The organism is Catenuloplanes japonicus (assembly GCF_000717135.1).
Lineage (GTDB): Bacteria > Actinomycetota > Actinomycetes > Mycobacteriales > Micromonosporaceae > Catenuloplanes > Catenuloplanes japonicus.
The window spans coordinates 1-57,671 of the sequence record NZ_JNXY01000017.1 but is presented as its reverse complement, the minus strand read 5'-3'; the positions used below and the strand labels follow the sequence as shown (position 1 = coordinate 57,671).

The 57,671-nt window shown below is 72.1% G+C and carries 45 protein-coding genes and 1 pseudogene (1 of these 46 running past the window's edge); 28 read left to right on the top strand and 18 right to left on the bottom strand.

What is annotated here, in order from left to right; all coding sequences use genetic code 11:
* Positions 1-285, top strand: the end of a protein-coding gene (locus tag OP04_RS23710) for an aldo/keto reductase (protein WP_033342016.1). The gene continues 699 nt to the left of window position 1, outside the view; 285 of the gene's 984 nt are visible here — the last part of the coding sequence; its start codon lies beyond the left edge, outside the window; the stop codon is at positions 283-285.
* A gap of 919 nt (positions 286-1,204) precedes the next feature.
* Here OP04_RS23710 and OP04_RS50015 read toward each other — a convergent pair.
* The 4 genes from OP04_RS50015 to OP04_RS23690 form a co-directional block, all read right to left on the bottom strand.
* Entirely contained in the window at positions 1,205-2,683 is a 1,479-nt protein-coding gene (locus OP04_RS50015) for an XdhC family protein (protein WP_051798795.1), read from the bottom strand.
* Positions 2,684-2,766: 83 nt separating this feature from the next.
* Positions 2,767-4,965 (bottom strand): xanthine dehydrogenase family protein molybdopterin-binding subunit, encoded by a 2,199-nt coding sequence (locus OP04_RS23700; RefSeq protein ID WP_033342015.1) that lies wholly within the window; start codon positions 4,963-4,965, stop codon positions 2,767-2,769.
* Positions 4,962-5,930, bottom strand: coding sequence for an FAD binding domain-containing protein (locus tag OP04_RS23695; RefSeq protein WP_033342014.1), 969 nt, complete (start codon positions 5,928-5,930; stop codon positions 4,962-4,964). The genes OP04_RS23700 and OP04_RS23695 overlap by 4 nt, the downstream gene beginning before the upstream one ends.
* A complete protein-coding gene (locus tag OP04_RS23690; RefSeq protein WP_232323725.1) occupies positions 5,930-6,379 on the bottom strand; it encodes a (2Fe-2S)-binding protein in 450 nt (149 codons plus the stop codon). The genes OP04_RS23695 and OP04_RS23690 overlap by 1 nt, the downstream gene beginning before the upstream one ends.
* A gap of 310 nt (positions 6,380-6,689) precedes the next feature.
* On the opposite strand from OP04_RS23690, the gene iolE reads away from it, so the two are divergent.
* From iolE to OP04_RS23650, 8 genes are all read left to right on the top strand, one after another.
* Positions 6,690-7,604, top strand: coding sequence for a myo-inosose-2 dehydratase (gene iolE, locus OP04_RS23685; protein ID WP_033342013.1), 915 nt, complete (start codon positions 6,690-6,692; stop codon positions 7,602-7,604).
* 74 nt (positions 7,605-7,678) lie between these two features.
* Positions 7,679-8,683: a sugar phosphate isomerase/epimerase family protein gene (locus OP04_RS23680; protein ID WP_198153956.1), complete on the top strand. Its 1,005-nt coding sequence runs from the start codon at positions 7,679-7,681 to the stop codon at positions 8,681-8,683.
* A 35-nt stretch (positions 8,684-8,718) separates the two neighbouring features.
* A complete protein-coding gene (locus OP04_RS23675; RefSeq protein WP_332309677.1) occupies positions 8,719-9,516 on the top strand; it encodes an MBL fold metallo-hydrolase in 798 nt (265 codons plus the stop codon).
* Between the two features lie 10 nt (positions 9,517-9,526).
* Complete coding sequence (locus OP04_RS23670) at positions 9,527-11,176, top strand: alpha-keto acid decarboxylase family protein (protein ID WP_033342010.1); 1,650 nt, start codon at positions 9,527-9,529, stop codon at positions 11,174-11,176.
* 13 nt (positions 11,177-11,189) lie between these two features.
* Positions 11,190-12,578, top strand: a complete 1,389-nt coding sequence (locus OP04_RS23665) for a glycoside hydrolase family 15 protein (RefSeq protein ID WP_157240230.1) — start codon at positions 11,190-11,192, stop codon at positions 12,576-12,578.
* A 20-nt stretch (positions 12,579-12,598) separates the two neighbouring features.
* Positions 12,599-14,494, top strand: a complete 1,896-nt coding sequence (locus tag OP04_RS23660; protein WP_033342009.1) for a GMC family oxidoreductase — start codon at positions 12,599-12,601, stop codon at positions 14,492-14,494.
* Entirely contained in the window at positions 14,491-15,597 is a 1,107-nt protein-coding gene (locus OP04_RS23655; RefSeq protein WP_051798794.1) for a ferritin-like domain-containing protein, read from the top strand. Before OP04_RS23660 ends, OP04_RS23655 begins: the two co-directional genes overlap by 4 nt.
* Complete coding sequence (locus OP04_RS23650; RefSeq protein ID WP_033342008.1) at positions 15,594-16,094, top strand: hypothetical protein; 501 nt, start codon at positions 15,594-15,596, stop codon at positions 16,092-16,094. Before OP04_RS23655 ends, OP04_RS23650 begins: the two co-directional genes overlap by 4 nt.
* 469 nt (positions 16,095-16,563) lie before the next feature.
* Here OP04_RS23650 and OP04_RS23645 read toward each other — a convergent pair whose 3' ends face one another.
* Positions 16,564-18,378, bottom strand: a complete 1,815-nt coding sequence (locus tag OP04_RS23645; protein WP_033342007.1) for a sigma-70 family RNA polymerase sigma factor — start codon at positions 18,376-18,378, stop codon at positions 16,564-16,566.
* Between the two features lie 309 nt (positions 18,379-18,687).
* On the opposite strand from OP04_RS23645, the gene OP04_RS23640 reads away from it, so the two are divergent.
* Positions 18,688-20,157 (top strand): non-reducing end alpha-L-arabinofuranosidase family hydrolase, encoded by a 1,470-nt coding sequence (locus OP04_RS23640; protein ID WP_033342006.1) that lies wholly within the window; start codon positions 18,688-18,690, stop codon positions 20,155-20,157.
* A 21-nt stretch (positions 20,158-20,178) separates the two neighbouring features.
* Here OP04_RS23640 and OP04_RS53560 read toward each other — a convergent pair whose 3' ends face one another.
* The 5 genes from OP04_RS53560 to OP04_RS23620 form a co-directional block, all read right to left on the bottom strand.
* Positions 20,179-20,343, bottom strand: coding sequence for a hypothetical protein (locus OP04_RS53560; protein WP_157240227.1), 165 nt, complete (start codon positions 20,341-20,343; stop codon positions 20,179-20,181).
* 117 nt (positions 20,344-20,460) lie between these two features.
* Positions 20,461-21,504 carry a LacI family DNA-binding transcriptional regulator gene (locus tag OP04_RS23635; RefSeq protein WP_051798792.1) on the bottom strand — a complete coding sequence of 348 codons (1,044 nt, stop codon included), beginning with the start codon at positions 21,502-21,504 and terminating at the stop codon, positions 20,461-20,463.
* Between the two features lie 20 nt (positions 21,505-21,524).
* Complete coding sequence (locus tag OP04_RS23630) at positions 21,525-22,340, bottom strand: carbohydrate ABC transporter permease (protein ID WP_033342005.1); 816 nt, start codon at positions 22,338-22,340, stop codon at positions 21,525-21,527.
* Positions 22,337-23,206, bottom strand: a complete 870-nt coding sequence (locus OP04_RS23625; protein ID WP_051798790.1) for a carbohydrate ABC transporter permease — start codon at positions 23,204-23,206, stop codon at positions 22,337-22,339. Before OP04_RS23625 ends, OP04_RS23630 begins: the two co-directional genes overlap by 4 nt.
* A gap of 57 nt (positions 23,207-23,263) precedes the next feature.
* Entirely contained in the window at positions 23,264-24,571 is a 1,308-nt protein-coding gene (locus tag OP04_RS23620; RefSeq protein ID WP_051798788.1) for an ABC transporter substrate-binding protein, read from the bottom strand.
* A 187-nt stretch (positions 24,572-24,758) separates the two neighbouring features.
* Between OP04_RS23620 and OP04_RS23615 the strand changes: the two genes are divergently transcribed.
* Both OP04_RS23615 and OP04_RS23610 read left to right on the top strand, forming a co-directional pair.
* On the top strand, positions 24,759-26,576 hold the full coding sequence (locus OP04_RS23615; protein WP_051798787.1) for a glucosidase family protein: 1,818 nt from the start codon (positions 24,759-24,761) through the stop codon (positions 26,574-26,576).
* Positions 26,577-26,580: 4 nt separating this feature from the next.
* On the top strand, positions 26,581-28,260 hold the full coding sequence (locus tag OP04_RS23610) for an amylo-alpha-1,6-glucosidase (RefSeq protein WP_033342003.1): 1,680 nt from the start codon (positions 26,581-26,583) through the stop codon (positions 28,258-28,260).
* A 177-nt stretch (positions 28,261-28,437) separates the two neighbouring features.
* On the opposite strand, the gene OP04_RS23605 is transcribed toward OP04_RS23610, so the two are convergent.
* A complete protein-coding gene (locus OP04_RS23605; RefSeq protein ID WP_198153954.1) occupies positions 28,438-28,914 on the bottom strand; it encodes a MarR family winged helix-turn-helix transcriptional regulator in 477 nt (158 codons plus the stop codon).
* A 103-nt stretch (positions 28,915-29,017) separates the two neighbouring features.
* Between OP04_RS23605 and OP04_RS23600 the strand changes: the two genes are divergently transcribed.
* The 3 genes from OP04_RS23600 (at position 29,018) to OP04_RS23590 (ending at position 37,807) form a co-directional block, all read left to right on the top strand.
* Positions 29,018-30,571, top strand: a complete 1,554-nt coding sequence (locus tag OP04_RS23600; RefSeq protein WP_051798785.1) for an aldehyde dehydrogenase family protein — start codon at positions 29,018-29,020, stop codon at positions 30,569-30,571.
* A 66-nt stretch (positions 30,572-30,637) separates the two neighbouring features.
* Positions 30,638-31,639, top strand: coding sequence for an alpha/beta hydrolase (locus OP04_RS23595; RefSeq protein WP_232323708.1), 1,002 nt, complete (start codon positions 30,638-30,640; stop codon positions 31,637-31,639).
* Positions 31,640-31,792: 153 nt separating this feature from the next.
* Entirely contained in the window at positions 31,793-37,807 is a 6,015-nt protein-coding gene (locus tag OP04_RS23590) for an IPT/TIG domain-containing protein (RefSeq protein WP_157240225.1), read from the top strand.
* A gap of 43 nt (positions 37,808-37,850) precedes the next feature.
* Here OP04_RS23590 and OP04_RS23585 read toward each other — a convergent pair whose 3' ends face one another.
* Positions 37,851-38,645 (bottom strand): DUF3050 domain-containing protein, encoded by a 795-nt coding sequence (locus OP04_RS23585; RefSeq protein ID WP_033342001.1) that lies wholly within the window; start codon positions 38,643-38,645, stop codon positions 37,851-37,853.
* Positions 38,646-38,704: 59 nt separating this feature from the next.
* Here OP04_RS23585 and OP04_RS23580 point away from each other — a divergent pair, with 59 nt between their 5' ends.
* Positions 38,705-39,466 carry a class I SAM-dependent methyltransferase gene (locus tag OP04_RS23580; RefSeq protein ID WP_051798783.1) on the top strand — a complete coding sequence of 254 codons (762 nt, stop codon included), beginning with the start codon at positions 38,705-38,707 and terminating at the stop codon, positions 39,464-39,466.
* Between the two features lie 15 nt (positions 39,467-39,481).
* Here the strand turns inward: OP04_RS23580 and OP04_RS23575 are convergent, their stop codons facing one another.
* A complete protein-coding gene (locus OP04_RS23575; RefSeq protein ID WP_051798781.1) occupies positions 39,482-40,765 on the bottom strand; it encodes an MFS transporter in 1,284 nt (427 codons plus the stop codon).
* Between the two features lie 72 nt (positions 40,766-40,837).
* On the opposite strand from OP04_RS23575, the gene OP04_RS23570 reads away from it, so the two are divergent.
* Positions 40,838-41,785, top strand: coding sequence for a GlxA family transcriptional regulator (locus OP04_RS23570; RefSeq protein ID WP_033342000.1), 948 nt, complete (start codon positions 40,838-40,840; stop codon positions 41,783-41,785).
* Positions 41,786-41,896: 111 nt separating this feature from the next.
* Here the strand turns inward: OP04_RS23570 and OP04_RS23565 are convergent, their stop codons facing one another.
* Complete coding sequence (locus OP04_RS23565) at positions 41,897-42,349, bottom strand: carboxymuconolactone decarboxylase family protein (protein ID WP_033341999.1); 453 nt, start codon at positions 42,347-42,349, stop codon at positions 41,897-41,899.
* A gap of 80 nt (positions 42,350-42,429) precedes the next feature.
* Between OP04_RS23565 and OP04_RS23560 the strand changes: the two genes are divergently transcribed.
* Genes OP04_RS23560 through OP04_RS23535 form a run of 6 tightly spaced genes read left to right on the top strand, consistent with a single transcriptional unit; the run spans position 42,430 to position 48,175 of the window.
* The gene (locus OP04_RS23560; protein WP_033341998.1) at positions 42,430-43,410 is read left to right on the top strand and encodes a Gfo/Idh/MocA family oxidoreductase; all 981 of its coding nucleotides are present in this window, start codon (positions 42,430-42,432) and stop codon (positions 43,408-43,410) included.
* A complete protein-coding gene (locus OP04_RS23555; protein ID WP_063746669.1) occupies positions 43,407-44,390 on the top strand; it encodes a sugar phosphate isomerase/epimerase family protein in 984 nt (327 codons plus the stop codon). Before OP04_RS23560 ends, OP04_RS23555 begins: the two co-directional genes overlap by 4 nt.
* Positions 44,387-45,700: a M20/M25/M40 family metallo-hydrolase gene (locus OP04_RS54765; protein ID WP_051798779.1), complete on the top strand. Its 1,314-nt coding sequence runs from the start codon at positions 44,387-44,389 to the stop codon at positions 45,698-45,700. Before OP04_RS23555 ends, OP04_RS54765 begins: the two co-directional genes overlap by 4 nt.
* The gene (locus OP04_RS23545) at positions 45,697-46,797 is read left to right on the top strand and encodes an Ldh family oxidoreductase (RefSeq protein ID WP_051798777.1); all 1,101 of its coding nucleotides are present in this window, start codon (positions 45,697-45,699) and stop codon (positions 46,795-46,797) included. Before OP04_RS54765 ends, OP04_RS23545 begins: the two co-directional genes overlap by 4 nt.
* The gene (locus OP04_RS23540; protein WP_033341997.1) at positions 46,794-47,780 is read left to right on the top strand and encodes a Gfo/Idh/MocA family protein; all 987 of its coding nucleotides are present in this window, start codon (positions 46,794-46,796) and stop codon (positions 47,778-47,780) included. Before OP04_RS23545 ends, OP04_RS23540 begins: the two co-directional genes overlap by 4 nt.
* Positions 47,777-48,175 carry a DUF6917 domain-containing protein gene (locus OP04_RS23535; RefSeq protein ID WP_033341996.1) on the top strand — a complete coding sequence of 133 codons (399 nt, stop codon included), beginning with the start codon at positions 47,777-47,779 and terminating at the stop codon, positions 48,173-48,175. Before OP04_RS23540 ends, OP04_RS23535 begins: the two co-directional genes overlap by 4 nt.
* Before the next feature lie 41 nt (positions 48,176-48,216).
* On the opposite strand, the gene OP04_RS23530 is transcribed toward OP04_RS23535, so the two are convergent.
* Entirely contained in the window at positions 48,217-48,753 is a 537-nt protein-coding gene (locus OP04_RS23530) for an EF-hand domain-containing protein (RefSeq protein WP_033341995.1), read from the bottom strand.
* A 201-nt stretch (positions 48,754-48,954) separates the two neighbouring features.
* Here OP04_RS23530 and OP04_RS23525 point away from each other — a divergent pair, with 201 nt between their 5' ends.
* From OP04_RS23525 to OP04_RS23505, 5 genes are read left to right on the top strand one after another with little or no spacing between them, the layout of a single operon-like run.
* Positions 48,955-50,106 carry a DegT/DnrJ/EryC1/StrS family aminotransferase gene (locus OP04_RS23525; protein ID WP_033341994.1) on the top strand — a complete coding sequence of 384 codons (1,152 nt, stop codon included), beginning with the start codon at positions 48,955-48,957 and terminating at the stop codon, positions 50,104-50,106.
* On the top strand, positions 50,103-51,200 hold the full coding sequence (locus tag OP04_RS23520; protein ID WP_033341993.1) for a DegT/DnrJ/EryC1/StrS family aminotransferase: 1,098 nt from the start codon (positions 50,103-50,105) through the stop codon (positions 51,198-51,200). The genes OP04_RS23525 and OP04_RS23520 overlap by 4 nt, the downstream gene beginning before the upstream one ends.
* The gene (locus OP04_RS23515; RefSeq protein ID WP_033341992.1) at positions 51,197-52,105 is read left to right on the top strand and encodes a UbiA family prenyltransferase; all 909 of its coding nucleotides are present in this window, start codon (positions 51,197-51,199) and stop codon (positions 52,103-52,105) included. Before OP04_RS23520 ends, OP04_RS23515 begins: the two co-directional genes overlap by 4 nt.
* Positions 52,105-53,430, top strand: a complete 1,326-nt coding sequence (locus tag OP04_RS23510) for an NAD(P)/FAD-dependent oxidoreductase (RefSeq protein WP_033341991.1) — start codon at positions 52,105-52,107, stop codon at positions 53,428-53,430. The genes OP04_RS23515 and OP04_RS23510 overlap by 1 nt, the downstream gene beginning before the upstream one ends.
* On the top strand, positions 53,430-54,989 hold the full coding sequence (locus OP04_RS23505) for a class I adenylate-forming enzyme family protein (RefSeq protein WP_033341990.1): 1,560 nt from the start codon (positions 53,430-53,432) through the stop codon (positions 54,987-54,989). Before OP04_RS23510 ends, OP04_RS23505 begins: the two co-directional genes overlap by 1 nt.
* Before the next feature lie 133 nt (positions 54,990-55,122).
* On the opposite strand, the gene OP04_RS23500 is transcribed toward OP04_RS23505, so the two are convergent.
* From OP04_RS23500 to OP04_RS54760, 3 genes and pseudogenes are all read right to left on the bottom strand, one after another.
* Entirely contained in the window at positions 55,123-56,346 is a 1,224-nt protein-coding gene (locus OP04_RS23500) for a nucleotide sugar dehydrogenase (RefSeq protein ID WP_033341989.1), read from the bottom strand.
* Positions 56,347-56,489: 143 nt separating this feature from the next.
* Positions 56,490-57,296: an ABC transporter permease gene (locus OP04_RS23495; protein ID WP_033341988.1), complete on the bottom strand. Its 807-nt coding sequence runs from the start codon at positions 57,294-57,296 to the stop codon at positions 56,490-56,492.
* Positions 57,293-57,671, bottom strand: a pseudogene (locus OP04_RS54760) (ABC transporter ATP-binding protein); the annotation flags it as partial. The gene OP04_RS23495 and the pseudogene OP04_RS54760, both read right to left, overlap by 4 nt.

Below are 57,671 nucleotides of genomic sequence, written 5' to 3'. Positions count from 1 at the left end.
TTCCTCGGCGACAACTTCACCCGGAACGTCCGGATCGCCGACGAGGTCCAGTCGATCGCCGACGCCGCCGGTGCCACTCCCGCCCAGGTCGCGCTGGCCTGGCTGCTCGCCAAGGGGCCCGACGTCGTTCCCATTCCCGGTACCAAGCGCGTTCCTCGCGTCGAGGAGAACACCGCCGCCGACGGCGTCACGCTCACGCCGTCCCAGCTGGCCGCGCTGGACGCGCTCACCCCCGCCCACGGCGGCCACCACACCGACGCCCAGATGGAAATGATCGAACGCTGACCCATACGTCCTGAAGCCGACGCTTCCTGCTTCCCGCGTGGCCCGGCTCGCATGCTCCGGGCTCTGTTGCCGTGCTGGTCAGGCCGCGACCGTCCGGGGGAACGGGCGCGCTGCGCCCGAAATTTCATGATATCGCGGGCGGCGCTCGGCGTGCCGATCCATTGGCTGTCACGAAACCAGGTCGGCGAGGGCGTGGTGACCTGGTTTCTGCGACAGTCGATGATCCACGGGCGATGCGGTGCTCGCGCCGGACCGGGCAGACATCTGCCACACCCCGGCGGGCTGCAACAAATGCGAAATATCGGATATGGTACGCCTGAGGGAACGCAGCGGGATGCCCGGCTCGTGACCCTCGTGCCGCGCACGGGCAACTCGGTCACCCCGCGGGTAGCTCCCGGTTCAGTCGCAGGCGCCCAGGAGGACTCGGAAAGGATCATTGGGTGCCGCGAAAACCAGCTGGACAGCGCGAGTTGACCTGGTTTTTGCGGCACCCAATGATCTTTCCGGCGAGAGCCCGGCGCCTGCCGGCCGCCCTGGCGAGGCGCCTCTGGGATCCCGGTTCGGCGCGGGCTCTGTCTCCTGGGCGGGCGGTCCGCGATGTCGGGAAATTTCGGGCGCCCGGCCGCAGGGGTCCTCACCGCGGCTCGCGTTCGCGCATGAGGGCTGCGGTGTTCGGGTGCCAGGCCGCAGGGGGTTTGCCTGAGGCTGGTGTTCGCGGAGGAGGGCTGCGGTGCGCGGAGTGAGTGGGCTGTAGAGGTCTCGCCTGTTATGCGGCTTGCGCCGGGTGGGGGAGATCCGGCGTTCCGGGTGCGCTGGTTGTTGTGCGGCTCGTGTCGGCTGGGGGTCCGGTGTGTCGGGCGTCCTGGTTGTTGGGCGGCTCGTGTCGGCTGGGGATCCGGTGTGTCGGGTGCGCTGGTTGTCAGACAGTTCGTGCCGGGCGGGGAGCCCGGTGTCCTGAGTGCGCCGGCTGGTGTGCGGCTCGTGCCGGGTGAGGGAGCTCCGGTATGTCGAGTGCGCAGGCCGCGGGGATCTCGTTGCCGGTGGGGAGTGGCGGGGTGGGCGGGCGCGACATGGCGCTGGTGGCGCGGATCGGGGTGGAGACGGCGGAGAGAGGGCTGCCGGTACGGCCGTGGGCGGCGGCGACGACTTCGGCGAGGATCGACAGGGCGGTCTCGGCGGTGGTGGCGCCGCCGAGGTCGAGCCCGGCGGGTGCGGACAGCCGGTCGAGGCCGGGCACACCGGACAGGCGGGCGAGCCGCCGCGCGTGGGTTGCCCGGCTGCCGAGCGCACCGACGTAGCGGGCAGGACCGGGTAGCGCGGCCCGGAGCGTGCGATCGTCGATGCGCGGGTCGTGGGTGATCGCGAGCACCGCGTCGCCGGGCGCCGGAGGGTGTGCTGCGAGCCAGGTGTCCGGCCAGGCGCGTTCCACCAGCGATGCTCCCGGGAACGCGCCGCTCTGCACGTGTCCCGGCCTCGGGTCGATGATCTCCACCCGGCGTCCGGCAAGGTGACCGAGCGCCGCCAGTCCCGCCGCGAGATCGGTGGCCCCCGCAATGATCAGGCGCGCCCCCGGCCGCAACTCCTCGACAAACATCACCCCATCCGGCACCGTGCCGCCACCGGACATCACTCCATCCGGCACCGTCCCCTCGGCGAGCATGGCCCCGTCTGGCACTGTGCCGTCGGCGGACATGGCCCCGTCCGGCACTGTGCCGTCGGCGAGCGTGGCCCCGTCAAGCGTCGAGCCGCCGTTGAGCGTCGGGCCGGCTGACAGCGGTTTGTCGATAAGCGTTGTGGCGGTCTGACGTGAGGCGCCGGCGGAGGTGGGGATGGTCGGCGACGAGTTGCCCGGTGAGGCGGCGTTGAGTCCTGTGCCGGTCGGCGGGGCGTCGGAGGTGAAACTGGCGTCCGCCGGCGGAGCGGCGGAGGTGGATGTGGTGTCGGCCGGTGGGGAGGTGAAGGTGGCGCCGGGCGGCAGGGAGGAGCCTGAGGGGGTGATGTGCCAGGTCCAGGGTGGGGTGAGGTGTACGCCCACGGTGATCGGGCGGTGGGTGGAGAGGGCCTCGTCGATTGCGGTGGCGATCGGCTCGGGAGGCGCGGGGGTGAGCAGCACCTGCAACACCCCGTTGCAGGCGGGGGACTCCTCCCAGGGCATCAAATGATCGCCGGGGCTGACCTGGATGAGCCGGGGCTCGCCGCCGGCCAGCACGGTCCGGGCGTGGTCGAGGACGATGGCCTCGATGCAACCGCCGGAGAGGGAGCCGCGCCAGGTGCCGTCGGCGGCGACCGCCATGGTGGCGCCGAGCGGGCGGGCGCCGGGACCGTCGCGGCCGACGAGGCGGGCGAGGACGACCGGTGAGATCGATGCGCGGACGAAGGGCCAGACCTCGGTCAGCATGGATGGTGCCTTTCTGCCTGCCGGGCGGTGGGGAGCGCCTGCGGTGTGCGTGACCAGCGGTTGTTTCAGGGTGGGCTCAAGCGTCATGAGAGGGCGGCCAGGATCTTGTCCTGGGTGATCGGGAGGTCGCGGAAGCGGTGGCCGGTGGCGTGGTGGAGGGCGTTGGCGATGGCGGCGGTGGTGCCGGTCATCGGGGTTTCGCCGAAGCCGCGGGCGCCGAGCGCGGGACTGTCCGGATCAGGACGGTCAATGAAATCAACATCTATATCCGGAATATCCAGATTTGTTGGTATCAGATAGCCGGAGAGGTTCGGGGTGACGACCCGGCCCAGATGCGGGTCTACCAGCGTGTGTTCGGTCAGTGTGAAGCCTACGGCCCAGACTGCACCGCCGATGGCCTGGCTGCGGGCGGTCTGCCGGTTCAGGATGCGGCCGGGGTCGAAGACGCCGACGATGCGGCGGACCCGGACGCGGCCGATCGCCGGGTCGACGTGGACCTCCGCGAAGACGGCGCCGGTGGAGTAGCCGAGCGGCGTGGGTACCGGCGTGGACGTGGCGCTGATCGGCGCGCCGTGCCGGGCCATGACGTCCCGGTACGCGACCCGCCGCCACGGCTGCCCGGTCACGAACAGGAACCCGTCCTCGGCCCCGATCCTGTCCGCGGCGACCCCGTGCAGCGGGGACGCGGCGTCGGCGAGCGCGGCCGCGACGACCAGGTCCCGCGCGGCGGTCGCGGCCCGCACCACGGCCGCGCCGGCGCTCGGCACGGTCGCGGACGCGGCGGAGGCGAACGCGGCCGGATAGCGCGTGTCGCCGAGCAGGAACGTGACCTGGTGCACGGCCAGCCCGAGCGTCTGCGCGCCGACCTGCTGCATCACCGTGTACGTCCCGGTCCCGATCTCCTGCGTGCCGCACTCGATCCGGGCCGTCCCGTCGCGCCCGACGGTGACGGTGGCGCCGGAGCCCGGCCGCCCGCCCGCGGTGTGCGCGGCCGTGGCCATGCCCCAGCCGATGATGCCGTCCCGGTCGCGCATCGACCCCGGCCGTGGATCGCGCCGGGACCAGCCGAACTGCTGCGCGCCGCGGGTGTAGCACTCGCGCAGGTGGTTGCTGCCGTGCGGTGCGCCGGTCTCCTGGTTGATCGCGGACCAGTTGCGCAGCCGCAGCTCGACCGGGTCGAGGCCCAGCGTGACGGCCAGTTCGTCCAGTGTGGACTCCAGGACGTGCCCGGTGGCCGCCTCCGGGGAGCGGACGAAGCTGCCGGTGGGCAGGTCGAGGCGGACCGCGCGCTGGGTGGAGCGCACGTTCGCGCAGTCGTAGAGCATGCGGGTCGGCTCGGAGCTGTTGAACAGCAGCTCCTCGGTGCGCGAGACCTGCTGGGTGACCACGTGGTCGATCGCGGTGAGCCTGCCCTCGCGGGTGGCGCCGACGCGCATCACCTGGTGGGTCTCGGCGCGGTGGCCGTGCGAGGTGTACGTCTGCGCGCGGCTGAGCACCAGTTTGACCGGCCGGCCGACGTGCCGGGCGGCCGCGGCGGCGAGCAGCGTGTGCGGCCAGGCCGGCCCCTTGGCGCCGAAGCCGCCGCCGACGTAGGGGGTGATCACCCGGACCTGCCCGGGGGTGAGCCCGAATGCCTGCGCCAGCACGTTCTGCGTGATGGAGATGCCCTGCGCGGACTCGTGGACGGTGAGCGCGTCGCCGTCCCAGCTCGCCACGGTCGCGGACGGTTCGAGCGGGTTGTGGTGCTGCAGCGGCGTCGTGTACGTGGCCTCCACCGTGACGTCGGCCGCGGCCATCCCGGCGGCGACGTCGCCGCGCGTGTAGTCGTTCGGGCCGTCGGAGCCGGGCGGCGGCACGTAGGCCTCGCCGAGCGCGTCGGCCAGCACCACCTGCGGCGGTGCGGACTCGTAGCGGACCACGACGCGGGCGGCCGCGTCCTGGGCGCGGGCGAGCGTGTCCGCGACCGCGATCGCGACCGGCTGGCCCGCGTGCCGGATCCGGTCGTCCTGGACCGGCACGAACCGTTTGAGGTAGAACGACGTGACCGCGGGCAGCGTCAGCGCGGGCAGCGTGTCGTGGGTCAGCACGGCGAGCACGCCGGCGCCGGAGGAGGCCACGGCGGTGTCGATGGCGGTGATCCGGCCGCGGGCGACGTCGCTGGTCACCAGCACTGCGTGCACGACGCCGGTGACGTCCGCGTCCGCGGCGTACCGGGCCGCGCCGGTGACCTTGGCGACGCCGTCCGTGCGGGCGATCGGGCGGCCGACCACGGACGGGCTCATCGCAGGCCGCCCAGTGCGGTGGCGAGCGCGCGCCGGACCAGCGGCACCTTGAACGCGTTGTGCTCGCGGGGCGCGGCGGGCAGCGTCAGCGCGCGCCCGGCCGCCTCGATCGCGGCGTCGTCGAGCCGCCGGCCGATCAACTGCCGTTCGGCCTCGGCGGATCGCCAGGGGACGGGCGCGATCCCGCCGAAGGCCAGGCGTGCCTCACGGACCACACCCCCGCCGCCGGTACGGATGAGCGCGGCGACCGAGACCACCGCGAACTCGAACGTGGCCCGGTCGCGCACCTTCAGATACCGCCCGGTCAGGCCGGTGGACGGCACGTCGACCGCGGTGATCAGCTCGCCGGACCGCAGCGCGGTCTCCACCTGCGGGGTGTCGCCGGGCAGCCGGTAGAAGTCGCGGATGCCGATCGTGCGCGCGCCGCCGGACCCGAGCGTGTGGACGGTGGCGTCCAGCGCGGTCAGCGCGACCGCGAGGTCGGACGGGTGGACCGCGATGCAGTGCGCGCTGCCGCCGATGATGGCGTGCCACCGGTTCTGGCCGTGCTGTGCGGCGCATCCGCTGCCGGGCTCACGTTTGTTGCACGGCATGGACGCGTCGCGGAAGTACCAGCAGCGGGTGCGCTGGAGCAGGTTCCCGCCGATCGTGGCCGCGTTGCGCACCTGCGGGGACGCGCCGGCCAGCAGCGTCTCGGCCAGCAGCGGGAGCCGGCGGCGGACCTGCGGGTGCGCGGCGACGTCGGCCATCCGGGCGAGCGCGCCGAGGCGTACCCCCGTGGTGGTGGGTGTGATGTCGTGGAGCGGGAGCCGGTTCAGGTCGATGATCAGGTCGTGTCGCTGCACGCCGTCCTTCATCAGGTTGAGCAGGTCGGTGCCGCCGGCGATGTAGCGGGCGCCGGTGCCGGTGCCGAGCCGGAGCGCGTCGGTGGTGCTGGCGGGCGCGCGGTAGGCGAAGTTCTGCATCACTGCTCCTCGTCGGCCGCGGCCCGGACGGCCGCGACGATGTTCGGGTAACAGCCGCAGCGGCACAGGTTGCCGCTCATCCATTCGCGGACCTCGTCGTCGGAGCCGGCGTGTCCCTCCCGGATGCAGGCGACGGCGGACATGATCTGGCCGGATGTGCAGAATCCACATTGGAATCCGTCGTGCCGGATGAACGCGGCCTGTACCGGGTGCAGGCGGTCGCCGTCGGCCAGGCCCTCGATCGTGGTGATCTCGCGGCCCTGCTGCATGACCGCGAGCGTGAGGCAGGACTTGGTGCGGCGGCCGTCGACGAGCACGGTGCAGGCGCCGCATTCGCCGCGGTCGCAGCCCTTCTTCGTGCCGGTGAGGCCGAGGTCCTCGCGGAGCGCGTCGAGCAGCGTGACCCGCGGTTCGAGCTGCCGCGTGACGGTGTCGCCGTTGACCGTCAGCGTGACGCCGGACGAAGCCGGTGCGCCGGGCAGCAGTGCCGGGATCGGCGCGGCCGCGGCGGTCTTCAGGACCGTTCTCCTGCTGGTGCTGAACACGGCGCCTCCACAGTGGTATCAGTGATAACGAATCCACGCTAGCGCATGGTGTTATCGCTGGCAACGCAAGAGCGGTAGTTATGCTAACGGGCGGTGTGGGCAAAGCGTGAAAAAGTGCCCTCTGAACTGGGAGGATGGCTGCGGACAAGGCCTGCGCGGCAGATCCGCAAGTGGACACTCGCGCCGTCACCACATGGCTGAGAGAGGCACCGACATGTCAGCACTAGCGGGCCGTCTGGGCCCGGACAAGGTCAAGCTGGGCGTCTGCTGCACGCTGTGGTGGAACGACGACTTTCCCACCATCGACGCCGGCATCCCGTTCGGCCAGGCCGTGAGCGAGATGGCGCTGGCCGGCTTCCAGGGCTGCAGCACCGGCCACAAATACCCCACCGACCTCGCGGAGCTCAAGGCCGCGCTGGACCTGCGCGGGCTGCAGGTCTCCGAGCCGTGGACCAGCACGTACTTCACGATCGCGAAGATGCGGCAGAAGACGATCGACAGCTTCGAGGACACGCTCTCCCGGATCAAGGCGCTCGGCGGGAACGAACTGGTCGTGGCCGAGTTCGGCGCGTCGTCCCACCTGCTGCCGATCGACGTGTTCGCCAACCGCCCGGTCTTCACGGACGCGCAGTGGGACGCGCTGGCCTCGGGCCTGGAGGAGCTGGGCAAGATCGCCCACTCGGCCGGGATGCGGCTCAGCTACCACCACCACATGGGCACCGGCGTGATGACGCGCGCGGACGTCGACCGGCTGATGGCCTCGACCGACCCGGACCTGGTGTCGCTGCTGCTGGACACCGCGCACATCGCGTTCGCCGGCGACGACCCGCTGGACATGGCGCGCGCCCACGCCGGCCGGATCGGGCACGTGCACCTGAAGAGCATCCGTCCCGAGGTGGTGAGCCGGGTGCGCGAGGAGGGCCTGTCCTTCCAGGACGCGGTCGAGGCCGGCGTGTTCACCGTGCCCGGCGACGGCGCGATCGACTTCCGGCCGATCCTCGAGGTGCTGGCGGACGCGGACTACCGCGGATGGCTGGTCGTCGAGGCGGAACAGGATCCGAACAAGGCAAATCCGCTGGAGTACGCCAAGCGGGCGCGCGCCTATCTGGCCGACGTCCTGGGGTGGTAGCCGGCTCACCGTCAATCACGTAGAACAGCGAGCAGCACAATATGAGCGATATATCCGTTTATTTCAGTTTTTTTATGTTCACGGCCGATCTGCGGCCGGACGACACGACGTACACGAAGACGCTGGTCAGCCACCTCCGAGCCGTCAGGGAAATGGGCTATGACGGGTTCGACCTGCACATAGCGCCGGGCGCTCCGGGCGCCGACCCGCGGCAGGACGTCGACGGCTACGTGCGGCTGAAGAAGGCGTTCGACGCGGCCGGCCTCCACGACGTCGCCTTCACCACCAACGTGGGTACGACCCGGACGTTCGACCCCACCTCGCCGTATGCGGAACAGCGCGACGCGGCGCTGACCTACCTGAAGTCCCGCGTCGACATCACCCACGTCCTCGGCGGCGAATCGATCATGTCGGGCCCGTTCCTCTACCCCTACGGCGCCTTCCCCACCACGGACGACGGCGCGCAGATCTGGAGCGACGCGCTGCAGGACTGGATGCGCCCGCGCTACCCGGCCGCCCACTCCCTCTTCCGCGAGCTGGCCGCGTACGCCGACGGCAAGGGCGTGAAACTCGCGCTCGAACCCATCAAGAGCTGGGAATCCCCGCCGCCGAACATGGTTTCCGAGGCCCTGGACTTCCTCGACGACGGCGACGTCTTCGGCGCCGGCGTCACGGTCGACACCGCGCAGGTCGTCATGGAGAGCCAGGGGCCCGCGGTCTTCCGGGACAACATCGCCCGCGCCGCCCGGCAGAACCGGCTGCTCTACGTGCACATCTCCGCGCCGGACCGGGGCGCGGTGCACGACAGCTGGATCCCGTGGGAGCTGATGCTGAACGAGATCGCGCCGGTGTACCGCGGGCCGTACCTGGTCGAGGTGTTCAACGCGATCCCGCCGTTCGACGCCTCGATGCGGATGGCACGCCGCCGCTTCTGGCGACCGGGCGAGGACACGCCGGAACCGGGCCGGCCCAGCGCCTACGACGTGGCCGCGGCCGGGCTGACCGAGCTGCGCGAGCGGATCGCCGCGTCCGCGCTGTCCCGCTCGGTGCCGTCGCTGATGGCCGGCGCGGGGGCCTGATCACCATGCTGACTCAGGTATCGGACCCGGTGAGGATGGTCGTGCGGACGGCCGGCGACGTGCGCCTCCACACGTTCGTCTCGTCGTTCACCGGCACCAACATCGCGAACGCCACGCACATCGTCGAGAGCCGCAACTGTCTCGTGCTGGTCGACGGCCAGTTCCTCGCGCCGTACGCGACCGCGTTCCGGGCGTACGCGGACGGCCTCGGCAAACCCATCGATCGGCTCTACCTCTCGCACCGGCACCCCGACCACTGGTTCGGGCTGGGGACCGCGTTCGACGACGTGCCCGTGCACGCGCTGGCCGAGACCGCGGACTTCATCCGCGACCACGGCGAGGACTCCCTGGCCGACCACTGGAAGCTGGGCGACCTGCTGCCGTCGCGCATCGTGGTGCCGAAGGAGATCGCCGCGCCGGGCGAGCAGGTGGTGGACGGCGTCACGTACCTCCTCGACCGGGTGACCGAGACCGAGGTGGACTTCCACCTCACGGTCAAGCTCCCCGAGCTGGGCGTCTGCTTCGCCCAGGATCTGCTCTACAGCGGCACGCACCTCTACCTGACCCAGCACCTGGAGCACTGGACCAGGGTGCTGGAGGAGCTGCTCGTCTCGGACTACGACCTGTTCCTGCCGGGCCACGGCCTGCCCGCGGACAAGAACGAGGTCGCCCGGAACATCGAATATCTCGCCGCGGCCCGGCAGGCGATCAGCGACGGGCTCACCGGCGACGCGTTCAAGGAGTTCCTGCTGCGGCGGTACCCCGAGCGCCGATGCCCCGGCATCTTCGACATCTACCTGCCGCGGCTGTTCGGCGACTCACGGGACTACTAGGACGGCGATCATGAAACCGGACTACACGGTAGGGCAGTACCTGGTCGACCGGCTGACGCAGCTGGGCCTGGGCCACCTCTTCTCCATCGCCGGCGACTACTCGATCGGCTGGGTGAACGGCTACGTCGCGCCGAGCACCATCGAGGTCATCGAGGAGGTGAACGAGCTCAACGCCGGCTACGCGGCCGACGGCTACGCCCGGCTGAAGGGCATCGGCGCGCTCGCCGTCACCTACTCCGCCGGCGCGTTGTGCACGGTGAACGCGATCGCCGGCGCCTACGTGGAGAAGGTGCCGGTGGTGCTGATCAACGGCACTCCCAGCATCAAGCGGACGCTCGCGTTCGAGCAGACCGGCGTGAGCTCGCACCACTTCATCACCGGCCGAGAGACGGACCTGCAGTCCTTCGAACACCTCACGGCCGCGGCGGTACGCGTCGACAACCCCGACCTCGCGCCCATGCTGATCGACTACGCGCTGTCCACGTGCATCACCGACCGCCGCCCGGTCTACATCGAGCTGCTCCAGGACATGATCGACCTGAGCTGCCCGCGCCCGATCGGGACCCTGTCGCCGGCCCGCGTCATGTCCGACCCGGCGAACCTTCAGGAGTCGATCACCCGGATCCGCGAGCGGCTGGCCGCGGCCGCGAAGCCGGTGGTCTGGGTCGGCGTGGAGGTCGACCGGTTCGGCCTGCACGAGAAGGTGCTCAGCCTGCTCCACCAGCTCAAGATCCCGTACGTCACCGAGCTGCTGAGCAAGGCCGTGCTCTCCGAGGACGACACGCTGTTCGCCGGCGTGTTCGACGGGCAGGCGTCCTCGGCCGAGGTCAAGGACCTGATCCAGGACTCCGACCTCGTGCTGGCGCTGGGCGTCTGGCTGACCGACATCAACTCGCTCGGCTGGAACGTCGACTTCGGCCGGACCGCGTTCGTGTCGCTGGACACGGTCAAGGACGGCACGTTCTTCAGCCCGCAGGTCGCGCTGGAGCACCTGATCGACGGCCTGCTGGCCGACCCGCCCGCCTGCGCCGCACCGGCGGCCCGGCCCCGGGCGGCCGCCCACACCGAACCGCAGGGCGACCAGCTCACCTACCAGGGGTTCTACGACACGATCGCGCAGTACGTCGACGAGAACACCGTCATCGGCGCGGACGCGAGCATGAACTACTTCGGCAGCCTGCTGCTGAAGGTGCCCACGGCCGGCGGGTTCGTCGCGCAGTCGTCGTACTCCGCGATCGGCTACAGCGCGCCGGCCGCGACCGGTATGTGCCTGGCCAAGAAGGACCGCCAGCGGGTGCTGGTCTTCTCCGGCGACGGCGGGTTCCAGATGACCGCGCAGTGCCTGTCCGTGCAGACCCGGTTCGGCCTCGACCCGATCATCTTCGTGCTCAACAACGGCATCTACGGCGTCGAGCAGTGGCTGGCCGACGCGTCCGTCTTCGCCAGCGGCGAGCCGTTCTTCAAGTCCTGCGTCCTGCACCCGTGGAACTACAGCAAGCTGGCGGACGTCTTCGGCTGCCAGGGCTGGCGCGCGAGCACCTATGTGGAGCTCAAGGAGGCCGTCACGGGCGCGCTGGCGAACACGGGCAGCCCGTCCATCGTCGAGGTCGTGGTGGACGGCCGGTCGATTCCCGATAACGCGAAATGGAAGACGAACTAGGCGAGGAGCCGGCATGACCGCAACAATCCTGGAACCAGACACCCACACCCGGGCCAGAACCGGATCGGAGTACGCCGGGCAGCAGTCCCAGAACGTGCAGGCGGGCGTGCGGCGCACCGACTTCCGGGTGATCGCGCAGCACATGTTCAGCCTGATGATGCGCAACGTGGCCTCGGACGGCTTCCTCTTCGAGGACCCGGTCGAGCCGGGACGGTTCTCCGCCCCGGGCTGCGTGATCGCGGCGCCGTCGTACCCGGCGAACTCGCCCGGCGTCGACCAGGACTACGTGTTCAACTGGACGCGCGACGCCGCGATCACCGCGATGGAGCTGGCCGCCGCCGACATCCCGACCCGGACCGCCTCCGGCGTGGCACCGCTGGAGGACTACGTCCGGTTCGCCGCGATCTGCCAGGGCAACGCCATCCCGACGCTGGCCCACGCCTGCTTCACCATCGAGGGCGTCTCCCGGCCGTGGACCGAGCAGAACGACGGCCCGGCACTGCAGACCCTCGCGCTGCTCCAGGCGTTCTCCCAGCTGGACGAGCCCACCCAGACGCTCGCCCGGCAGGTCATCGGCCGCAACCTCGACTTCCTCATCGAGGTGTACCAGCAGCAGACGACGAACCTGTGGGAGGAACACTCCGGCTACTCGTTCTTCGCCCGGTCCGCACAGCTGCGCTGCTTTCAGGCGATCGCGGCGAACACGATCGGCATCACCGTGCCCGCCGGCTGTCAGGCCGCGATCAGCTGGCTGCAGAACGCGCTGGCCTCGCACTGGGACGGCAGCCGCTACCTGAGCCTGATCGGCGACGGGCAGCCGCCCTACGGCTACGACCCGAACATCGACATCGTGATGGCCGCGATCTACGGCGCCGTGCCGGTCACCGACACCCGGCTGCTGGCCACCGCCGCCCAGCTGCGCGCCCAGTGGGCCGACCCCTCCGCGGCCACGGTCTACCCGGTCAACCTGGCCGACCGGCAGCTCGGCGTCGGCCCGCTGGTCGGGCGGTACCCGGGCGACACCTACGACGGCGACGTCGCCGACCCGGTCCCGGGCGGCCACCCCTGGGCGCTGACCACGTGCAACTTCGCGGAGCTGTACTACCGGCTGGCCGGCCTGATCCGTGGCGGGACCGCGCTGCCGCACGACGACCTCTCCGCGCCGTTCTTCACCCAGATCGGCGTCACCGCGAGCACGTCGCCGCAGGACGCGGCCGCCGCGCTGGAACAGGCCGGCGACCAGATGCTCCAGGCGGTCATCTACCACAGCGACAACCTCGAACTCAGCGAGCAGTTCGACGGCACCACCGGCTTCTGCCGCAGCGTGAGCAACCTGACCTGGAGCTACGCCGCCTACCTCTCCGCGGTCCGGGCCAAGACCGGTATCGGCGTCCAGGGCTGAACGCCCGGAAGGAGCATGTCGTGATCTTTCCCGAAGGGGCCGCGGCCCGCACCGACACGACCGACGTCGCCGGCCGCGTCTACGACGTCGTCATCGTCGGCGCCGGCATCTCCGGCGCGATCATCGCGGACCGCCTCAGCCGCGAGGGCCGCTCGGTCCTGCTGCTCGAGGCGGCACCCGCCGACGACCTGACCATCAGCGGGTACGAGACGTACCTCAACCGGTTCTACGGCACCGCGATGAAGGACAACCAGGCGCCGTACCCGGTGCTCCCACCGGTCCCGATGCCGCGCAGCACCGACGCCCGCCCGCTCCCGCCCGGCGGCGGGCCGAACACCGGCGGATATCTCGTCCAGGACGGCCCGCACTCCACCGACACCACCTACACCCGGGTGCTCGGCGGCACCACCCTGCACTGGGAGGCGAAGATCCTCCGGATGCTGCCGGAGGACTTCGAGCTCAGCCGCCGGTACGGGCAGGGGCTGCCCTGGCCGCTCGGCTACGACGAGCTGGAACCGCTCTACCGCGAGGCCGAACGCGAGATCGGCGTGTCCGCCGACATCGAGGACCAGCGGTACCTCGGCCTGCACTACCCGCCGGACTACGTCTACCCGATGCGCGGCCTGCCCGCGTCGTTCCTGGATCAGACCGTGGCCAAGGGAATCGACGGCACCTCGATCCGGGTGGGCGACGACGAGGAGATCCCGATCCGGGTCCGCCCGTTCCCGCAGGGCCGCAACGGCATCCCGAACCCGGCCTACGACGCCGGACGCGGATTCACACCGGTCGGCGCGGTCAGCACCCACCAGGTCGAGGAGGGCGGGCGCTGCCAGGGCAACAACAACTGCGTGCCGATCTGCCCGGTCCAGGCCAAGTACCACGCCGGCAAGACGCTGGCCCGCACGCTGCACCGCGACGTCGACCTGCTGGCCCAGGCCGTGGCGTACAAGGTGCACACCGACCCGGAGAACGGCCGCGTCACCCGCATCGAGTACCGGCGCTACCAGGATCCGCAGTCCACCGCGTACGAGACCGGGTTCGCCCAGGGCCGTACCTACGTGCTCGCCACCAACGCGATCGAGAACGCGCGGCTGATGCTCGCCTCCGGGCTGCAGGACCGCGCCGACCTGATCGGCCGCAACCTGATGGACCACGCCTACCTGCTCACCTGGGCCCGGCTGCCCGAGGTCGCCGGCACCATGCGCGGCACGAACTGCACGTCCGGCATCACCGACCTGCGCGGCGGCCGGTTCCGCCGGGACCGGGCCAGCTTCAGCATCGACATCCACAACGACGGCTGGGGCTGGGCGACCGGCGCGCCGGTCACCGACCTGCTCCGGATCGTCGACCAGGACCACCAGTACGGGTTCGGGCTGCGGCGCTCGCTTGTCGACCAGGTCAGCACGCAGCTGCTGCTGGCCCACATGATCGAGGTGCTGCCGGACCGGGACAACCGGGTCACCGTCGACCCGCGCTACCGCGACGAGCTGGGCAACATGCGCCCGGTGATCTCGTTCAAGGTCCCGGACTACACGATGCGCGGCGCCGCGTTCGCCCGCGACCTGTCCCGGCAGCTGTTCGGCAAGCTCGGCGCGGAGGACCACACCGGCTACGACCCTGCCGAGTACGGCTACGTCGAGTTCGGCGGCGACGGCTACCGCATCCTCGGCGGCAACCACCTGGCCGGCACGCACGTCATGGGCACCAGCCCCGCCACCTCCGTGGTCGACGACCACCAGCGCAGCTGGGAGCACGAGAACCTCTACCTGGTCGGCGGCGGCAGCATGCCCACGATCGGCACGGCGAACACCACGCTCACCTCCACCGCGCTCTGCCTGCGCACCGCCAAGCACCTGATCCAGGAGCTGCGGCGGCAGGACCGGCCGGTGACCCTCGCGACGATTGGCGCCCGATGACCCCGCACACGCTGCTCGCCGAACGCCGGCTGCCGGCCGAGATCGACACCATGGCCGAGCTGGAGGCGTACCTCAACGCCGCGCTGCGCCTGGAACACGCCACGATCCCGCCGTACCTGACCGCGCTGTACTCGCTGCACCCCGGCGCGAACTCGGACGCCCGGCACCTCATCCGGGTCGTCGCGGTCGAGGAGATGCTGCACCTGACGCTGGTCGCCAACGTGATGAACGCGGTCGGCCTGCGCGTGGACCTCACCGCGGACGACTTCGTCCCGCGCTACCCGGCGCACCTGCCCAGCGGCGAGATCGACTTCCTGGTGAGCGTGCAGCCGTTCTCCCAGGCCGCGGTGACCACGTTCCTCAACATCGAACGCCCGGCCAAGGCGCCGAACGAGAGCAGCCGCCTGCTGCCCCGCCCGGACCTCGGCGCCGGCACCGTGCTGGCGGCCAGCCCGATCGACCCGAGCCGGCGCTTCTACAGCATCGGCGAGTTCTACGAGGAGATCGACCGCGGCCTGCGCCACCTCGACCACCTCTACCGCGCGGAAGGCCGGGAACTGTTCACCGGCGACGTCGCCCGCCAGGTCACCGCGGAGTACTTCTACTCCGGCGGCGGCGAGATCGTGGTCGTCCACGACCTCGCGTCCGCGCTGAAGGCGCTGGAGCTGATCACCGAACAGGGCGAGGGCCTGGGCGGCGGCATCTACGACGGCGAGGGCGAGCTGTCCCACTACTACCGGTTCCAGCAGCTCCAGCTGGGCCACTACTACCAGCAGGGCGACGTGCCCGGCCGCCCGAGCGGGCCGCCGCTGGACGTGGACTTCACCGCGGTCTACCCGGTCGCGATCGACGCCGCGCTGGCCGACTATCCGGCCGGCTCGCCGGTGCGGGAGGCGGCGCAGCGCTTCAACGGGACCTACGGTGACTTCCTCGCGCACCTCACCGCGGCCTACGACGGGGAGCCGCGGAAGCTGCTCGAGGCGGTGCCGTGGATGTTCCGGCTGCGCGACGACATCGAGCACCTGATCCGCAACCCGTTCCCCGGCCGGCCCGGCGTCCACGCGTCCCCGGTCTTCACCCGCGCACCCGAGGAGCGGTCATGATCCTGGACGACTTCGTCGCGTTCTCGTCGGAGGTCACCGGCTTCACCGAGTTCGACCTGATCGGCACCGGCCAGGCCGAGTCCTACCTGCGCACGGTGACCGAGGTGGTGGGCGAGCGGACGCTGGCCGACCTGCTCGACGCCTACCGCGCGCGGGTCACCGACACCGGCGACGAGCAGGCGCGCGCCGGGCAGCTGACCGGGGCCGTCCTCGGCGACGACCGCCTCGGCCCGATCGCGCGCAACATCATCAAGCTCTGGTACAGCGGCACCTGGTTCGCCCTGCCCGACGACTGGACCGGCCGGTTCGGCGCACCCGGGCGGGAGGGCACGTTCAACGCCTCCCCGCAGGCCTACACCCAGGGCCTTCTCTGGTACGCCATCGGCGCGAACCCGCCCGGCGCCCGCGCCCCCGGCTACGGTTCCTGGGCGTCGCCGCCTCTCATCCCGGCGCTGCCGCCGTCACCCGTGCCGCAGAGCGTGCGCACCGGCAGTTGAGCGCCCGGCACCGCACCATTGAGCGTCCGGCGTCGGGGCATTGAGCGTTCCGCATCGCGTCGCTGCGCGTCCGGTGCCGCGTCGCTTCGCGTTCGGTGTCGGGGCATTGAGCGTTCGGTGTCGTGCCGCTTCGCGTTCGGTGTCGGGGCATTGAGCGTTCGGTGTCGTGCCGCTTCGCGTTCGGTGTCGGGGCATTGAGCGTTCGGCATCGCGTCGCTGCGTGTTCGGCATCGCGTCGCTGCGCGTCCGGCGTCGCACCCTTGAGCGCTCGGCATCGAAGTCTGGGCCGCTTCGATCCACGGGCACTCCGTGCCCGAAATTTCGTGAAATAGCGGCCTGACGACCGCGGCGCCCCTGCTCAGATGCCGAGCGCTCACCACAGATCAAAAGATCAAGATCCCCAGCCCGCGACGGTACGCCGGAGGAGCCCGCAACCGAAGCCGTGCCTGGCCGTCGCGGATCCGCGACGTCAGGCCAGCGGTGCGCGGACCGTGAACGAGGCGTCGGCGAGGAACGCGGCGCCGCCGTCGGACCGGTCCACCCACAGCTCGTCGCCGCGGTGCCGCAGGAACCAGCCCGGATAGTTCGACGACTCCAGCGCGATCGTGCCGGCGGCGGACCCGGGACGCGGACAGAACGTGGAGTCGCCACGGAACAGCGCGGTGCCGTTGTCCAGGCTCAGCCGGATCCGCCAGTCGGAGTGCCGCAGGTAGCGGCCGTCCGCGATGCGGAACGAGAAGCACGCGGGGTCGGCGTTGCCCGGCACCGCGTCCAGCGTGGCCAGTCGCCGCAGGGCCGGGTCGCTGTCCGGGGCGACCGGGGCCAGCACGCCGAGGAAGCCGCTGGTGGCCGCATACCGGCCGGGCGCGTTCGCCGCTTCCAGCGACACCGGGCCCGGCGCGAGCCCCCGACCGGTGTCCGGTGCGACGGTGCCGGAGGGTGGCGTGTTCGCCGGGCCGGTGATCGTGGCGGCCGGGGTGCTGCTCGCCGTCGTGCCGGCCGCGGTCCCGGGCGGTGCGGGGGAGGTCAGCTGGGCGGTGGCGACGACGGTACCGGCCGCGAGCGTGGCGGCGGTGACGGTAGCGATGATCGGATGCACGGCCGCGAGCTGCACGAACTGGGCCAGGACACCCGCCTTCACCGCACCGGCCGCAGTGCTGACGCCGGCCGCTGACCCGGCGCTTGCCGCGGATCCAGCGCCGACCGCGGAGCTGGTACCGGCACCGACCGCAGAGCCGGCGCCAGCAGCGGAGCCGGTGGCGGCTGCGGAGGTGGTGGCAACCGATCCGGCGCCGGCCACCGACCCGGCCGCGGTAGCGGAGGCGCCGGCGGTGATCGACTTTCCGAGGACCGCCGCCGTCACCGTCGCGGGCACGGTCAGCAGCGCGAACGCGGGCAGCAGGCGGTCGGGTGCCACCAGGCCGTCCGAGGCGGCGGTGCAGGCGTCGCACGCGCGGACGTGCCGGGACAGGCGTTTGCGCCACAGCGGGCTCGGTACGCCGTCCCATCCGGCGGTCCCGGCGCGCAGCGCGGCGCAACCGGCGTCCAGCGCGGCCACCAGCGATCGGCTCGTCTCCAGCTGCCCGTGCATGCGCTGCAGACGCACGCCCGCGTGCGCCACGCTTATGCCCAGTGCCGTGGCCAGCTCCGGGCGGGACAGGCGGCCGGTGGTCTCCAGCCACCACAGGGACAGCAGTGCGCGGTCGTCCGGGTCGAGCCAGCGGCTCGCCCGCTGCAACCGGCGGCGTTGCGCGGACAGTTCCACGCGCAGCAGCGTCTCGCCCTCGAATCCGGCGTCCGCCGGATCGTCGTCGGGCCCGTCGAGACCGGCTGCCACCACGTCCCCGGCCTCCACCGCATTTCCGGTCTCCGCCGCGCCCCGGGAAGCCGCCGCACCCCGGGAACCGGCCGCACCCCGGGAACCGGCCGCGCCCCGGGAACCGGCCGCGCCCCGGGAAGCTGCCGTGCCCCGGGAACCGGCCGCGTTCGCGGTGTCGGCCGGGGCCGGGTGCCGGTCGGGGCGGTGCAGGTAGGTGCTGATCTGGCGGACCGTGATGGCGGCGAGCCAGGGGCGGAAGCTGTCGGGGGAGTGCAGCGAGTGGAGCCGGTGCAGTGCGCGGACCATGACGTCCTGGACCACGTCGTCGACGTCCGGTGTGCCGCCGAGTGCCTGGTGGACCATCGTGTAGACGGCCGGCAGGTGTGCGGTGACCAGCGTGTCCAGCGCGTGCCGGTCGCCGGTCTGGGCGGCGGAGACCAGCGCCGTGTCGTCCGTGCGGACCATCCGCGCCTCCGTCGTCAGCCGGTGGTGACGATTCCGGGACGGGCGTGGTGCCGCATTGCTGCCTCCTTATCGGAATGACGCTGTCGAAAACATAGATGCCGGTACCTTTCTCGTCAAGGCATCGGGCGCCCGGCCAGGGGCGACTCGCGCGGACGGTTCCGCATAACACTTATTCTGGCATCGATTCGTTTTTTTGTTTGTTGTGACGGTTTGGTGGACCCGAGTCGTATCATCAAAGCGATTTTCGGTCTTGAATTGGCATTTACGAGAGACTATGTTTGCGCTCATCTGCTCCCGAAAGGCGCTTTCATGAGACGCACCCTGTTCTCCCTGGCCGTGCTGGTCACGGCCGTGTTGCTCGCCGGTGCCTCCGCGGTGGTGACCGCGACCGCGGCGAGCGCGGCCACCATCGACACCAGTGCGTGGTATGTGCTGGTCAACCGCAACAGCGGCAAGGCGCTCGACGTCTACAACCTGGCCACGACGGACGGTGCCAGGATCACGCAGTGGGCCCGCAACGACGGCACGCAGCAGCAGTGGCAGTTCGCCGACTCGGGCAACGGGCGATATCGGCTGAAATCCCGGCTGTCCGGCAAGGTGCTCGACGTCTACAACTGGTCGACGGCAGACGGCGGCGCGATCGTGCAGTGGGCCGACAACAACGCGGCCAATCAGCAGTTCACCGTGCAGGACGTCGACGGTTACATCCAGCTGATCAACCAGAACAGCGGCAAGGCGATCGAGGTGCAGGGCGCCTCCACCGCGGACGGCGGCAACATCGTGCAGTACGCGGACTGGAACGGGACGAACCAGCAGTGGCAGCTGGTCCGGGTCGGGTCCGGCACGCCCACGACGCCGCCGCCGGGCGGGTCCTGCACGCTGCCGTCGACGTACCGGTGGAGCTCGACCGGCGTGCTGGCGAACCCGCGCTCGGGGTGGGTGTCGCTGAAGGACTTCACGGTCGCGCCGTACAACGGCCGGCAGCTGGTCTACGCCACCACCCACGACACCGGTACGACCTGGGGCTCGATGAACTTCAGCCTGTTCACGAACTGGTCCGAGATGGCCTCGGCCTCGCAGAACGCCATGTCGTCCGGCACGGTCGCGCCGTCGCTGTTCTACTTCGCGCCGCAGAGCGTGTGGGTGCTGGCCTACCAGTGGGGCGGGCCGGCGTTCTCCTACCGCACGTCGAGCGACCCGGCGAACCCGAACGGCTGGTCGGCGCCGCAGACGCTGTTCTCCGGCACGATCACCGGGTCGGGCACCGGGCCGATCGACCAGGCGGTGATCGGTGACGGCACGAACATGTACCTGTTCTTCGCCGGTGACAACGGCAAGATCTACCGGGCGAGCATGCCGATCGGGAACTTCCCGGGAAGCTTCGGCAGCAGCTCGACCGTGGTGATGAGCGACTCGACGAACAACCTGTTCGAGGCCGTGCAGGTCTACCGCGTCGCGGGCCAGAACCAGTACCTGATGATCGTCGAGGCGATCGGCGCGAACGGGCGTTACTTCCGCTCGTTCACCGCGTCCAGCCTGGGCGGCTCCTGGACGCCGCAGGCCGCGAGCGAGAGCAACCCGTTCGCCGGCAAGGCCAACAGCGGCGCCACCTGGACCAACGACATCAGCCACGGCGAGCTGCTGCGGACCAGCGCGGATCAGACCATGACCGTGGACGCCTGCAACCTGCAGCTGCTCTACCAGGGCCGCTCACCGAGCTCCGGCGGCGACTACGGGCTGCTGCCGTACCGGCCGGGCCTGCTCACGTTGCAGCGCTGACCCCGTTGCCGTTCCTCCGGGTCAGGCCGCGGCCCGGAGGAACGGGCGGACGCTGCCGTCGGGGATGCCGTTGCGGTCGTGGTCGGCCACCGTCACGTCGTCGTTGCGGTCGCCGTCCGTGTCCGTCCCGGTCACGACGGTCTCGTCGGCCGGCGCGATCGGGAAGCGGAGGATGTTGTCACTCATCGCACTGTCCATTCTGGATTGTCCGGCGCCACCCTGGCGCCACCAGAAATCTATGGCCGCCCACTCTCGCGCGATATCCCGGGAAAGTGCCATGGAGTCCCCTGTGGGCGAAATGCGTCACGTGGTACGCGCCCGGGAGGTCGAGCCGCGCAGGCGGATGTCCGGCTCGATGAGGATCTCGTCGTTGCTGACCGGGCGGTTGGCGATGAGGGACGTGATGAGGCGGGCGACGTTCTCCGCGATGCGCTCGGTGGGCTGGCGGACCGTGGTCAGCGGCGGGTTCGTGTAGTCGAGCAGCGGCGAGTCGTCGTAGCCGATGATCGACACGTCCGCGGGGACGCTGAGCCCGGCCCGTTCCGCCGCGCGATAGGCGCCCAGCGCCATCTCGTCGCTCGACGCGACCAGTCCGGTCACGTCCTGCGCGATCAGCGTGGCCGCGGCCTGCTGCCCGCCCTCGAAGTTGAAGTGCCGGCGGACCACGAAGTCCTCCGGGCGCTCCAGACCGAGCCGTTCCATGGCCAGGACGAAGCCGTCCACGCGCCGGTCGGCCGGGATGTTGCCGACCGGGCCGGCCAGCAGGCCGATCCGCCGGTGGCCGAACTCGTGCAGGTGGGAGACCGCGAGCTCGGCCGCGCGCGCGTCGTCGGTCGACACGATCGGGGCCTCGGACTCGGGGAAGCCGCCGTTGATGCTGACGTAGGGGATGCCGCGCGCGCTGATCAGCGTGGTGACCCGGTGGTCGGCGTTGCGCAGCGTGTTGCTGGACGACAGGAAGATGATCGCGGCCACGCCGGAGTCGATCAGCGCCTCGACGTAGTCGCGCTCCTGCGGCGTACCCGGATAAACAGGGCAGATGATGGTCTTGAGGCCGTAGGGGCTCAGCTCGCTCTCGATCCGCTCGGCCTGCTGGGCGAAGATCGGGTTGCGCAGGCTCGGCGTGAGCACCAGCACCAGCTCGCTGTCGAGCGGGCGCTCGTAGCCGACCTTGCGCAGCGCCTCCTCGACCGACTGGCGGGTGGCGGCGGACACGCCGTACTTGCGGTTGAGCACGCGGCTGACCGTGGCCTCGCTGACGTCGGCCAGTTCGGCGACGGCGGCGAGGCTGATGCTCCCGGCCGCCCGGCGCTTCTTGGGTTGCGCCGCGTCGCCGGCTGCCGCCATGTCGTTCCTCCGAGGTGTGGTCACTGCTTCACTGAGCCGGCGAGGAGTCCTGCGACGAACTGCCGCTGCAGGAACAGGAAGAGGATAAGCACCGGTACGACCGAGAGGAACGTGCCGGTCAGCAACTGACCGTAGTCGGTGGAGCTGACCCCCTGCAGTGAGGCGAGCGCGACCGGCACGGTGTAGGCGTCCGCGGTGCGCAGCACGGTCAGCGGGTAGACGAAGTCGTTCCACTGGCCGAGGAACAGGAAGATCGCCAGCGCGGACAGGGCCGGGCGCATCACCGGCAGCACGACCTGGAAGAACACCCGGGCCTCGCCGGCGCCGTCGATCCGCGCGGCCTGCAGCAGCTCGTCCGGCACGCCCTGCATGGCCTGCCGCATCAGGAAGATCCCGAACGGGACCGCGAGGTTGGGCAGGATCAGCGCGGGGTAGGAGTTCAGCCAGCCGGCGGACACCATGATCTGGAACAGCGGGACCAGCGTGACCTGCGACGGCAGCGTCATCGAGGCCAGGATCACCCCGAAGATGAGGGTACGCCCGGGAAAGTCGAACTTCGCGAACGCGTACCCGGCCGCGCTGCAGATGAACACGCCGAGCACCGTGGACGTGGCGGACACCACGACGGAGTTGCGGATCGCGTCGCCGAACCGGTTCTCGGTGAACAGCCCGGACAGGTTGTCCCAGAACGCGGTGCCGGGCAGCAGGTGCGGCGGCGTGGAGAAGATCTCGCCGGTGGTGTGCGTGGTCGCGATGACCAGCCAGACGAACGGCGCCACCATGATCACGGCGCCGAGCGCGATGAACGTGGTCAGGAAGACGGAGAGCCTGGTCATGACGCGCGCCTCCGGAGGATGAGCATCTGGGCGAGCGCGAGCAGCACGACGATGCCGGTCAGCACGTAGCCGATCGCGGACGCGTAGCCGAAGTCGAAGTACTTGAACGCGTTCTCGTAGAGGTACATGCCGATGGTCAGCGTGGCGTTGTCCGGGCCGCCGTTGGTGAGCACGTACGGCTCCTCGAACAGTTGCAGCGTGCCGATGGTGGAGAGCACCACGGTCAGCACGATCGCCGGGCGCAGGCCGGGCAGCGTGACGTGCCGGAACTGGTGCCACCGGTTCGCGCCGTCGACGGACGCGGCCTCGTAGAGCTCCTGCGGGATCGACTGCAGCTGCGCGAGGTAGATGACCGCGTTGTAGCCGAGGTAATGCCAGGTCAGCGCCATGACGATGGACATGCGGGCCCAGAACGGGTCGCCGAGCCAGGAGATCCGGGGCAGCCCGATCGAGGTCAGCACCCAGTTGAGGAAGCCGTTCTGGTAGTTGAGCAGCGCGGAGAAGACGATGCCGTACGCGATCAGGCCCATCACGATCGGCACGAAGTAGGAGACCCGGAAGAACGCGCGGGCCTTGAGCACCTTCGAGTCGAACGCGACGGCCAGCAGGATCGCCAGCACCAGCATGACCGGGACCTGCACGGCCAGGATCTCCGCGGTGTTGCGGAACGCCGTCCAGAACAGCGGGTCGGACAGCACGCGGGAGAAGTTGTCCAGCCCGGTGAACGTGTCGGCGCCGCCCTGCCGGGTGGTGAGGCTGAGGTAGAACGCGTACCCGACCGGGTACGCCTTGAATGCGAGGAAGAGGATCAGGACCGGCGCGAGGAACAGGTACGGCGTCGCCCGGGTCCGCAGTGAGTAGGACATCGGTGCTCGTCTCGGGGGAGTGCGGGCGCCGTTGCCGGCGCCCGCGTCACGGTGGATCTAGGCGATGTCGCGCTTGGTCTGCCCGGCGAGCACCTTGGCGGCCTCGTCGAGCGCGGTCTTCGGGTCGGCGCCCTTGAGCAGCACCTGGCTCTGCGCGTCGGTGTACGCCTTGAGCGCGCGTGCGTAGTCCTTCGTGTAGTAGCTGGGGCTGGTCTCCTTCTTCAGCTCGCCGACGAAGAACTCGTTGACGTTGAGGCCCTCGAAGTACGTGCTCGGCGCCTTGAACTCCTCGGTCTCCCACATCGGCATGTAGCCCGGGAACAGCCCGGAGCCCTGGTAGACCAGCTTCGCGCCGTCCGTGCCGGCCAGCGCGAACTTGACGAACTCGAAGGCCGCCTTCTTGTGCTCGCTGGCGCCGGCGACGGCCAGGTAGGTCGCGCCGCTGAGCGCCGCGGTCTGCCCGCCCGGCTTCATCGCCAGCGGGCCGCGGATGGCCCACTTGCCGGCCAGGTCCGGTGCGTTCTCCGCGAAGACGCCGGCGACCCAGGACGCGCCGGGCACGATCGCCACGTTCGCCTGGCCCTTGATCTGCGACATGAAGTTGTCCCAGCCGCCGGGGACGTCCGCGACGAGGCCGGCGTCGTTGGCGCGCTTGAGGAAGTCGAGCGCGGCCACGCTGCCCGCGTCGTTGAGCGTGATCTTGCCGTCCTTGTTGAAGAAGAACGTGCCCTGCAGCCGGGACAGCGTCTGGAAGAAGTCCGCGGAGGAGGACTCGGACGCGGCCTTGTCCATGGCGAACAGGAACGTGCCGTTCTTCGCCTTCAGCTTCTTGCCGGCCTCGAGCAGGTCGTCCCAGGTGGCGAGCGTCGCGACGTCCACGCCGACCTCGGCGAACAGGTCCTTGCGGTAGTAGACGGCGGCGCTGTTCACCTCGTACGGCACGCCGTAGACCTTGCCGTCGGCGCCGGAGCCGCTGGCCCAGATGCCGGGCGGGAAGTCCTTGGCGATCGTGTCCGCGCCGAGCGCGTTCAGGTCGGCCAGGCCGTCCGGGAACGTCTCGGTGTAGTTGCCCATGTAGTCGATGCCGAGGTTGATCACGTCGGCCAGCCCGACGCCGCCCGCGGCCATGCCGGTGGTGGTCTTGTCGTAGATCGCCGGGTTGCCCACGTTCTCGATCTTGACGTCGATGTTCGGGTACTGCTTCTCGAACGCGGGAACGGCCGCCTCGAGGCCCTTGCCGGGCTGGTCCCAGGTCCAGACCGTGATCGTCTGCTGCGCGGACAGATCCTGGCCCTCGCCACCGCCACTACCGCCGCCACAGGCGCTGAGCGTGATGACGGTGGCTCCTGCAAGCGCGGCTGCCACGTACCGTATGCGATTTGGGTGCATTGTCTCTATCCTCCCGATTGGGCGACGGTGCCGGCCGCCCTTGCCGAGGTGTTACTTTCTTTCTTGCAAGAAGTTATTGCAAGATTGCGTTACAGACCCGCAACATACAGAGCCAGTGTGACGCCCGCAAGACCCGTCAGCAGCTCAGTAGAGGAATCCACCGATGACACTCGCCCCACCCACGCCGGTCGCCGGCACGCTCGGCCGCCACGACGACCGCACCTGGACCGTCGCCGGCGCGCCCATCGTGCTGCGCTTCCCGGCCGGCCCGGTGTTCCTGCTGGACGAGTCGGACAACGGGCGATATGTCCTGCCCATGCCGGAGAAGGCAGACGGACGCGGCCGGTGCTGGGTGCTGTCCTCCGGCGAGGGCCCGTCGTGGTCGATCACCGCGCCCGGCGAAAAGATCACCGTGACCGTCGACGACGACGTGCTGGTCACGGTGCACGCCACGACCGCCACGCTCACCGCTCACCGCACCCGCCCGCACGCCGACGTCGACGGCGCCGAGTTCACGCTCGACTTCCCGGGCGCGGAGCCGCTCGCGGAGGCGTTCGCCGGCTTCTACTGGGGCACCATGCTGCCGTCCGTGGTCGAGCGCACCCGTGCGGCCGGCTACCCGATCTCTGACGGCTACGTGATCAGCACGCTCGCGGACAAGTACGTCGGCACCTACCCCGACGTCGACCACGAGTTCCAGATCAAGGGCCGCATCGCCTGGGGCAGCGCGCTGGACCTGGACGTGGTCCGCCGCATGATCGAGCTCCAGCTGAAGCTGATGCGCGAGGACCCGGCCCAGCTCTGGCGCGACCCGTGCGCGGTCCAGCCGGACGGCGACCGCGAGTACCACGTGCGCCGCAACAGCATGGACGGCACCGAGAACGCCAACATGTTCCTGGTCACCGGCAACGTCGAGGTGCTGGAGTCGATCTGGCTCTACATCGCCCGCACCAAGGATCTGGACTGGCTGCGTACCCACATCGAGGACATCGAGGGCGCGGCGTCCTGTGTGGAGGACTGTATCGACCCGCAGGGCCGGCTCTGGTCCGACGTCTACTACGAGGACCAGGTGATCAAGGACGGCCGGGAGACGCTGGCCTCCGCGCTCGCGGCCCGCTCGTTCGAGCTGCTCGCGGCGCTGTCGACGACGATCGGCCGGGACGCGCGCGCCGCGCACTACACCGCACGGGCGAAGCAGCTGTTCGGCGCGCTGGTCCAGCCGCTGCCCACCGGATACTGGGATGCCGGCAACGCGCGCTTCACCGACTGGGTCGACCGGTCCGGGCGCGTCCACGACCACATCCACCTGCTGGCCAACATCCTCCCGGTGATGTTCGGCGCGGCCGACGAGAAGCAGTCCGCAGCCGTGCTCGCGCTGGTCGAACGCGAACTCGACGAGTTCCAGCGCTTCCCGACGTTCCTGGCCGCGCGGATCGCCGACTACACGGACAGCGAGATCGGCGACGGCGGGCCGTACGACCTGTGCGCGGCCGGCCGCTACTGGTGCTGGGACGCCGCGTTCTGGTCCTGGCGCGGCAACGGCGGCATGCTGGCCGACCAGCTCGGCACGGTCGCCCGGCAGGGCGCGGCCGACGACTACGTCATGGGCGAGCGCTACGACATGGACCACGTGTACTACGTGGACGGATCCCCGTGGCACGGCGCTGCGCACTACTACGAGTACCCGTGCGTCTACGCGTGGGTGCTGATCTGCGAATACCTGGGCGTGCGGCCGTCGCTGGACGCGGACCTGCGCATCGCGCCCCGGCTGACCGCGCACGGCACGGTCACGCTCGGCCAGGCCGCCTACCAGCTCTCCTACGACTTCCGGCCGGACAGCTTCACGCTGCGCAACCTCAGCGGCTCCGAGAGAACCTTCGACCTCGACCTCGCCGCGCTCTACCCGCACGCGACCACGCTGCCCGCCACGCCGGTCCGGATCGCCGCCGGCGCCCACCTGACCGTCACCATCGAGAGCTGAACCGATGACCACCCCCCTCGCGATCGACCTCGCCGCCACCCCGTTCTCCCGGCGCGGCTCGTACTTCGCGATCTCCGATGTGGACGGGCTTCACCTGCGCACGGTCCGCGGCGACGCCCGCCACCGGGAGATCCTGCGCCTCGACCTCGGCGGCACGCCCACGGCCGACGTCCGACCGGGACTGCTGCGGCTCACCCGCGCGGCCACCGGCGTCGACGTGGCGCTGGCCGGCACCGGCAGGGCCTACGTCCGGGTCACCGCCGGCACGCTCGCGCTCGACTTCCAGATCCGCGACCAGTACGACGTGCTGGTCCCGGAGAGCACCGAGGCCTGGCGGTACGTCGACAGCGGCGCCAACCGCAACTACCGGCTCCGGCTCACCGAGGGCACCGCCGTCCTCGACTCCGCCTGGGACGGCGTGCGGAACACGCGCGCGCGAATATCGGTCACCGGCCCGGCGCTGCTGGTCATCGACGAGTACGGCAGCTCCGTACCCCCTGATGGCCTCGGTGACTCGATCGACACCGTCGCGTCCGAGGCCGCGGCCGATTTCGCGCTCTGGCTGCACCGGCACGGTTCCTCGCAGGACGACGGCATCGCCGCGTTCGTCACCTGGGCCGCCATGGTCCCGGCCGGCGGGTTCCTCCAGCGCGAGTCGATGCTGATGTCCAAGAACCGGATGACGAACGTGTGGAGCTGGGACCACTGCTTCAACGCGATGGCGCTGTGGCACGACCCGGCCGCGGCCGCGGACCAGCTGCTCACGCTCTTCGACCACCAGGACGAGCACGGCTGCCTGCCCGACTACGTCAACGACGCCGGCCTGGAACGCAACTTTGTCAAACCCCCGATCCACGGCTGGACGATCGGCTGGCTGATGGACCGCGACGGACTGCCCGGACACGTGATCGACGCGCTCTACACGCCGCTCGCCCGGTGGACCGACTGGTGGTTCGCGCACCGCGTCTACGGCGGAGACGGCATCCCGTCCTACAACCACGGCAACGACTCCGGCTGGGACAACGCCACCGTCTTCGCCACCGGCGTGCCGGTGCAGAGCCCGGACCTGCTCGCGTTCCTGGCACTGCAGATGCACACGCTCGCGCGCATCGCCGACCGGCTCGGCCGCACCGCGGAGGCCGCACGCTGGCGCGAGCGCGCGTCCGCGACCGTGCGCATCATGTCCGCGCACTTCTGGACCGGCGACCGCTTCACCGCCCGGCACACCGTGTCCGGCGCGCCGATCGTGTCCGACAGCCTGATCACGCTGATGCCGCTGGTCCTGGGCGAGCTGCTGCCCCGGCCGCAGTTCGAGGCGTGCGTGCGACGGCTGGTCGACGGCGGCTACGTCACCGCGCACGGGCTGGCGACCGAGCCGCCGCACAGCCCGTTCTACGTCTCCGACGGCTACTGGCGGGGCCCGGTCTGGGCGCCCACCACCATGCTGATCATCGACGGTCTGCACCGCGGCGGGCACGCGGACCTGGCCGACGACATCACCCGTCGTTTCCTGGCCACCTGCGCCACCGCGGGCATGGCGGAGAACTTCGACGCGCTCACCGGTGCCGGCCTGCGCGACCTCAGCATGACCTGGACCGCCTCGGTCTACCTCATCCTGGCCGGCGCCGATCCGGTGGCCGCGGCCACCTCCGCCGCCGCGGCGACCCCGACGGCAGTCCGGTGATGCCGGCCGGTGCGGAGCACGGCCGGGCCGTACCGCTGCGGGGTTGATCCGGTGTTGATCTTCCGCCGCCGATAGGCGGCGCGACGCCCGGCCGGAGAACACCACAGATCAAGATCATTTGATGGTACGGCCACGGGGCGCGATGATCCGCTCCGTGGCCGGGACCGCTGAGGCGGGTCAGGCCTCGTCCGGCGCGGTCCAGCCGGGCAGTGCGGCGACGACCCGGCCGAGCAGGCCGACCAGGCGCTCGTAGTCGTCGTCGCCGAGTTCGGTGCGCAGATGGTCGTCAAGGTGGGCGACGATGCGGTCCGCCCTGGCCGCCTCCGCGAGACCGGCGTCGGTCAGGTGCAGCTCGTGGATGGTGGCGTGCCGCGCGTGCGTGCGCCGCTCCAGCCACCCCCGCTCGGCCAGCTTGCCGACCAGCGGCTGAATCGCCTGCGGTGTCACGCCGACCACCCGGGCCAGCTCGGCCGCGGTCTGGCCCGGCTTGACCTTCAGGTTCGCCAGGATCGAGTAGAGCGACCCGGAGTTGCCGATCCGCCGCAGCGGCGGCTCCTTGATCGCCAGCACGGCCAGGTCCGCACGGCGGAGCCCGGCGGCGACGCGCCCGAGGATGGCGGCGTCGCCGGCCGGCTCGATCGGTTCCCGCGTCACGGTAGGTCAACTTACACCCGGGAACTCCTTCGATTGCGTATCAAGGTCTTGATACTCATCAAGAAGCTGATAGCGTGGATCGGGCAAGCGATCGAAGGAAACGATGAGCACAGCTACACCCCACACGCGTGGCCCCGACCTGACGGCGGCCGGCGTCGGGCGCGTCACGCGAGACGGCGATCCGGCCGCGGCCGGCGCCGAGATCGTCACCAGAGACCAGGCCACCGGCGCCGAGTTCGCCCGCTACCCGGTGGCCGGCCAGGACGACGTCACCCGCGCCGTCGAGACCGCGCGCACGGCGGCCGGCCCCTGGCACGCGCTCGGCTTCGACGGCCGCGCCGACCGGCTGCGGGCCTGGCGGCGCGAGATCGCCCGCGGCGGCGAGGAACTGGCCGCGCTGATCCACGCGGAGAACGGCAAGTCCGTCGAGGACGGCCGTGCCGAGGTGCTCGCCACGCTGGCGCACCTCACGTTCGTCATCGACCATGCGGAGCGCGTGCTCGGCCGTCGCGCCGTCCAGCCCCCACCGGCCATGGCGAACCAGGAGGCCTGGGTCGAGCACCTGCCGTACGGTGCGGTCGCCGTCATCGGCCCGTGGAACTTCCCGCTGGCCACGCCCGGCGCGATCGTCATCCACGCGCTGGCCGCCGGCAACGCCGTGATCCTCAAGCCGAGCCAGCTCACCCCGGGCGTCGGCGACTGGCTGGCCCGCTCCTGGTCCCGCGCGGTCCCGGACCAGCCCGGAGCACTGCGGACGCTCCACGGTTTCGCCGCGACCGGCCAGGCGCTGATCGCGGCCCGGGTGGACAAGGTCGCGTTCACCGGCAGCGTGGCCTCCGGCCGGGCCGTCGCCGCGGCCTGCGCCACCGGCCTCACGCCGGTGCTGCTGGAGTTGGGTGGCAACGACGGCGTGATCGTGGCCGAGGACGCCGACCTGGACCTCGCGGCCGCGCACATCACCTGGGGCGCGCTGCAGAACTCCGGCCTGGGCTGCATCAGCCTCGAGGTGGCGTACGTGGCGGATCCCGTCCACGACGCGCTCGTGGCGAAGATCGCGGCGCTGGCCGCCACCGTGCGCGCGGGCAGCGGCGAGGACGATCTGATCGGGCCGGTCCCGCTGCCCGCCCAGATCCCGGCGATCCAGCGGCACATCGAGGACGCGCTGGCCCGCGGCGCGACCGCGGTGGTCGGCGGCCCGGCCGGCGACGGCAGCCGCTACGTGCAGCCGACCGTCCTGACCGAGGTGCCGCCGGACGCGCTGGCCGCGGTGGAGGAGACGTTCGGGCCGGTGCTGTCGATCGTGCGGGTCCGCGACGCGGACGAGGCGATCGACCGGATCAACGCGGGGCGGTACGGGCTGGGCAGTGCCGTCTTCAGCCGCGACCACGGCGAGCGGATCGCCCGGCGGCTGCGGGCCGGGATGACCAGCGTCAACGACGCGCTCGCGTTCTCGCAGATCCCCGGGCTGCCGTTCGGCGGGCGCGGGGACAGCGGATACGGGCGCAAGCACGGGGACGAGGGGCTGCGGGAGTTCGCGTATCCGCACGCGATCTCGGTCCGGACCGGGCCGGCGGCGGCGCCGACGACCGCGTTCGGGCGCCCGGCCGGGGCCATGGCCGCGGCGCTCGCTGCGGCACGCGAGCACTTCGAGAGCTGACGGCTCGCGCGCACCTCCTGGAACCGATGGCACTCGACCACGTCGAGAATCGATGAGGAGATCACCATGCACATCTCACGTCGCACCGCCCTGATGGCCGCCGGCTCGGCCGCCGCCGCGGTCCCGCTGATCGGCCCGCGCCCCGCACCGCCACCGCCGGACCCGGAGGCCACCCTGGACCAGATCGCGGACGCGTTCAGCTTCCAGGCCCGGTCACCCGTCCTGCACACCCCGGACGAGCGCGGACTCGAGTTCGAGGACGTCACGTTCCCGTCGCGCGACGGCGTACCGCTGGAGGGCTGGTTCATTCCCGCCCCCGGCTCGGACAGGCTGATCATCGCGAATCACCCGATGGGCTTCACCCGCTCCGGCCTGCCCACCCATCTCGAACCGTGGCACTCCATCTGGGCCGCCAGCGGCAACGGCTTCGAGGTCGACCTCATCCCCGACTACCGCATCCTGCACGACGCCGGCTACAACGTGCTCGCCTACGACCTGCGCAACCACGGCACGTCCAGCGCGGCCAACGGCGGGATCAGCTCCAGCGGCATCCTCGAGGCCCGCGACGTGGCCGGCTCGGTCGCCTACGCCCGCAGCCGCCCGGACACCCGCGACATGGCGATCGGCCTGTTCAGCCGCTGCCTCGGCTGCAGCTCCACGTTCGCCGCGATGACGCTGTTCCCGGACGCGTTCGAGGGCGTGCGCTGCCTGGTCGGCCCGCAGCCGGTGACCGCGAGTGTGATCATGGGCCGGCGTCTCGCCGCGATCGGCCTCGGCGACCGGCTGGCCGACCTGGAGGAGCGCATCCGCATCCGTACCGGCATCGGTTTCGGACCCCGCAGCCCTCGGCAGTGGGCCCGCAACGTGCACGTCCCCACCCTGCTCTACCAGGTCCGCGACGACGTGCTGACCGACCCGTCCGACGTGCGGACCATGTTCGACAACCTGCCGGTCGCGGACAAACAACTGCAATGGATCGAGGGTACGACCGCGCGCTGGGACGGCTACCTCGAGTTTCAGCGCCGCCCGGAGCCGATGTTGGCCTGGTTCGCCGCGCACATGTCCTGATCGGACGGTGGCGGGCCGGTCCGGCCCGCCACTCCGGTCTCCGCTTCGCCGAATGCCGATACAGCCACCCGGCATTTCCCCGAAAAAGACGTATAAAAAGCGGCGATCCGGCAGGATGCGATTGTTGCGGATCTCGCGGGCGGGGGCACGGGGATGATCACATTGTCGAGGGGCGCGGTCTGTTCCGCGCTGGGTGTGCTGGTGGCGGGCCTGCTGGTGGTGCCGCCGCCCGGAGCGCAGGCCGCGCCACCGGCCGCCGGACCGGTCGTGCAGGCCGCGGTGCCGGATGACGACGACGATGACGCGCCGGCCCGGAAGCGCCCGGTCGGCTGGCCCGGCGGCGAGCCCCGCCCGGCCGGTTCCATCTGGGGCGCCACCAAGCCCGGGTCCGGCGACGACGCCACCACCGTCGAGGCAGAGCCGGGCGGCGCGTCCGCGCTCACCATGCCGTCGGCCGACGCCGCGCTGGACCAGATCTACCTCCACCACGGCGAGACGACGTCGCTGGCCCCGGCGTTCGACCCGGACCGCTACCACTACCACGTGGTGACCGCGCAGAGCACGGTCACGCTGGAGACGAACCCCCGCACGCCGGGCGCGACGACCGCGGCGACGCTGAACGGCGTGCCGGTCTCGCTCACCGACGGCGACGGCGAGCTGGAGCCGGTCCGCGGCCAGAACGACCTGGTCCTCACCGTGACCGCGGCGGACACCACGACCACCCGCGTCTACCACGTGACGCTGTGGCGGGACGCGGCCCCGAGCCCGCAGATCATCGACATCGGCCGTACCACGACCACGGTGCTCGGCGGCGGCCGTTCGACGATCACGGTGCGCAACGCGACCAAGATCGAGGAGTGCAGCAACCCGCGCGTGTACGTCGGGGAGAACCGCGCCGAGCTGCTGACCGTCACGACCGATCCGGACACCGGCGTGGACCGGCTGCTGGTGGACCTGCCTCCCGCGACCGACTTCAAGCCCGGCACCGCGGACCTGAGGATCCGCACGCGATGCAGTGAGTTCTGGACGACGCTGACCGGCTGGGGCACCAGCAAGGACGCGATCACCTACACCAACGCGTACAGCGTGACCAGCATCGACGCCCCGTCCACGGTCACGGTCGGCTCGCCGATCACGGTCAAGGGACCGGGCGTGGTGGCCGGTGCGTCGCTGGCCTACTGGATCAGCGACGCCAAGGGCCGCGAGCTGGAGCTGGACTGGTGGGGCTACACCGGCGAGGGCACGGTCACGGTCTACCCGGACTTCCCGATCTGGCGGACCGAGCCGTGGGACGGTGACGGCCCGCGTACCGTGCACGTGGCCCGCTGCGAACTCCACGACGACGCGGCGGCGCTGAGCGGCGGCAGCGAGTACGAGGGCTGTGAGCAGCTGGCGACCAAGCAGATCACCTGGAAGGCGCCGGTCCCGGCGAACGTGAGCATCTCGCCGCTGGGCGGCCCGCTCACCGGCGGCACGACGCTGCGGGTCCGCGGTCGTTACCTGATGTGCGGCGAGTGCGCGCCCGACGTGAAGATCGGCGGCGTCTCCGCGCAGGTCTCGACCATCGTCGACGCGAACCACTACGACTCCGACGACGTGAACGTGTACTTCAACGGCCTCGACGTGATCGACTACACCGTGCCGGCGAGCGGCACGCCCGGCCCGGCGACGGTGACGGTCACGACGCCGATGGGCACGTCCAAGGTCGCCACGCCGTTCACGTACGCCGCGAAGCCCGCCGTCGCCTCGATCGCGCCGGCCTCGGTGGCTGCCGGCGGGGGATCGGTGCTCACGCTGACCGGCAGCGGTTTCGGGCTGTCCGGCAAGCCGACCGTGATCATCGGCGGCGTCAAGTCGCCGTACGTGACGCGGATCAGCGACACCAAACTCACCGCGGTCGTGCCGCTCACGCTGACCGGCCCGGGGCAGGTCGACGTGCAGGTCTCGTCCGCGCTGGGTGGCGGCATCTCCGCGCCGTCGAGCCTGACGCTGGTCGCGGCGGGCACGCTGCCGGTCATCTCCGGTCTCAGTCCGTCGTCCGGCGCCTCCGGCGACGAGATCACCATCAACGGTACGAACTTCGGCGCGGCCGGCACCGTCGGCGTCAGCATCGGCGGCGTCTGGGCGCGGGTGCTGTCCTCCACGTCCACGGCGATCGTCGCGGAGATTCCCGCGGTGGACGGCCCCGGGCCGAAGGACGTGACCGTCGGCGCGGTCACCGGCCTGCGGACCTCCGTGGGTGCGCTGACCGTGCTGCCGGACAACGGGATCGCCTCGGTCTCGCCGGGCACGATCCCGTCGTACGCCACCGGCGGCGCGGCCACGGTCACCATCACCGGCGGCGGCTTCGGTGCCAGTGGCACGGTCAAGGTCGGTACCGGCAACACGGTCACGTACACCAGCACCAACGGCGGCACGATGATCAGCGGCGTCGCGGTGCCGACCTCCGTTGCCGGCCCGATCACGGTGACGGTCACGCCGGGCGGGTCGCCGACCTCGTTCAAGAGCACGGTGCGGATCACCGGGCCGACGATCAGCTACTTCGGTTCGGACCCGCTGGAGGCCATCTACGTCAACGCGGACGAGAACATCGAGGACTCCGGCGGCGTGCTGACCGTGCCGATCGCGGGCGGCACCCGGGTCCGGGTGCAGGGCAGCGGCTTCGGCGGCTCCGGCAGCCTCACGGTCGGCGGCGCGAACGTGACGCCGACGAGCTGGTCGGACACGCTGATCACGTTCGCCGCACCGCCGATGGTCGGCGCCGGACCGGTGTCGGCCGTGATCACCCCGGCCGGGGCGACGCTGACCGCGACGCGGGACGTCGCGCTGCAGTACATCGGCGCGCTGGCCCGGCCCGCGATCACCCGGATCGTGGCCGACCCCGCGCTGTCGCACCCGGCACCGAACCAGTTCCTGCCCGGCAGCGACCCGACGAACACGTTCACGCTGAGCGGGCGGAACCTGACCGGCGCCACGGCCGTGCGCGTCTACCCGGGCACCAGCGCGGAGGACGAGCCGGTCACGGTGACGCCGGGCTCGGTCACCGCCACGTCGCTGACGTTCGCCGCGCCGCGCTCGCTCACCGATCCCGGCTGGAAACGGGTCGAGGTGATCACGCCGGTCGGTTCGGTCGCGCGGGAACAGGGCCTGGAGTACCTCGACGAGGGCCTGACGGTCGCGGCGTCCCCGTACCACGGGTTCTGCATGAAGACCTCCGCGCCCGCCTCCGGCAACGTCACCCTGAACCCGGCCTCGGTCACGCTCTCCAACAGCGGCAACGCGTTCGGCGAGACGACCGGCACGGTCACGGTGGACGGGGTCGCGGTCACGCCGATCAGCTGGAACCCCGGCGAGATCGTCTTCAGCATGAGCAGCCTGGCGACCCCGCTGTCCAACGCGTGGGGCTCCAAGATGATCAAGGTGGATCCGGCCGACGACGGGCTGGCGGACCGGCTGATCGGCTTCCTCTGCGCGGTCACGCCCACGGTCACCACCACGGTCAACAACAGCACGAACCCGCTGACCGTGCCGGCCGGGACGACGTACACGCCGGGCTACACCACGGCCGGCTTCTACGGCGCGAACCCGTTCACGGCCACCTCGCCGGGCGGCTACGAGTACTCCTCGGACGCGGGTTTCAACAGCTCCGTGCGCAGCGGCATCCCGGTCGCGGCCGGTGACTGGTACGTGCGGGTGAACCGTGGCGCGGCCACCTACGCCGGCGACCGCTACCTCTGGACGCAGAACCCGGCGCCGGTGCACATCACGATCACCGGCACGCCGATCACGGTCACCCCGAAGATCGTCGGTAGCGCCACCTTCACGTACAAGGGGCAGCTGCAACCGTCCGACTTCACGTACACGCCGAGCAGCACCACCGACCCGATCACGGCCGTGACCTGGGAGTACCGCAACTCCACCTGCTCCGAGCAGGGCGAATGGGGCTGGGAGACCGGCCTGCCGAAGAACGTGGCCTGGGGCGAGTGCGGGGCGGACAACGCGGTCAAGGCGGCCTGGGACGTCCGGGTCAAGTCGTTCGAGATGAAGACGAGCGGCACCGACCGTGCCGTCTACTACGCGGCCACCCGCCCGGCGGTCCGGATCACCATCAACCCGAAGAACCTGACCGTCACCGCGGCCCGCGCGGACAAGGTCTACGACGGCAACGACGTGGCGCACCCGGGCGAGCCGGTCTTCTCCGGCGCGGTCCCCGGTGACGACGTCGGCATCGACTCCGGCAGCGGCGGCGCGACCTACCCGGACGCGGCACCAGGCACGAACCGCACGGTCTCGCTCGCGAGCGACCTGACGCTGACCGGCGGCACGGCCCGCAACTACACGCTGACCAACCCGCGGCCCACGTTCAAGGGCACCATCACCAAGGCCGGCGCGATGCTGACGCTGTCGGTCAGCCCGCCGTCCGTGCTGATCAGCCAGAACCCGCACGCCACGATCACCGCCACCGTCACGGACACCCGCGGCGGCGCGCCGGTCGACGGCGCCGGCCTGGCGCAGGTCGTGCTCACCTCGGCCACGCCGTCGGTCTGCACGATCTCCGGCACCCAGGTCACCGGCCTGACCGGCGGCGCCTGCATCATCCACGGCACCCAGGCGGCCTCGGTCAACTACACCGCCGCGGTCGCGGCCACGGACCCGGCCGGCACCACCGAGACCATCGAGTTCCCGGTCTTCGCGGCACCGCAGGCCATCTCCGTCATCGCGGACGACCTGACCGTCGCGCAGGGTGACCCGCTGTCGCCGTCCGCGCAGGTCGCCGGCCTGTTCGAGGGCGACAGCGTCTCCGGCATCGACTACCAGTACTACCTGGACGAGGAGTTGCTGCTCTCGCCGCCGACCGACCCGGGCCGGTACCGGATCGTGCCGGTCGCGGGCACGCTGAACGACGAGGCGGTCGACGCCTCCTACAGCAACCCGGGCAGCTTCGTCTACGTCGGCGGCACGCTGCTGATCACGCCGGTGCCGCCGACCATCACCGACCTGTCGCCGAACTACACCTACATCCCGCAGGGCGCCGCGGTCACCATCACCGGCACGCTGCTCGGCAACGTCACCGCGGTCCGGTTCGGTGACCGGACGCTGCGCGCGCCCGACTTCGTGGTCAACGAGGACGGCACGAAGCTGACGTTCACCGCGCCGCCGTCCAACGTCGCCTACACCGTGCCGATCACGCTGGTCGCCGGCACCGCGGAGGCGGCCGCCACGTTCAGCTACGTCCCGGAGCCGGTCGTGGTGACGCCGGAGCCGCCGACGCCGGTCGACCCGGTCACCCCGAGCCCGAGCCCGACGCCGACGACCGTGAGCCCGTCGCCGCTCCCGCCGGTGGAGACCCCGGTCGCCACGCCGTCCGTCACGCCCACCGCCACGGCCTCCGCCACGCCGAGCCCGATCGGCACGCCGACGCCGTCCGGCAGCCCGCTCCCGACCACGAGCCCGGCGCCCACGGTCGTGCCGGTGCCGGTGCCGACCAGCACCGTGCCGGGCGAGCCGGTCCGGCTCAACCTGGACCTGAAGCTCGACGTGGACACGAAACTGGTCGGCGCGAAGGCGCAGCTGACCGGCGGTGGCCTGCAACCGGCCTCGGACTACGTGCTGCAGATGCGGTCCGACCCGATCACGATCGCGGCCGGCAAGACCGACGGGAACGGCGACTTCACCGCGATCATCACGATGCCGGGCAAGGCGTGCGTGTCCAGCGGCCTGCACCAGCTGATCCTGACCGGCACCGCACCGAACGGCTCCACGGTCAGCGACACCAACTGGATCACGCTGAACGACACCTGCACCGCGACCAGCATCACCACCACCAAGCCGGTCGGCAACACGGTCACGCTGCGGTCGTTCATCTTCCCGTACAACTCGGCGAAGCTGCGCCCGAATGCGAAGACCGTGCTGCGGAACCTGGCGAGCTCGTTGAAGACCGCGAAGGTCATCACGATCACCGGCTACACGCAGACCGACCTGACGTCGAAGGCCGCCAACCGGGCGAACCGGGCCCTGGCCAGGCAGCGGGCGAACGCGGTCCGCAAGTACCTGCGCTCGCTCGGCGTCAACGTCAAAATCATCACCGTCGGCAAGGGCCCGGTCGACCCGGTCGACGAGAAGAACCAGAAGCGCAACCGCCGCGTCGTGATCAGCGCGCAGTACTGAGCCGGCCGGGCGCCGTCACACCGTGGCGGCGCCCGGCACGGTCTCAGACCAGCGCGGTCTCGGGCAGCGCGGCCAGCACGCCGTCCCAGAAGCGGAGCCGGGCCTGCAGCGCGCGCCGGGCCGCGGTCGCGCACTCCCGCCAGGCGGTGTCGTGATCGCCGCACAGGTCGGCGATCATCTGCATGGCCATCGGCGCGTGCTCCTCCTCGTCCACCTGGATGTGCCGGGCGAGGTAGGTGCGGAACACGGCGCTGCGCGGGTCCGCCTCCGCGGCCAGCACCTCGGCGAACATCGGCGGGATCAGATCCTCGCGGCCGAACGCGAACACGGCGGCCCGCGCGTGCACCGGCAGCGTGGCGATCATGTCGAACGTCTCGCCGACGAACTCGGCCGCGGTCGCCGGCGCGCCGGCCGCGGTGAGCGCGGCGACCGGGTGGGCGCCGGCCTCGATCCGGTGCAGGAAGTCGTCCAGCGGTGCGGTGTCCGCGCCGAGGCCGGTCATGCCGCGCCGGTACAGCTCGAAGTGGCTGATGAACTCGCCGTCGATCTCGTCGCTCTCCTCCGCGAGCACGATGTCGTTGATCAGGCGGCGCGCGGTGGGTGAGCCGGTCGGCCGCCACGGCACGCTGACGCAGGTCAGCTCGCTCTGCAGGCTCTTGAGCAGGGACATGAAGTCCCAGACCGCGTACACGTGATGGGTGGTGAAGCGCGCGATCGCGTCCGCGTCGTCCAGCCTGCGGTAGAGCGGGTGCGCGGTGACCTGCGCGCGCACGGGCGCGATCTCGTGACGGATGCGGCTGATCCCCGGGTGGCTGAGCGCCCACCGATATCTGGACATAGCTCTCCAAATGGCTGTATACGGATGCAATGGGTTATAGCACCGCAGAAGCCTGCTACGTGTTTGATACCGGGTTTTCCGATGAGGAGGAGCGGCTGCGCCTGGGCGAGCTGCTCTGGGACCCCGGCACCGCCGACCGGCTCGGCGCGCTCGGCGTCGGCCCCGGCTGGTCCTGTCTGGAGGCCGGCGCCGGCCGCGGCTCGATCGCGGCGTGGCTGGCCGACCGCGGCGCGCAGGTGGTCGCCACGGACCTGCGCGCCGACCGGCTGCGGCACCTGACCGGCCGCGGTGTCACGGTGCTGGCGCACGACCTGCTGAGCGACGCGCCGCCGGCCGGTGGCTTCGACCTGGTGCACGCGCGCCTGGTCATGCAGCACCTGCCCGCGCGTGCGGAGGTGACGGCCCGGCTGGCCGCCGCGCTGCGCCCCGGCGGCGTGCTGGTGCTGGAGGACACGGACACCGCGTCGCTGTTCAGTCACCCGGACCGGGAGGGCTTCCTGGGCCGGGCCAAGCGCGCCGCCTACCGGACCATGGCCGTGGCCGGTTACGACCCGCGCTGCGGCCTGCGTGACGCCGCGCTGCTGACCGGCGCCGGGCTGGTGGACGTGCGCACCGAGGCCCGCGCGCACGTGGTGACCGGCGGAACCCCGCAATCCCGCTGGTACGCGCTGTGGCTGCGACACCTCGCCCCGGCCATGCTGGGCGCCGGCGACCTGGAGGCGCACGAGCTGGACGCCGCGCTGGCCGAGCTCGACGACCCGGCGAACTCCTGGCTTTCCCAGGTGATGATCTCCGCCAGCGCCCGGCGGCCCGCCCCGTAGAGATCGAGGCGTCCCTCATCGTCGCCGGCGACCTGGGGGACGCCTCGGCGCGCCGGGCAGCGGCAGGCTCGGGGCCGCGGCCGGCGGCCCGGCCCGCCGCAGGCCGCGGATCGCCGGAGTGAGCAGCAGGGCGGCGCAGACCGCGACGCTCACGGCGCCGGAGAGGAGCAGCAGGTCGCGCGGGTCGACGACGCCGGCGACCGGGCCGGCCAAGGCCTGGCCGATCGCCACCCCGGAGACCGAGCCGGCCACCTCGTACGCCGTGACGCGGTTGAGCACGTCCGGCGCCACCTGGGTCTGCACGCTGGTCGACCACATCACCGACCAGAATGCCCAGGCCACGCCGCCGATCAGGTGGCCGGCCATCAGCAGCGGCAGCGGCAGTTCCAGCGCCACCGACAGCGGGATGCACGCGAACCCGGACATCGCGATGCCGCCTGCGGCAAGCGGGCGTGACGGCCGGAGCCGGATCGCGATCAGGCCGCCGAGCACGGTGCCGGCACCGAGGCCGGCCATCACCCAGGCGAACGCGACGTCGCCGAGCCGCTCACCGACCAGGCGGGAGCCGAGCGGCACGTACGGGCCGAAGACCAGCATGCCGAAGAAGACCCAGATCAGGATCACCGACCACATCCAGGCCCGGCTCCGGAATTCCGACCATCCACGACGCAGATCACTCACCACCGACAAACGACCCACCACGGGGGTACGCCCGGGGAGGCGCAACAACAGCAGGCAGAGTCCGCTGATCAGGAACGTGGCCGCGTCCACGGCGTAGACGGTGCCGGCGCCGGCCAGCACCATCAGCAGCCCGGCCAGGACAGGGCCGCCGACCTGGGTGGCGGCGTCGGCGATCTTGAGGGTGCCGTTGGCGCGCTGCGGGTCCGCGGCGACCAGCGGGACCAGGCCGTTCACGCCGGGCTGGAACATTGCGGCGGCGACGCCGGCCAGGAACGACGTGGCCATCAGCAGCCACAGCGGCGGCGTGCCGGTGAGGAAGGCCACCGCGACGACGGTCTGGGTGGCGAGCCGGACCGCGTCCGCGCCGATCATCATCGTCCGGGCGCCGATCCGGTCGGCGAAGACGCCGCCGAAGAGCACGAAGAGCACGAACGGCGCGGTCCAGACGGCCAGCACGGAGCCGACACCGGACACGCCGTGGATCGCGCCGACCGCGAGCGCGGTGACGACCGGCAGCATCGCGTCGCCGAGCAGGGAGACGGCGCGGGCGCCGAAGTAGAGCGTGAAGTTGCGGGTCCACAGCCGGTCCGGGCCGGCCGCGAGTGGTGCGGTGTGCATGGTGATCCATTCTGGGCATGCGGCGGCCCGGCCACAGGCGCCCAGCCGGACGTGGGTGGGTACATTCACGCCATGGGGCACCGTGTCGTCGCGCTGGTCGATCCGCCGCTGGAGCTGTACCGGGTGACCAGCGCCGCCGCCGTCTTCGGCGATCACGGGCCGGACATCCCGGCGCACTACGACTTCGCGCTCTGCGCGGCGCGGCCGGGCCCGGTCCGTACCACCATGGGGGTTGACGTGATCGTCGACCGCGGGCTGGAAGCACTGGTCGCGGCGGACACCGTGCTGATCACCGGTTGGTGCGCCGGGCCGGACGTCCCCGGCGACGTCGGCGCCGCGGTCCTGGACGCGCACCGCCGGGGCGCGCGGATCGTGGCGATCTGCTCCGGCGTGTACGTTCCGGCGGCTCTGGGTCTGCTGGACGGGCGGGCCGCGGCCGTGCACTGGGAGATGACCGCCGAGCTGGCCGTCCGGTACCCCCTGGTCCGGGCGGACGCGTCGGTGCTCTTCGTCGATCACGGGGACGTGGCCACGGCCGGCGCGTCGGCGACCACCGTCGACCTGTGCCTGCACCAGGTGCGGCGCGAGCACGGCGCGGCGCTGGCGATGCGGATCGGCCGGCAGCTGTCCGCGCCGCCACAACGGGAGGGCAGCCAGCGCCAGTTCCCGCGGCTGCCGACGACCGGGCCGGTGCCCGACTCGCTCGCGCCGCTGCTCGACTGGATCACCGCGCGGCTGTGCCTGCCACTGACCATCGAGGAGATGGCCGCCCGCGCGGGCCTGTCACCGCGCACGCTCTCCCGGCACTTCACCGACCAGCTGGGCGTCTCGCCCGGCCGCTGGCTGCTCGACCGCCGGATCGCGACCACCCGGGCGCTGCTGGAGGAGACCGATCTGCCGGTCGGCGCGATCGCGGCGCGGGTCGGCCTGTCGTCCGCGGTGAATCTGCGCCGCCGGTTCCGGGCCGCGCTGGGCACCACGCCGGCCGCGTACCGCGAGACGTTCCGCCGCGCGGCGTGATCGCCCACGCTGCGGATCGGTGCAGGCCGGTCCCGCTCCTGATCAGTCGGATCGCCGGCCGTGCAGTGATTAAGATGGATCATCACTTCTGGTGATGATCCATCGAACGGACTAGGCGGGCACGGGCGCGAGCGGCGCGGGCACGGTCTCGGTGGCGGTCGCGATGCGGTTCCACGCGTTGACCGCGGAGATCGTCCACAGCAGACTCGCGAGCGTGGCGGCGTCGAAGTGGCCGGACGCCGCGCGCAGCGCCCGCTCCGGGCCGGCGTGGTGCGTCGCGGTGGTGACCTCCTCCGCGAGCGCCAGCGCGTGCCGCTCCGCCTCGTCGAAGAACGGCGTGCGCCGCCACGCCGCCAGCCCGTCCAGCTTGCGCGCGTGCACGCCGGCCGCGCGCGCCTCGGCCGCGTGCATGTCCACGCAGAAGCCGCAGCCGTTGACCTGCGACACCCGCAGCTTGACCAGCGCCGCGAGCTCCGGGTCCAGTCCTCGTTGCGCCACCTCGGAGAGCGCCGCCATCGCGCCGTAGGCCTCCGGGCTCGCTGTCCTTACGTCCAGCACCGACATTTCCCTCAAATCCTCCTAAATCGCGTTAAAGCGGACTATACGGACAGTATGGTGATCATGACTGCGAAGAGGGCGATGACATGCTGCGCACGGTGATCGTGGGTCTCGGCCGGTCCGGGACCGGTCTGCACCTACCGGCGATTCACAAGATCCATCCGGGGTACGACGAGCCCGTGCTCGGCCTCGACCCGCGCGCACCCCGGCACCTGCCCGGCGTGACCGTCTGCGCCGATCCGGCCGACGCGGCCGCGCGCACCGACCCGGCCCGCACCGTGGTGCACGTCTGCACACCGCCCGGCGTCCGCGCCCGCGTGCTGCGGGACCTGGCACCGCACGGCTTCACCCGCTTCCTGGTGGAGAAGCCGCTCGCGGACGACGCCGCCGGCCTGGACGCGCTCCTGCACACGGCCGAGCGCCTCCGGCTGCGGATCGAGCCGGTCAGCCAGTGGCTGTCCAGCGCGCTCACCCGCCGGATCGCGACCCGGATCGCCGCGGACGGGCCGGGCGCGCTACGCGAGATCCGCCTGGTGCAGCGCAAACCCCGGTTCGCCCGCTCGCTGACCGACAGCGGCCACGCCACCGCCTTCGACGTGGAGGTCCCGCACGCGCTCGGCGTCGCGCTGGCGCTGGCCGGCCCCGGCCACGTCCACCACGCGGGCTGGAGCGACCTGCGCACGGACACCGCGGTCCGCCCGCGCCTCGGCCGCGCCTGGATGACGGTCCGGCACGACACCGGCGTACGCACCCGCATCGAGTCCTGCCTGAGCGCGCCGCTCCGCGAACGCCGCATCGAGATCGGCCTGCGCCGCACCACGCTCACCGGCTTCTACCCGTGCAGCGAGGCCGACTCCTACGCCCGCCTCACCACCCGCGACGGCCCCCACCGTCAGGACAGCACGTTCGAGGACGACAGCCTGACCACCGCGATCCGCGAGGCCTACGACCGCTTCGCGGCAGACCCGCCGGGCGGCGACGACCCGGCGAGCGACGCGCTGGTGATCAACACGGCGGTCGTGCGCATGCTCGCCGACGCCAAGCGGCTCGCCGGGACGACGTCGTGACCGCCGCGCTGTGCGGCATCGGCGACGAGGCCGGCCGCGACCTGACCACCCAGCTCGCCGCGATCACCGCGCTCGGCTGGCGGCGCCTGGAGCTGCGCACGGTCGGCGGCGTCGCGCTCGCCGACCTGCCGCCCGGCGACGTCGCCCGGCTCGCCGACACGCTCGACGCGCACGGCGTGACCGTCCCGTGCGTCGCCTCCCGGATCGGCGACTACGCGCGCCCGGTCACCGGCGACCCCGCGCTCGACCTGGACGAACTGGAGACGCTCGCGGCCCGCTGTGCCCGGCTCGGCACCCGGCTGATCCGGGTGATGTCGTTCGCCGACGGCGGCCTGCCGGACGCACGGTGGGGGAGCGCCGCGATCGACCGCCTGGCCACGCTCGCCCGCCGCGCCGCCGCCCACGGCCTGACGCTCGTCCACGAGAACTGCACCGGCTGGGCCGCCCGTGACCCGTCCCGGATGCGCGAGCTGCTGGACCGGGTCCCCGGCCTGCGCCTGCTCTTCGACCTCGGCAACGGCGTTCCCTACGGCTACGACGCGCCCGCGCTGCTGCGTGAGGTGGTCCCGTTCGTGGCCCACGTACACGTCAAGGACGCGGTATCCGCACCGGGCGGTGTGCGCTACGTGCCGCCCGGCGACGGCGAGGCCGGCGTCGCCGAGTGCCTGCGGCTGCTCGCCGGGTCCGGCTACGACGGCGTGCTCTCCATCGAGCCGCACATCGGCCTGCGCCCGCACACCGGCGAGACCGCGCCGGACGCGGAGCTCACGGCCGGTTTCCTCGCCGCGGGCCGCGCGCTCGAGGCACTGCTGTCCCGCCTGCCGCAGCCGGTTCCGGCCCGCGAATCCGGCCCGCCGTCTGCCCGCGAGCCGCAGCCGGCCACCGAATCGCAGCCCCGGACGGCAGGCCCGCCGGAACCGCCATCGTCCGGCACACGGGAAGCGCCGGCGGCCCGGCTGCCCGAGGAGTCCGTCGCATGACCTTGATCGATCAGCATCCCGTTGTCCCGCCCGGACTGCGGGACGAGGACCGTGACCTGCTGATGCGGCTGCTCACGTTGCCGACGGTCAGCCCGCTGGAGGCGCGGCCGGGCGACGCGCCGCCGCGCCTGTGGGAGGCGCAGCGTGCCTATGCGGACGCGGCCGCGGAGATCGGCTTCGCCGTGATCAGGCACGCCTCGCCCGTACCCGCTGATGTGGATGATCTGGTTCCTGAGGTGGCGCGGCGGGCCGCCGAAGCCGATCCGGAGTTCCTGCGCGGCCAGCCGAGCATGGTGCTGCGCCTGGGGCCGGCGTTGCCGCGGGCCGTCACCGTGATGTGCAACGTGCACCTGGACACGGTCGCCGGGCTGCCCAAAATCAAGATCAACGGCGGCCGGGTGTACGGACGAGGCGCGATCGACGCGAAAGGGCCGGCAGTGTCGCTGCTGGCCGGCGTGCGGGCCGCGGCCGCGGCCGAGCCGGCGATCGGGCGCACGGTCGGCGTGCTGATCCAGGCCGTCTCCGGCGAGGAGGGCGGCGCGCTGGGCACGCTCGGCACCCGGCTGCTGGTCCGCGACGGGCACGTCGGGCGGCTCAACCTGTTCTGCGAGCCGACCGGCCTGCGGCTGCTGCCGCGCGCGACCGCGTCCGCGACCGCGCTGATCCGCACGGACGGCGAGGACAGCGTGGACGACCGCCCGGAGCGCGGCCACAACGCGACCGTGCTGCTCGGGCACCTGGCCGCGCACCTGGCCGGGACGATCGCGCACCCGGGCGACGGCGCGGTCTGCGTGGCCGGGCTGCACACCGGACATCTGCACAACCGGGTGTACGGCACCGGGCGGCTGCTGCTGAACCTCACCTACCCGGACGCGGCGGCCGGGCGCCGGCTGGAGGAGCTGACCGAGCGCGCGTTCGCCGACGGGCTCGGCGCGTTCACGGCCGCGTTCCGGGACGTGCCGGCGATGCGGCGCACGGCGCGGGACGCGGCCCGGATCGCCCGGCTGGAATGGGTCAAACGCGGGCTGCCCGCGCTGTCCGCCGTGGACAGTCCGTGGGCACGCACGCTGGCCGCGGACGCCGGTGTGGACTGGTGGCCGCCCGACGAGCCCGCGTTCACCTGCGACGCGATCTGGACGGCCGGCGTGCCCGGTGCGTACACGGCGGTGTTCGGCCCGGGGGACCTGGCCGGCAACCGCGCCCACGCGGACGGCGAGTTCGCCGAGCTGCGCGACCTGGACGAGCACGCGCGGGCGGTGGCGCGGCTGCTGGTCGCGTTCGCCCGGCGCACGCGCGAGGAGGAGCTGTGACCACGATCGGACTTCCCGAGCTGCTGGGGTTCGTGACCGCGGTGTTCACCCGGCGGGGCGTGCCGCCGGAACGGGCGTCCGCGGCCGCGGCGGCGCTGCTGCACGGCGACCTGACCGGCATGTCGTCGCACGGGCTGGCGAACCTGACCCGCCTCTACCTGCCGCTGCTCGACTCCGGCCGTGCGGACCCGGCGGCGGACCCGCGCACGCTGACCGACGCGGGCGCGATCGTGCACCTGGACGCCGCGCGCACGCTCGGGCTGTGGTCGGCCGGGGCCGCCGCGGACCTGGCCGTCGCGCGCGCCGCCGCCTACGGGATCGGCATGGTCTCGGTGCGCGGGATGACGCACATCGGCTGCGCGGGCGCGCACACGCTGCGGATCGCGGAACGCGGCATGGTCGGGCTGATCGCCACGAACTGCGGGCGGCAGCGGATCGCGCGTCCGCCGGGCGGGCGGGTCGCGATGCTGGGCACGAACCCGCTCAGCGTGGCCGCGCCGGCCGGCGACCATCCGCCGTTCGTGCTGGACATGAGCACCACCGTGGTGCCGACCGGCCGGGTGCGGGCCGCCGCGCGCGCCGGTGACCCGGTGCCGGCCGGGTGGCTGGCCACGGACTGCGGGACGCCGGTGACGGACCCGGGCGCGTTCGACCGCGGCGAGGCGCACCTGCAGTGGCTCGGCGGGCGGCCGGAGACCGGCGCCTACAAGGGGTTCGGGCTCGCGCTCGCGGTGGAGGTGCTGTCCGCGCTGGTCTCCGGCTCCGGGCGCGGGCCGGACCCGGAGGCGCTGGACGGCGACGGCGGTCCGAGCGGCCGCGACGACGACATCGGCATGATCGTGCTGGCGATCGCGCCCGGGGTCCTGCGCGCGCCGGAGGACGTGCACGCGGACGCGGGCGCGCTCTTCGGCAGCCTGCTGGACTGCCCGCCGTCCGGGGACCTGGCCGTGCGCTATCCGGGCTGGCACGAGGCGGAGCGGGCGGCCCGCTGCCGGGCGGAGGGCGTGCCACTGAGCCCGCAGCTGTACGAGGAGCTGAAACAGCTGGCGGCGGCGGAGAACCTGGCGATGCCGGGGGCCGTGGGGGTGGCGGGTTGAGCACGCTGCGCGTCGGGGTGGTCGGCCTCGGCGCGATCAGCCGCTACTACCTGGCCGCGCTGGAGACCGTGCCCGGCGTGCGGCTCGCCGCGGTCTGTGACACGGATCCGGCCCGGCTGCGCGCGGGCAGCGCCGCCGGCGTCGCCGGATCCTCCCGCACGGCCGGGATTCCGCGGCTCCCGGCCGTACCCTCGTGGCCTGATGTTCGTGGTTTTGACAGCCACACCGCGCTCGCGCTCGCCGGCGGGGTGGACGCGGTCGTCGTCACCACGCCCAACGACACGCACGCGGCCATCTGCGCCGACCTCCTCGACGCCGGACTGCCCGTCTGCGTCGAGAAGCCGCTGGCGTTGCGCCCCGCCGAGGGTGACGCGCTCGCCCGCCGCGCGGAACAGCGCGGCGTCGTGCTCTTCACCGCCTTCCATCGCCGGTACAACGACGCGGTTCTGGCGCTGCGCGCCGGTCTGCCCGCGGGCGTGCCGATCCGTGAGCTGACGGTCCGCTACTGGGAGCGCATCGAGGAGCACATCGGCGGCGACGCCTGGTACCTCGATGCGGCCCGCTGCGGCGGTGGTTGTGTGGCGGACAACGGTCCCAACGCGTTCGACCTGGTCAGGCTTTTCGCCGGCGATCCGGCCGGCACCCGGGTGACCGGCGTGGACGTGCGCCGGGACGCGGACGGCTGCGACCGGCAGGCGACCGTGACGCTGCGGGCGGGCACGCTCGACGCCCGCGTCGAGCTGGACTGGTCCTACCCCGGTGAGGTCAAGGACGTCGAGGTGACGCTGGCCGACGGCACCCGCCGCCGGGCCGACATGCTCGCCGGTCACGCCGGTTTCAAGGCGTCGCTGTGGCACGAGTACGAGGCACTGGTGGCCGCGTTCGCCGCGCGTGTCCGTACCGGCCCCGCCCCGGACGGCGGCCCGGCCGCGCTGGATCTGGTCGACGAGGTGTACCGCATGGAGGGTTGCGTGATGACATGATCGAGGACGGTCCGAAGAGGACGGTCGAGGGCACGCTGGTGAAGGTGCTGGTGCATCGGCGCGACGAGCGCGGCATGCGGCTGGAGCCGTTCGCCAGCCGGTGCGTGCGCCGGGGCGAGGTGCACGAGCTGCTGACCACGGACCACCGGCACACGAACAGCACGGATCCGGTGGACCGCGTCGGCTTCCTGGGCTTCGTGGAGATCGAGTGCGGCGGCGTGCTGGACCGCGGTGACGAGGTCCACATCGGAGGGACGCGCGTCGGTACCGTGCTCGGTTTCGACGCCTGCCACTTCCCGAACCACTACAACGTGGTGATCGCCGCGGAGACGCCGGTGACCGGCGCGGACCTGGGCCTGTCGCCGGAACAGCCGGTGACGTTCCGGGCCTGTTGAGAATCCGGGAGACCCGCACGGGTCTCCCGGATCCGGCTACGTCAGCGGCCGAGCAGCGGCACGTCGATGTTGCCGGCGTGGTAGTCCTTGACCGCCTGGACGAGCTCGTCCGTGGTCAGGGTCCCGCTGCCGTTCGTGTCGAGCTGGTTGAAGAGCTGGATCGGGTCCGCCTCGACGCCGATGGCGTTGATCCAGCGGGCGAACTCGCCGCGGTCGACCTGACCGTCGCCGTCCTCGTCGCAGAGGTCGGCGACGGCCTGGATCGTCGGCGCCAGCGCCCGGTCGAAGCCGGCGTCGCCCTTGTCGAGCATGGCGGCCTCGCTGGCCTTCTGGAACGCCTCCGGGTCGAGCGAGCCGTCCTGCCCGATGCCGCCCTGCTCGGCGGAGATCTTCCACAGGTTCTGGTACGCCGAGACGACGGCCGCGCCCTTGGGCGAGGTCGGCGACTCCTGGAACGACTTGAGGATGCGGTGCGCCTCGGCCTCGTAGTCCGAGCGGTCGATGGCGCCGTCGCCGTTGGCGTCCCACAGCTGGAAGCGCTGCTCGAGGCGCTGCTTCTGGGTTGCGGTCGCAGACATGGTTTCTGCCTCTCTGATGGCTGGATGTGCGTGCCGTCGCGGACCGGTGCGTGGGCACGGCGCAGTGCCGTGATGGCTGTGCACCACCCCGGCCTGACGGCATACACAGAGTGACACAATGAACGCGCTAGGTAGCTAAATTTGATCAACGGCGGGCGCGTCGACTTGTCGGCATTCGGCGGGTATGGGAATTTTCGCCATATGAAGATCCAGTCCACTCGGGCGCCCGTCCCGTTCTTCTCCCAGCGCGCCACGTTCGAGGCGCTGTGGCCGCGCATCGCCGACGGGCTGGACGAGGTGCTCGACGGCGGGAAGTTCTCCCACGGCCGGGCCGTCGCCGCGCTCGAAGCAGACCTCGCGGCCTGGACCGGCGCCCGGCACGTCATCGGCGTCAACTCCGGCACCGACGCGCTCGTGCTGCTGCTGCGCGCGGCCGGCCTGCGACCCGGCGACGAGGTGGTGGTGCCCGCGTTCAGCTTCGTGGCGTCCGCCAGCGCGGTCGTGCTGGCCGGCGGCCGCCCGCGCTTCGCCGACATCGACCCGGAGACGTACGCGCTCGACCCGGCCGCCGCGTCCGCCGCGGTCACCGGCCGCACCCGGATGCTGATGCCGGTGCACCTGTTCAGCCGGATGGCGGACATGGACGCGCTCGGCGCGGTCGCGGGCGCGCACGACCTGCGCATCGTCGAGGACAGCGCGGAGGCGATCGGCATGCGCCACCGCGGCACGCACGCCGGCCTGCTCGGCGCCGGAGGAGTGCTCTCGTTCTTCCCCAGCAAGACGCTCGGCGCGATCGGCGACGCGGGCGCGGTGCTCACCGACGACCCGTACATCGCGGAGACGGTCGCGGCGCTGCGCCACCACGGCCGCCCCGGCCCGAGCCTGCACAACTTCCCGGCGATCGCGACCGCCAGCGCGCTGCCCGGGACGAACTCCAAGATGGACGACCTGCAGGCCGAGGTGCTGCGCGCGAAGCTCGGCCGGCTCGACGCGGACATCGCGCGGCGCGCGGCGCTGGCCGAGGCGTACACCGCGCGGCTGACCGGCGCGCCCGGCATCCGTAAGGTGCCCACGGGCTCGGTCTTCTACGTCTACCTGATCGAGGCGGACGACCGGGACGGCCTGGCCGCGCACCTGGCCGCGCGCGGCATCGGCACCGAGGTCTACTACCCGCGCCCGCTGCACCTGCAGCCGTGCTTCGCGGACCTGGGCCACCGGGCCGGCGACTTCCCGCACGCGGAGGCCGCCTGCGCCCGCACGCTCGCGCTCCCGCTCTACCCGGACCTCGCGGACGGCGACGTCGGCGTGGTCTGCGACGCCATCGACGACTTCTACCGGGGCGGCAACCGATGATCCCGTTCTTCCCGCCGGACCTGTTCACCACGGACCGGGACCTGCTGCACACGCTGCTGCACGAGGTCGGCACCGACCCCGGGCAGCGGTTCATCCTGGGGGAGCGGGTCACGCGCCTGGAGCGCGCGCTCTCCGCCCGGCTGGACGGCGCGGACGTGGTCGCCTGCGGCAGCGGCACGGTCGCGCTGGAGCTGATCCTGCGCGCGGCCGGGATCGGCCAGGGCGACGAGGTGATCGTGCCCGCGTTCGGCTGCGCGCCGCTCGCGAGCGCCGTCATCGCGGCCGGCGCCGTCCCGGTCTTCGCGGACGTCACGCCGGGCAGCCTCACCATGGACCCGCAGGCGGCCGCCGCGCTGATCACGCCGCGGACCAGGGCGCTGATGCCGGCGCACATGTTCTCCGTCATGGCGGACATGCCGGCATTCCGGGAGATCGCGGACGCGCACGGCCTGCGGCTGATCGAGGACTCCGCGGTGGCACAGGGCGCGACGCTGCACGGCCGGCCCGCCGGGCTCTGGGGTGACGCCGGTCTGTTCTCGTTCGTCCAGGTCAAGACGTTCGGCGGGATCGGCGAGGGCGCGGTCGTGGTCACCACCGACCCGGCGATCGGCGCGGCCGTGCGGATGCTGCGCAACCACGGCCAGGACGGCGTCACCCGCTTCCTGCACCACCGGATCGGGCACAACAGCCGCTTCGACGAGCTGATGGCCGGATATCTGCTGCACCGGCTGCCCACGCTGGACGAGCGGCTGGACCGGCGCGCCGCGATCGGCCGCTACTACACGTCGCGGCTGACGTCGCCGGCCGTGGAGACGCCGCCCGCGACCGAGGACGGGCGCTGCTACTACGTCTACAACCTGCTGGCCGGCGACCGGGACCGGCTGCGCGACCACCTCGCCGCGCACGGCGTCGGCACGCACGCCTACTACCCGGCCGCGCTGCCGCACCAGCCCGCGTTCGCGCCGTGGGCCGCGCCGCGCACCGGCTGGCCGGTCGCGGAGGACGCGGCCCGCCGCTGCCTGGCGCTGCCGATCTACCCGCACCTGACCGACGCACAGGTGGAGAAGATCGCGGACGCGGTGATGGCGGCATGATCGGCGTCTACGCACGGCTGGCCAAGCTCGACGTCTTCGACTACTACCTCGCGCTGCCGGTTGTCTGGGCGCTGCTGGCCCCGGCGTACCGGACAGACCCGGCCGCGCTGGCCACGCTCGTGCTCTTCGGGCTCGGCACGGTCGCGGTGCTCGCCTCCGGTGTCGCGCTCGACGACGTCACCGGCTATCTCGACGGCAGCGACGCGCGCAACTACGGCCCGGACGCGCCGGCCCGCAGGCTGGCCCGCAAACCGCTGCTCACCGGCGAGCTGACGGTCGGGCAGGCCCGCCGGTTCGGCGTGTGGTCCGGCGTCTGCGGCGCCGCCTGCTGGCTGTCCGCCTGGCTGGTCGCGCCGGCCGCGCCCGCCTGGTCGCTGCTGATCGCCGCGTTCTGCCTGGTCATCTCCACGCAATATTCCTACGGGCTCAAGCTCAGCTACCGCGGCGGTCAGGAGCTGACCCTCATCGGGTACGGCATCGGCGTCGTCCTCGCGCCCTACGTGTTCGTCACCGGGCACGCGGACGCGCACGTGGTGGTCTGCGCGGTCCTGTTCGGGCTCGGGCCGCTGCTGTTCGGGCTCTACTCCAACACCAACGACGTGGCCGGGGACGCGTCGGTCGGGCGTCGTACCGCGGCGGCGCTGCTCAGCCCGGCCGCGAACCGGCGCGTCGTGCTCGGCGCGACCGTGGCCGAGCCCGCGCTGATCCTCGGCGCGGCGTTCACCGGCCCGTGCCCGGCCTGGTTCCCGCTGCTGCTCGCGCCCGTGCTGATCGTCCGCGCCCGGCAGCTGTTCTCCGGCTGGGGGCGCGGCGACATCCTCGCGGCGCGCCGGACCGGCATCCACGCGCACCGGCTCACGGCCGTGCTGCTGACCACCTTCGGACTGATCGTGGGAGGACTGTGATGAACACCGACCTGGACGTGGCGGTCGTCGGGGCGGGCCTGGCCGGGCTCGCCGCCGCGGACGTGCTGCGCCGCTCCGGCCGTACCGTGCAGGTCTTCGAGACCCGGGCACACGTCGGCGGCCGGATGGCGACCCGGCGCGTCGACGGCTACCTGCTCGACGAGGGCGCCGAGATGATCTCGTCGAAGGGCTACCCGGCCACCTGGCGGCTGATCCGGCGGCACGGCCTCGACCCGGCGACCGAGGTGCCGTCGATCCGGGCCGGCGTGGCCGCGTGGCACGACGGCCGGATCCGCGCCGGCCTGGGCGACCCGTTCCACCCGGCCGCGGGCGGGCTGTCCCCGCGCGGCCGGATCGCGCTGCTGCGCCTGCTCGCCGACCTGTCCCGGTCCCGCGCCGAGTTCCCGTTCGGCGACGTCACCGTGGCCGGCCTGGCCGACGTCTACGGCTCGGAGCTGGTCGACCGGCTGCTGCAACCGTTGGCCACCGGCATGTGCGGCTGGCTGCCGGAACGCGCGTCGGCCGGGCCGTTCCTGGCGAACGTGGCCGCGGTCGGCCCGCCCAGTGCCTGGCGCACCTACACGGACGGCATGGACACGCTGGCCCGCCGGATCGCCGCCACGGTCGACGTCCGTCGTGACACCCGGGTCCGGCAGGTCACCGCGCTGTCGTCCGGGCACGCGCGGCTGGAGCTGGACGGCGAGACGCTGACCGCGCGCACGGTGCTGCTCGCGGTGCCCGCGCCGATCGCGCTCACGCTGCACCCCGGGATGCCGGACGACGCGCGCGCGTACGCCGAGGCCTGCCGCTACTCGTCCGTGCTGCGCCTCAGCTGCCTGCTGGACACGCCGCTCACGGCCAGGTCCCGGCGCCCGCCGCACATGGTGGCGGTCGCGGAGACGGAGAGCGCCACCATCGCCGGCCTCACGTTCGACCACGTGCGCCACCCCGGCCGCGCGCCGGCCGGCCGCGGGCTGGTCTCCGTGCTGGCCGCGCCGCGGCTGGTCCCTGAGCTGCTGGCCGCGCCGGACGCGGAGGTGACCGCGCTGCTGCTGGCCGCGGCCGAGCAGGTGCTCCCGGGCCTGACCGCGGCGGTACGGCACACGGTCGTCACCGGGTTCCGCCACGGCCTGCCCGAGCCCGGACCGGACGCGCTCGCGCTCCGGGCCGCGTTCCTGGCCCGTCCGCCGGGCCCGATCGACTACGCCGGTGACTGGGTCGCGCTGCGGCCCAGCAGCGAGGGCGCGGCGCGCTCCGGCGAACTGGCAGCGGAACGCATTCTGGCGGACGCCCGCCGGACGAATCAGGAGGTCGCCGTACCGTGATGGACTTCGGAACGCTCTTCGACATGCTGGAGGAGCGCGGCTCCCGCACGGTCGTGCACCTCGACCGCCCGTTCGACGCGGACCCGGACGGCGGGCTGCGCCACCCGATCGCGAGCCTGGCCGCGCTCGTGCGCGAGTTGGCCGGCATGCTCGCGGCCGCCGGCGCCACGCCCGGCGACCGGGTGGCGATCGTGAAGGAGAACCACTGGGACGGCGCGTTGCTGGCCTGCGCCGCGACCCGGATCGGCGCGGTCCCGGCGCTGCTCTCCGGCGCGCTCCCGCCGGAGACGATGCGCACGCTGGTGCACCGGCTGGAGCCCGCGCTGGTCGTCGGCATGCCCGACCAGCTGCGCGCGCTCGGCGACCTGAGCGCGCTGCGCGCGATCGACCTGACCGGGACCACGCCGGGCGCGATCGTGGCGGACGACCTGCGCGGCCACGACGCGCCGCCACCGCACCGGCGGCACGACGACGCGCCGCTGGCGATCAACCACACGTCCGGCACGACCGGCGTGCCGAAGCTGGTCGTGCACTCCACCACCACGCTCATCCGGCGGATCGCGGACTTCGAGGCGCTGCCGATGCCGGTGCTGACCGCGCACCGCGGCGACGTGGTGGCCAGCGCGATCTCGTTCGTGCACGGTCGTGCGATCACCTGGACCGCCAGCGCGTTCCGGCACCAGCCGCGCGAGGTGCTGATCGTCACGGACCCGGATCCGGCCCGCGCGCTGCCGATGCTGGAGCGCCACCGTCCGTCCATGGTGGAGGCACTGCCGTCCACCTACGTGCGCTGGCAGCGGGAGGAGACCACCGCGTTCCGGAACACGCGCCTGTTCATCAGCACGTTCGACGCGATCCACCCGAGCACGGTCCGCGGCTACCTCCGCGACAGCGCACGCCGGTTCCCGGTGTGGCTGCAGGGCTGGGGGCAGACCGAGACCGGGCCCTTGACGCTGCGGCTGATGACGCGGCGCGCGCTGGCCCGGCCGTCGCGCCGCCACCCGACCACCCGGCATCTGGGCTGGCCGGTGCCGTTCCAGACCCGCCTGCGCGTGGTCGACCCGAAGACCCTCTCGCCGGTACGCCGCGGGCGCCCCGGCCTGATCCAGGCGCGGACCGGCGCACGCTGCCTCGGCTACCTGGGCGAGGAGCACCGGTGGGCCGCGAAGACCGACGGTGCCTGGTTCCACACCGGCGACATCGGCGTGCGCGACCGGCTCGGCGGCCTCCGGCTGCTGGACCGGGAGGTCGACGCCGCCCCGGGCCTGAGCTGCATGGAGATCGAGGATCTGGTCGACGAGCGGCTGCCCGCGGTGCAGGAGTGCGTGCTGCTCACCTCGCCGGACGCGCCGCCGGTGCCGGTGCTGGTGACCACGGACGGCACGGTCGACGCGCACGCCTGGGCGGCCGCGGTGGCCGACCTGCCCCGGTTGGCCGCGCCGGTCGTGGTCGCGGCGGCCGACGTGCCCCGGACCGGGACCGGCAAGGTCCGCCGGATGGAGTTGCGCGCCCGGATCGGCGGGCTGACCGCGCCGGTCGGTACCGGCCGCTGGACCTGACCCGGCATCTGCGGTGATCGGGGCGTCCACCGTGCTGTTCGCACCAGGTGGGTGGCGACCCGATCACGGTTCGTGGACGGCCCGCCGGCCGGGCGGCCCTGACCCGCCGATCAGGGCCGCGCGGCGCGGAGGCTCAGTGCTGGCGCGGCAGTCGCCCGCGCGTGTCCAGCAGCCGGGGTACGAGCCGTGCGATGCGCCGCACGTCGAAGCACCGGTGGTCCTGCAGCAGCACGGCCACGTCGCAGCCGGCCAGGTCCGCCGACGGCGGCACCGGCTCGCCGTCCACGATGAACGCCGCGACCAGCGGATCGTGGAACCGGACCTGGCAGCCGGCCGCGCGCAGTTCCCGGGCCACCGACACGGCCGGGGTCTCGCGCAGGTCCGGCACGTCCGGCTTGTAGGTCACGCCGAGCAGCAGCACGCGCGCGCCCGCGACCGGCACGCCGTCCTGGTCCAGCATCGCCACGGCCTGCCGCGCCACGTGCACCGGCATGCGGGTGTTGATCCGGTGCGCGGTGCCGATCAGCTCCGCGTCCAGGCCGCTGCGGCGTACCCAATGGGCCAGGTAGTGCGGATCCACCGGGATGCAGTGCCCGCCGACGCCCGGCCCCGGGCGGAACGACGCGAATCCGAACGGCTTCGTGCCGGCCAGCTCCACCACGCTCCACACGTCGACGCCGGTCCGGTCGCAGATCATCGACAGCTCGTTGACCAGCGCGATGTTCACCAGCCGGTACGTGTTCTCCAGCAGCTTCGCCAGCTCCGCCTCCCGGGTGCCGGGCGCGACGATCACGGTGTCCACCAACGTCTCGTAGAACGCGGCACACCGCTTCGCGCACAGCGACGTCAACCCGCTGACCACCTTGGGCGTACGCGCGAAGGTGAACTCGGTGTTGCCCGGGTCGATCCGTTCCGGCGAGTAGCCGAGGTAGAAGTCCGCGCCCGCCACCAGCCCGCTGGCCTGTTCCAGCAGCGGCCGGACCACGTCCTCGGTGGTGCCGGGGAAGCTCGTCGACTCCAGCACGACCAGCGTCCCCGGCCGCAGGTGCGTGCCGGCCGTGGCGGTCGCTGCCCGGACCGCGCCCAGGTCCGGTGCGCCGTCCGGGGTGAGCCCGGTCGGCACGCAGATGACCACCACGTCCGCCTCGCCGACCGCGGCCGGGTCCGCGGTGGCGCGGAACCCGGCGGCGATCATGGCCTCTACCTCGGCGTCGGTCACGTCGCCCACCGGCGACTGCCCGTCGCCGAGCGTGGCGACCACCCGTGGCGCGGTGTCGATCCCGGTGACCGCGAGCCCGGCGGTGCAGGCCTGCCGGGCCAGCGGAAGCCCGACGTAGCCCAGCCCGATGACCACCATCCGGGTCGATGCACTTGTCCTGTGGTCCGACACGATTCTCCGTCCTCGTCATATCAGCGGCGAGGACCATCTTGGCGGCTGAAAGGACAGATTTTGGACAAATCATCCGAAATGTCCGACGGTGGCGTCAGAATCCTTCGTGCTCAGTTCACCTCGCGCCGCAGGATCCGCACGATGCCGAGGACCAACGGCACCGCCACCCAGACCAGCGCGGACACGCCGAACTGCGCCCACTGATCACCCGTGACCGTGGTCTGCATGGTCAGCGGCTGCGAGGTGGTGGCCATGTCCAGCCAGGCCGTGGCGTCGCGCAGCCAGGAGAGCATCGCGCCGAGCGTGGTCAGGATCATCGGGAGTACGAAGTAGAGCACGATCGCGAGCGGCGAGTTGAGCAGCAGCGCGCCGAACGCGGAGCCCATCAGCACGTAGACGAGCGACACCAGCACATATCCGGCGAGCGTGGCCATCGGCATCGCCCACGACCCGTCCTCGTCGCGTGCGATCGCGATCAGGTTCGCGATCGCGGACGTGCCGGCCGTGAGCGCCGTGGTGATCACCGCGATGGTCGCGGCGGCCAGCAGCTTCGCGGTGATGACCCGGCCGCGCGCCGGCACCAGCGTGAACGTGGTGATCGCGGTCCGCTGGGTGAACTCGCCGGTCATCGCCAGGATGCCCAGCACCGGGAGCAGGATGCTGACCGGCAGTTGCGCGAAGCCCATGAACGCGGCGAACGTGCGCCCGCCCACGGTCCCGCCCACGAACAGCAGGATCGCGGTGGCCGCCACCACCCCGGCCGCGATGATGATCAGCAGCCACAGCCCGGCCCTCGTGTCGACCAGCTTGCGCAACTCCACGCCGGTCAACGTCAACATCGACACCCTCTTGGGGGTACGCTCCGCGCCGTCCGGCACCGTGCCCGGCCGCTCCGTCTGCAGTGTCGTCGTGGTCATCGTGCGCCTTCCTTGGCAGCGGCTCCGCCGGTGGCGGTCAGGGTGAGGAACATCTGCTCCAGCCCGGCACCGTCGGCCGGCCGGAGTTCGAGCAGGACGGCGTTGTTCGCGGCCGCGGCGTGCCCGATCGCGGCGGGTTCCGCGCTGACCAGCAGGGCGCCGTCCTGGGTGCGGGTGTGCTTGAGCCCGGCCCGGTCCAGCGCGGCGGCGAGCCCGGCCGGGTCGACCGCGCGCACCAGGGTCCCGCCGCCGGCGAGCAGCTCGGTCTTGTCGCCTTGGGCGACGATGCGTCCGCCGCCGATGACGACGAGCCGGTCCGCGACCGCTTCGACCTCGCGGAGCAGGTGCGAGGAGAGCAGGACGGTGCCGCCGCGG

Coding starts and splice junctions, on each gene's coding strand:
- OP04_RS23500 (WP_033341989.1), bottom strand. CDS start 56,346: ATGGTGGTCATCGGGCTGGGCTACGTCGGGCTTCCGCTGGCCCGGCAG.
- OP04_RS23610 (WP_033342003.1), top strand. CDS start 26,581: ATGACCACCCCCCTCGCGATCGACCTCGCCGCCACCCCGTTCTCCCGG.
- OP04_RS23635 (WP_051798792.1), bottom strand. CDS start 21,504: ATGGCGGCAGCCGGCGACGCGGCGCAACCCAAGAAGCGCCGGGCGGCC.
- OP04_RS50015 (WP_051798795.1), bottom strand. CDS start 2,683: ATGCTGACCGAGGTCTGGCCCTTCGTCCGCGCATCGATCTCACCGGTC.
- OP04_RS23505 (WP_033341990.1), top strand. CDS start 53,430: ATGGACTTCGGAACGCTCTTCGACATGCTGGAGGAGCGCGGCTCCCGC.
- OP04_RS23700 (WP_033342015.1), bottom strand. CDS start 4,965: ATGAGCCCGTCCGTGGTCGGCCGCCCGATCGCCCGCACGGACGGCGTC.
- OP04_RS23570 (WP_033342000.1), top strand. CDS start 40,838: ATGGGGCACCGTGTCGTCGCGCTGGTCGATCCGCCGCTGGAGCTGTAC.
- OP04_RS23650 (WP_033342008.1), top strand. CDS start 15,594: ATGATCCTGGACGACTTCGTCGCGTTCTCGTCGGAGGTCACCGGCTTC.
- OP04_RS23585 (WP_033342001.1), bottom strand. CDS start 38,645: ATGTCCAGATATCGGTGGGCGCTCAGCCACCCGGGGATCAGCCGCATC.
- OP04_RS23595 (WP_232323708.1), top strand. CDS start 30,638: ATGCACATCTCACGTCGCACCGCCCTGATGGCCGCCGGCTCGGCCGCC.
- OP04_RS23515 (WP_033341992.1), top strand. CDS start 51,197: ATGATCGGCGTCTACGCACGGCTGGCCAAGCTCGACGTCTTCGACTAC.
- OP04_RS23630 (WP_033342005.1), bottom strand. CDS start 22,340: ATGACCAGGCTCTCCGTCTTCCTGACCACGTTCATCGCGCTCGGCGCC.
- iolE (WP_033342013.1), top strand. CDS start 6,690: ATGTCAGCACTAGCGGGCCGTCTGGGCCCGGACAAGGTCAAGCTGGGC.
- OP04_RS23565 (WP_033341999.1), bottom strand. CDS start 42,349: ATGTCGGTGCTGGACGTAAGGACAGCGAGCCCGGAGGCCTACGGCGCG.
- OP04_RS54765 (WP_051798779.1), top strand. CDS start 44,387: ATGACCTTGATCGATCAGCATCCCGTTGTCCCGCCCGGACTGCGGGAC.
- OP04_RS23520 (WP_033341993.1), top strand. CDS start 50,103: ATGATCCCGTTCTTCCCGCCGGACCTGTTCACCACGGACCGGGACCTG.
- OP04_RS23695 (WP_033342014.1), bottom strand. CDS start 5,930: ATGCAGAACTTCGCCTACCGCGCGCCCGCCAGCACCACCGACGCGCTC.
- OP04_RS23600 (WP_051798785.1), top strand. CDS start 29,018: ATGAGCACAGCTACACCCCACACGCGTGGCCCCGACCTGACGGCGGCC.
- OP04_RS23530 (WP_033341995.1), bottom strand. CDS start 48,753: ATGTCTGCGACCGCAACCCAGAAGCAGCGCCTCGAGCAGCGCTTCCAG.
- OP04_RS23670 (WP_033342010.1), top strand. CDS start 9,527: ATGAAACCGGACTACACGGTAGGGCAGTACCTGGTCGACCGGCTGACG.
- OP04_RS23655 (WP_051798794.1), top strand. CDS start 14,491: ATGACCCCGCACACGCTGCTCGCCGAACGCCGGCTGCCGGCCGAGATC.
- OP04_RS23645 (WP_033342007.1), bottom strand. CDS start 18,378: ATGGTCCGCACGGACGACACGGCGCTGGTCTCCGCCGCCCAGACCGGC.
- OP04_RS23575 (WP_051798781.1), bottom strand. CDS start 40,765: ATGCACACCGCACCACTCGCGGCCGGCCCGGACCGGCTGTGGACCCGC.
- OP04_RS23640 (WP_033342006.1), top strand. CDS start 18,688: ATGAGACGCACCCTGTTCTCCCTGGCCGTGCTGGTCACGGCCGTGTTG.
- OP04_RS23680 (WP_198153956.1), top strand. CDS start 7,679: ATGTTCACGGCCGATCTGCGGCCGGACGACACGACGTACACGAAGACG.
- OP04_RS53560 (WP_157240227.1), bottom strand. CDS start 20,343: ATGAGTGACAACATCCTCCGCTTCCCGATCGCGCCGGCCGACGAGACC.
- OP04_RS23615 (WP_051798787.1), top strand. CDS start 24,759: ATGACACTCGCCCCACCCACGCCGGTCGCCGGCACGCTCGGCCGCCAC.
- OP04_RS23625 (WP_051798790.1), bottom strand. CDS start 23,206: ATGTCCTACTCACTGCGGACCCGGGCGACGCCGTACCTGTTCCTCGCG.
- OP04_RS23495 (WP_033341988.1), bottom strand. CDS start 57,296: ATGACCACGACGACACTGCAGACGGAGCGGCCGGGCACGGTGCCGGAC.
- OP04_RS23560 (WP_033341998.1), top strand. CDS start 42,430: ATGCTGCGCACGGTGATCGTGGGTCTCGGCCGGTCCGGGACCGGTCTG.
- OP04_RS23590 (WP_157240225.1), top strand. CDS start 31,793: ATGATCACATTGTCGAGGGGCGCGGTCTGTTCCGCGCTGGGTGTGCTG.
- OP04_RS23510 (WP_033341991.1), top strand. CDS start 52,105: ATGAACACCGACCTGGACGTGGCGGTCGTCGGGGCGGGCCTGGCCGGG.
- OP04_RS23675 (WP_332309677.1), top strand. CDS start 8,719: ATGGTCGTGCGGACGGCCGGCGACGTGCGCCTCCACACGTTCGTCTCG.
- OP04_RS23665 (WP_157240230.1), top strand. CDS start 11,190: ATGACCGCAACAATCCTGGAACCAGACACCCACACCCGGGCCAGAACC.
- OP04_RS23525 (WP_033341994.1), top strand. CDS start 48,955: ATGAAGATCCAGTCCACTCGGGCGCCCGTCCCGTTCTTCTCCCAGCGC.
- OP04_RS23535 (WP_033341996.1), top strand. CDS start 47,777: ATGATCGAGGACGGTCCGAAGAGGACGGTCGAGGGCACGCTGGTGAAG.